Source organism: Acinetobacter sp. 3657 (genome assembly GCF_031456775.1).
Taxonomy (GTDB): domain Bacteria; phylum Pseudomonadota; class Gammaproteobacteria; order Pseudomonadales; family Moraxellaceae; genus Acinetobacter.
This window is the reverse complement of the sequence record NZ_JAVDVH010000019.1, coordinates 1-52488: the sequence shown is the minus strand read 5'-3', so window position 1 is coordinate 52488 and position 52488 is coordinate 1. Positions and strand designations below refer to the sequence as shown.

At 39.5% G+C, this 52488-nt stretch carries 48 protein-coding genes and 1 pseudogene; 28 read left to right on the top strand and 21 right to left on the bottom strand.

Annotated features, from left to right (window positions below; all coding sequences use genetic code 11):
* From J2Y37_RS15020 to J2Y37_RS15010, 3 genes are all read right to left on the bottom strand, one after another.
* On the bottom strand, positions 1-247 hold a 247-nt coding region (locus tag J2Y37_RS15020; RefSeq protein ID WP_349033329.1), incomplete at its 3' end, for a hypothetical protein.
* Between the two features lie 531 nt (positions 248-778).
* Positions 779-1120 carry a DHCW motif cupin fold protein gene (locus tag J2Y37_RS15015; protein ID WP_004673553.1) on the bottom strand — a complete coding sequence of 114 codons (342 nt, stop codon included), beginning with the start codon at positions 1118-1120 and terminating at the stop codon, positions 779-781.
* Between the two features lie 495 nt (positions 1121-1615).
* Positions 1616-2092: a GNAT family N-acetyltransferase gene (locus J2Y37_RS15010; protein ID WP_349033328.1), complete on the bottom strand. Its 477-nt coding sequence runs from the start codon at positions 2090-2092 to the stop codon at positions 1616-1618.
* Between the two features lie 121 nt (positions 2093-2213).
* Between J2Y37_RS15010 and J2Y37_RS15005 the strand changes: the two genes are divergently transcribed.
* Entirely contained in the window at positions 2214-2615 is a 402-nt protein-coding gene (locus J2Y37_RS15005; RefSeq protein ID WP_349033327.1) for a MarR family transcriptional regulator, read from the top strand.
* A gap of 341 nt (positions 2616-2956) precedes the next feature.
* Here J2Y37_RS15005 and J2Y37_RS15000 read toward each other — a convergent pair whose 3' ends face one another.
* Complete coding sequence (locus tag J2Y37_RS15000) at positions 2957-3850, bottom strand: LysR family transcriptional regulator (protein WP_349033326.1); 894 nt, start codon at positions 3848-3850, stop codon at positions 2957-2959.
* Between the two features lie 94 nt (positions 3851-3944).
* Between J2Y37_RS15000 and J2Y37_RS14995 the strand changes: the two genes are divergently transcribed.
* Entirely contained in the window at positions 3945-4397 is a 453-nt protein-coding gene (locus J2Y37_RS14995) for a PACE efflux transporter (RefSeq protein WP_349033325.1), read from the top strand.
* Between the two features lie 87 nt (positions 4398-4484).
* Here J2Y37_RS14995 and phoR read toward each other — a convergent pair whose 3' ends face one another.
* From phoR to J2Y37_RS14980, 3 genes are all read right to left on the bottom strand, one after another.
* Positions 4485-5843, bottom strand: a complete 1359-nt coding sequence (gene phoR, locus J2Y37_RS14990; protein WP_004673543.1) for a phosphate regulon sensor histidine kinase PhoR — start codon at positions 5841-5843, stop codon at positions 4485-4487.
* Positions 5844-5851: 8 nt separating this feature from the next.
* On the bottom strand, positions 5852-6562 hold the full coding sequence (phoB, locus tag J2Y37_RS14985; RefSeq protein ID WP_004673541.1) for a phosphate regulon transcriptional regulator PhoB: 711 nt from the start codon (positions 6560-6562) through the stop codon (positions 5852-5854).
* A gap of 255 nt (positions 6563-6817) precedes the next feature.
* Positions 6818-7495 carry a TetR/AcrR family transcriptional regulator gene (locus J2Y37_RS14980; protein WP_004673539.1) on the bottom strand — a complete coding sequence of 226 codons (678 nt, stop codon included), beginning with the start codon at positions 7493-7495 and terminating at the stop codon, positions 6818-6820.
* A gap of 268 nt (positions 7496-7763) precedes the next feature.
* Here J2Y37_RS14980 and J2Y37_RS14975 point away from each other — a divergent pair, with 268 nt between their 5' ends.
* Positions 7764-8594 carry an SDR family NAD(P)-dependent oxidoreductase gene (locus tag J2Y37_RS14975; protein WP_005194106.1) on the top strand — a complete coding sequence of 277 codons (831 nt, stop codon included), beginning with the start codon at positions 7764-7766 and terminating at the stop codon, positions 8592-8594.
* Between the two features lie 80 nt (positions 8595-8674).
* Here J2Y37_RS14975 and J2Y37_RS14970 read toward each other — a convergent pair whose 3' ends face one another.
* The 4 genes from J2Y37_RS14970 to J2Y37_RS14955 form a co-directional block, all read right to left on the bottom strand.
* A complete protein-coding gene (locus J2Y37_RS14970; protein ID WP_349033324.1) occupies positions 8675-10042 on the bottom strand; it encodes an MATE family efflux transporter in 1368 nt (455 codons plus the stop codon).
* Between the two features lie 150 nt (positions 10043-10192).
* A complete protein-coding gene (locus J2Y37_RS14965) occupies positions 10193-11503 on the bottom strand; it encodes a DUF445 domain-containing protein (protein WP_349033323.1) in 1311 nt (436 codons plus the stop codon).
* Between the two features lie 13 nt (positions 11504-11516).
* Entirely contained in the window at positions 11517-12077 is a 561-nt protein-coding gene (locus J2Y37_RS14960; protein ID WP_349033322.1) for a hypothetical protein, read from the bottom strand.
* 37 nt (positions 12078-12114) lie between these two features.
* The gene (locus J2Y37_RS14955) at positions 12115-12654 is read right to left on the bottom strand and encodes a DUF924 family protein (RefSeq protein WP_349033321.1); all 540 of its coding nucleotides are present in this window, start codon (positions 12652-12654) and stop codon (positions 12115-12117) included.
* A 232-nt stretch (positions 12655-12886) separates the two neighbouring features.
* Here J2Y37_RS14955 and gshA point away from each other — a divergent pair, with 232 nt between their 5' ends.
* The 10 genes and pseudogenes from gshA (at position 12887) to J2Y37_RS14905 (ending at position 25355) form a co-directional block, all read left to right on the top strand.
* Positions 12887-14464, top strand: a complete 1578-nt coding sequence (gene gshA, locus J2Y37_RS14950; protein WP_349033320.1) for a glutamate--cysteine ligase — start codon at positions 12887-12889, stop codon at positions 14462-14464.
* Positions 14465-14482: 18 nt separating this feature from the next.
* Positions 14483-14989, top strand: coding sequence for a disulfide bond formation protein B (locus J2Y37_RS14945; RefSeq protein WP_004673527.1), 507 nt, complete (start codon positions 14483-14485; stop codon positions 14987-14989).
* 171 nt (positions 14990-15160) lie between these two features.
* On the top strand, positions 15161-18571 hold the full coding sequence (locus tag J2Y37_RS14940; protein WP_349033319.1) for a type VI secretion system Vgr family protein: 3411 nt from the start codon (positions 15161-15163) through the stop codon (positions 18569-18571).
* 3 nt (positions 18572-18574) lie between these two features.
* Complete coding sequence (locus J2Y37_RS14935; RefSeq protein ID WP_349033318.1) at positions 18575-19105, top strand: hypothetical protein; 531 nt, start codon at positions 18575-18577, stop codon at positions 19103-19105.
* 2 nt (positions 19106-19107) lie between these two features.
* On the top strand, positions 19108-21582 hold the full coding sequence (locus J2Y37_RS14930; RefSeq protein ID WP_349033317.1) for a hypothetical protein: 2475 nt from the start codon (positions 19108-19110) through the stop codon (positions 21580-21582).
* Positions 21569-22306: a hypothetical protein gene (locus J2Y37_RS14925; RefSeq protein WP_349033316.1), complete on the top strand. Its 738-nt coding sequence runs from the start codon at positions 21569-21571 to the stop codon at positions 22304-22306. Before J2Y37_RS14930 ends, J2Y37_RS14925 begins: the two co-directional genes overlap by 14 nt.
* A 130-nt stretch (positions 22307-22436) precedes the next feature.
* A complete protein-coding gene (locus tag J2Y37_RS14920; RefSeq protein ID WP_349033315.1) occupies positions 22437-22901 on the top strand; it encodes a hypothetical protein in 465 nt (154 codons plus the stop codon).
* Between the two features lie 94 nt (positions 22902-22995).
* Positions 22996-23571 (top strand): annotated as a pseudogene (locus tag J2Y37_RS14915) (IS5 family transposase); the annotation flags it as partial.
* A 168-nt stretch (positions 23572-23739) separates the two neighbouring features.
* On the top strand, positions 23740-24381 hold the full coding sequence (locus J2Y37_RS14910; RefSeq protein ID WP_349033314.1) for a hypothetical protein: 642 nt from the start codon (positions 23740-23742) through the stop codon (positions 24379-24381).
* Positions 24382-24878: 497 nt separating this feature from the next.
* Positions 24879-25355 carry a hypothetical protein gene (locus J2Y37_RS14905; RefSeq protein WP_349033313.1) on the top strand — a complete coding sequence of 159 codons (477 nt, stop codon included), beginning with the start codon at positions 24879-24881 and terminating at the stop codon, positions 25353-25355.
* A 177-nt stretch (positions 25356-25532) separates the two neighbouring features.
* Here the strand turns inward: J2Y37_RS14905 and J2Y37_RS14900 are convergent, their stop codons facing one another.
* Positions 25533-26879 carry a hypothetical protein gene (locus J2Y37_RS14900; RefSeq protein WP_004673516.1) on the bottom strand — a complete coding sequence of 449 codons (1347 nt, stop codon included), beginning with the start codon at positions 26877-26879 and terminating at the stop codon, positions 25533-25535.
* A 262-nt stretch (positions 26880-27141) separates the two neighbouring features.
* On the opposite strand from J2Y37_RS14900, the gene J2Y37_RS14895 reads away from it, so the two are divergent.
* The 7 genes from J2Y37_RS14895 to urtE all read left to right on the top strand — a co-directional run bounded on the left by J2Y37_RS14895 (position 27142) and on the right by urtE (position 35493).
* Positions 27142-27732, top strand: coding sequence for a YqiA/YcfP family alpha/beta fold hydrolase (locus J2Y37_RS14895; protein ID WP_349033312.1), 591 nt, complete (start codon positions 27142-27144; stop codon positions 27730-27732).
* Positions 27733-27746: 14 nt separating this feature from the next.
* Positions 27747-29630, top strand: coding sequence for a DNA topoisomerase IV subunit B (gene parE, locus J2Y37_RS14890; RefSeq protein ID WP_241323507.1), 1884 nt, complete (start codon positions 27747-27749; stop codon positions 29628-29630).
* A 249-nt stretch (positions 29631-29879) separates the two neighbouring features.
* Positions 29880-31157 carry an urea ABC transporter substrate-binding protein gene (gene urtA, locus J2Y37_RS14885; RefSeq protein WP_349033311.1) on the top strand — a complete coding sequence of 426 codons (1278 nt, stop codon included), beginning with the start codon at positions 29880-29882 and terminating at the stop codon, positions 31155-31157.
* Positions 31158-31246: 89 nt separating this feature from the next.
* Positions 31247-32881 (top strand): urea ABC transporter permease subunit UrtB, encoded by a 1635-nt coding sequence (urtB, locus tag J2Y37_RS14880; protein WP_349033310.1) that lies wholly within the window; start codon positions 31247-31249, stop codon positions 32879-32881.
* Between the two features lie 4 nt (positions 32882-32885).
* The gene (urtC, locus tag J2Y37_RS14875; protein WP_349033309.1) at positions 32886-33956 is read left to right on the top strand and encodes an urea ABC transporter permease subunit UrtC; all 1071 of its coding nucleotides are present in this window, start codon (positions 32886-32888) and stop codon (positions 33954-33956) included.
* The gene (urtD, locus tag J2Y37_RS14870; protein WP_349033308.1) at positions 33957-34784 is read left to right on the top strand and encodes an urea ABC transporter ATP-binding protein UrtD; all 828 of its coding nucleotides are present in this window, start codon (positions 33957-33959) and stop codon (positions 34782-34784) included.
* 10 nt (positions 34785-34794) lie between these two features.
* A complete protein-coding gene (urtE, locus tag J2Y37_RS14865; RefSeq protein ID WP_349033307.1) occupies positions 34795-35493 on the top strand; it encodes an urea ABC transporter ATP-binding subunit UrtE in 699 nt (232 codons plus the stop codon).
* A 26-nt stretch (positions 35494-35519) separates the two neighbouring features.
* On the opposite strand, the gene J2Y37_RS14860 is transcribed toward urtE, so the two are convergent.
* The 3 genes from J2Y37_RS14860 to J2Y37_RS14850 form a co-directional block, all read right to left on the bottom strand.
* Positions 35520-36257, bottom strand: coding sequence for a hypothetical protein (locus J2Y37_RS14860; RefSeq protein WP_349033306.1), 738 nt, complete (start codon positions 36255-36257; stop codon positions 35520-35522).
* 80 nt (positions 36258-36337) lie between these two features.
* Positions 36338-36886: an N-acetyltransferase family protein gene (locus tag J2Y37_RS14855; RefSeq protein WP_349033305.1), complete on the bottom strand. Its 549-nt coding sequence runs from the start codon at positions 36884-36886 to the stop codon at positions 36338-36340.
* A gap of 132 nt (positions 36887-37018) precedes the next feature.
* Positions 37019-37744: an outer membrane protein OmpK gene (locus J2Y37_RS14850; protein WP_349033304.1), complete on the bottom strand. Its 726-nt coding sequence runs from the start codon at positions 37742-37744 to the stop codon at positions 37019-37021.
* 503 nt (positions 37745-38247) lie between these two features.
* Between J2Y37_RS14850 and J2Y37_RS14845 the strand changes: the two genes are divergently transcribed.
* From J2Y37_RS14845 to J2Y37_RS14820, 6 genes are all read left to right on the top strand, one after another.
* Positions 38248-38619 carry an HPF/RaiA family ribosome-associated protein gene (locus J2Y37_RS14845; protein WP_004673497.1) on the top strand — a complete coding sequence of 124 codons (372 nt, stop codon included), beginning with the start codon at positions 38248-38250 and terminating at the stop codon, positions 38617-38619.
* A 144-nt stretch (positions 38620-38763) separates the two neighbouring features.
* Complete coding sequence (locus J2Y37_RS14840; protein ID WP_004673494.1) at positions 38764-39309, top strand: ankyrin repeat domain-containing protein; 546 nt, start codon at positions 38764-38766, stop codon at positions 39307-39309.
* A 27-nt stretch (positions 39310-39336) separates the two neighbouring features.
* Positions 39337-40107, top strand: a complete 771-nt coding sequence (locus J2Y37_RS14835; protein WP_004673493.1) for a transporter — start codon at positions 39337-39339, stop codon at positions 40105-40107.
* 79 nt (positions 40108-40186) lie between these two features.
* Positions 40187-42040, top strand: coding sequence for a protein-disulfide reductase DsbD (gene dsbD, locus J2Y37_RS14830; protein ID WP_349033303.1), 1854 nt, complete (start codon positions 40187-40189; stop codon positions 42038-42040).
* 2 nt (positions 42041-42042) lie between these two features.
* Positions 42043-42738, top strand: coding sequence for a glutathione S-transferase family protein (locus J2Y37_RS14825; RefSeq protein WP_241323518.1), 696 nt, complete (start codon positions 42043-42045; stop codon positions 42736-42738).
* Between the two features lie 89 nt (positions 42739-42827).
* Positions 42828-44492, top strand: coding sequence for an ABC transporter ATP-binding protein (locus tag J2Y37_RS14820; protein ID WP_349033302.1), 1665 nt, complete (start codon positions 42828-42830; stop codon positions 44490-44492).
* Between the two features lie 14 nt (positions 44493-44506).
* On the opposite strand, the gene J2Y37_RS14815 is transcribed toward J2Y37_RS14820, so the two are convergent.
* Together J2Y37_RS14815 and J2Y37_RS14810 are read right to left on the bottom strand one after the other, a co-directional pair.
* Complete coding sequence (locus J2Y37_RS14815) at positions 44507-45694, bottom strand: GGDEF domain-containing protein (RefSeq protein ID WP_349033301.1); 1188 nt, start codon at positions 45692-45694, stop codon at positions 44507-44509.
* Positions 45695-45975: 281 nt separating this feature from the next.
* A complete protein-coding gene (locus J2Y37_RS14810; protein WP_004673485.1) occupies positions 45976-46887 on the bottom strand; it encodes an alpha/beta hydrolase in 912 nt (303 codons plus the stop codon).
* 189 nt (positions 46888-47076) lie between these two features.
* Here J2Y37_RS14810 and J2Y37_RS14805 point away from each other — a divergent pair, with 189 nt between their 5' ends.
* Entirely contained in the window at positions 47077-47514 is a 438-nt protein-coding gene (locus tag J2Y37_RS14805) for a DUF2147 domain-containing protein (RefSeq protein WP_241323521.1), read from the top strand.
* A 59-nt stretch (positions 47515-47573) separates the two neighbouring features.
* Here the strand turns inward: J2Y37_RS14805 and J2Y37_RS14800 are convergent, their stop codons facing one another.
* Positions 47574-47924 carry an arsenate reductase gene (locus J2Y37_RS14800; RefSeq protein WP_349033300.1) on the bottom strand — a complete coding sequence of 117 codons (351 nt, stop codon included), beginning with the start codon at positions 47922-47924 and terminating at the stop codon, positions 47574-47576.
* A gap of 305 nt (positions 47925-48229) precedes the next feature.
* Positions 48230-49054, bottom strand: a complete 825-nt coding sequence (locus tag J2Y37_RS14795; RefSeq protein ID WP_004673480.1) for an exodeoxyribonuclease III — start codon at positions 49052-49054, stop codon at positions 48230-48232.
* A gap of 53 nt (positions 49055-49107) precedes the next feature.
* Between J2Y37_RS14795 and pyrE the strand changes: the two genes are divergently transcribed.
* Positions 49108-49746: an orotate phosphoribosyltransferase gene (gene pyrE / locus J2Y37_RS14790; protein ID WP_349033330.1), complete on the top strand. Its 639-nt coding sequence runs from the start codon at positions 49108-49110 to the stop codon at positions 49744-49746.
* Positions 49747-49807: 61 nt separating this feature from the next.
* Here the strand turns inward: pyrE and J2Y37_RS14785 are convergent, their stop codons facing one another.
* On the bottom strand, positions 49808-51151 hold the full coding sequence (locus tag J2Y37_RS14785; RefSeq protein ID WP_349033299.1) for a hypothetical protein: 1344 nt from the start codon (positions 51149-51151) through the stop codon (positions 49808-49810).
* 273 nt (positions 51152-51424) lie between these two features.
* A complete protein-coding gene (locus J2Y37_RS14780) occupies positions 51425-52144 on the bottom strand; it encodes an SDR family NAD(P)-dependent oxidoreductase (RefSeq protein WP_349033298.1) in 720 nt (239 codons plus the stop codon).
* Positions 52145-52488: the final 344 nt, after the last annotated feature.

The following is a 52488-nucleotide window of genomic DNA, read 5'->3' as shown; positions in this document are numbered from 1 at the left end:
GCTGATCAGTAGTAATCACCTGGCATAAATATAAAAATCTAAGACAAGCCAGATATTCTGATGCATAGGTTATATTTTCTATAACTTTTTCATCATCAAGAGTTAAAACATGCCAAGACTTATCAATTAATCTTATACACCAGCTCTTCGATTTTTTTTTAAAACATAATTCGTTGCTGTGGCAATTGAGCAGTTTTGCTTTGTTAGATGAGAACAATGTTTGAATATTATTCAAGTTAAGAGACATACAAGAATAAGTTCCTTTTTTTATATTTAGCAATGTAACAGATATTAAATTAATGTTCTCTCAATGTTTATTTAACATAATGGGCGTTATGTGAAGCATATACAGTTTAATTAATAAAAAATCAAATACTTAAAGTTTTTGAGTAATATCAAAAACGATCAGAAAGACCAGTTTGAAACAAATCGCCTTTTTTGTGAGCAATTCTGGTATGTTTTGCCAAGCATTAAGCAGAACCCTGTACGCTTTTTCTTACAACGATTAGGGGCAATGTCCCATATTCAGACCCAATCGAATCACCTAATATTAACTCATCAGGAACAGGAAGTTCCAAAACATAAAACAATAATAATAAGTTTTCGCATCGGGATGTGAGATACAACAGGAATGGTATCTAGTGAAAGGAATACGGAAAAAAGCTCGACAGGATGTCGGGCTTTTTTCTTTCAAATTTTTACTTAAAGTCTGATCTATCACTTAGTGGATGCATTGAATGTCATTAATTTAAGTTTGCATCAACTGCATTACATTAATTCAATCAATGATTAATAATTTAGCACCATTCAAACTGAAGGATTGGTGCGGCTCGGCATGATCACCAACTTGATAGCTCATTCCTTGGGTTAAAATAAAGGTGCGGCCATCTTTTAATCTACTTTCAAGTTCACCTTCTAAACAAAATAAAATATGACCTTTTTCACACCAATGATCGGCTAAGTAATTGGCTGAATACTCTACAATTCTTACTCGAATTTTATTGGTTTCTTCACCAAAATATTGGGTCTTCCAATACGCTTTTCCTGTTTCTCCACTGTATTCTGTGGTTTCTATTTTTTCCCAATCAGTAACTTGAAATGGAAAAGGGAAGATATTCATATTCTGTTCCAAAATTTAGGTTCATTCTTAAACTATAGATAAATTTAGTTTTTGCAATACGCCTTTAATATAATGGTTACTATGTGAAAGAAAATTAATTCCATAATCAAAATTTTATTCACATTGATAACCATAAAAGCGGTAGATTTGAAACAAAATAGCTTTTTTATGAGCAGTTTAGGTACTTGTTGCCAGATTCTTAAACGCAACGCTGTACGCTTTTTCTTACAACGATTAGGGGCAATGTCCCATATTCAGACCCAATCGAATCACCTAATATGAACTCATCAGGAACAGGAAGTTCCAAAACATAAAACAATAATAATAAGTTTTCGCATCGGGATGTGAGATACGACAGGAAGTGTATCTAGTGACAGGAATACGGAAAAAAGCTCGACAGGATGTCGAGCTTTTTTCTTTCAAATTTTTACCTAATCTCTGATGTCGTTGAGTGGGGCATGCCTGATAACTCGACTAAATCCCTATTTCCCTAGCTTAAAGTTTTAAACGGAAAATGAGTGAATCTCTGTCTGGGTATTGGTATACAACAGGCAATAGTTGCTTAGCAATCTCCTTAAATCCAGCTTTACTATAGAATTTATGTGATTGAGTTGCTTTAGCTGGGGTATCTAAAAAAATCTCTAAAAAATGATTTATTTCAGCAAATTTTAAAAGCTCATTATATAAAGCCATTCCAACTTGATGGCCTCGATATTCGGAAATAACAAAAAACTTTTTTAAAATAGCTATTTGTGGGGTAAGTGCTTGAAGCCCAATTGTTCCGATCAATTTATTGTTTTGATCTAATGCTAACCAAAAATTTCCACCTGATGTAATAAAGTATTTATGTATATCTTGAATATCTGGTTGCTCAGCTAATGGGATACCGACATCAAATTCAATATTTTGAATACTTAAAATTAAATCAATAACGTCATCTTTAAACTTATCGTTATATTCAACAATTTTCATAGATCAACCACAGTAGTGAAAAATACGGGTATATACCCTCATGTTAGTGGAAAGATATCCGTTCTACAAGATTTATCATTTGTGTCAAACTAAGCTTAACCTGAAGGGATTAATTGGACTTATGATTTTACCTTGTTACAGTGCAAAGTTACGCAGTGCTTCCCGACGTTTAGGGCATCGTTATAATGCCGCATTGGCTGAGTTTGGCATCAACATTACCCAATTCTCTCTTTTATCAATGATTAAGAGAGCTGAACCGATTAGCCTCACATCTTTAGCTAAAAAGATGGAGTTGGAGCGTTCGACAGTGGGGCGGAATGTGAAAGTCCTAGCGAAAATGGTGCTTGTTGAACTGACACAAGGTGATAAAGATCAAAGAGAAGTGACTTTAAAGCTAACACAAGAAGGACTTCAGCTTTTAAAAGTAGCTCTTCCTCATTGGCAGAAGGTTCAACAAGAAATCGAGGATAGTCTAGGAGAAGATCAAATATCAATGCTAACCGATCTCTTAAAACGTCTTTGATTGTGAGTTGGTTTTCTACAAAGAATAATGGACGCTATATGGAAAAATCAGAAAATTTTCTTTAGTGGTAAAAGCGATATCAAAAACGAATTTGAGATTCTTTGGCTGTTGATCAGCAGTTTTTCACATCCAAAACCCTGTACGCTTTTTCTTACAACGATTAGGGGCAATGTCCCATATTCAGACCCAATCGAATCACCTAATATGAACTCATCAGGAACAGGAAGTTCCAAAACATAAAACAATAACAATAAGTTTTCGCATCGGGATGTGAGGTATGACAGGAATCATACCTAGTGAAAGGAATATGGAAAAAGCTCGACAGGATGTCGGGCTTTTTTTTATTCGACGTCAATTTGTTTAACCCAAAGTTCAATAAGCATCTGTAAGGTCTTACTCAAAGGTTTGTAACTCTGCCAAATCGCATGAATCGGCATATCAAGGCCATTGGTAGTATCGCTAAACTCTAATCGAACCAAACTTTGTTTAGAAAAATGCTCACTCACCACCGAAAGTGGAAAATTTCCCCAGCCCATGCCTTGTTCAACCATACTGATTGCCATCGATAAATTATCGGTATACCAACAAGAATCAGAAACCAACACCCGGGGATCGGGAAGCGGATAATTTTTACTGGCAACGATGATTTGTCTGAACTCGGAGAGCATGGTGAGTTCATTTTTATGATTCTCTTTTAATTGTAGTGCATCTTTAGGCGAAACAGCCGCCACAAATTTTTCAACGCCCAATAATCGGAAGCGTTCATTGATGTCGATCGACGATGAGCTATAGGCGACATACAGATCTATTTCATTATTTTGCAGACGTGTTTTTAGCTCTTGTTGTGGCGCACTGAGCATTTCAATATTTAGCAATGGATAACGTTGAATCAAATGTTCGATCCCGCCCAGTAGAAATTTCTGATTGGCATCCGCAGCGACACCAATCGAGAGACTGGTTTCCAGTCCCGTTGAAAGCTCGGTTAGATGCAGTTCTAATTGGCGCATTTTGGTTACGATCAATCGTGCATGCGGCTCAATCGACAGCGCAACGTCGGTCGGCGCAAGATGATTTTTACTGCGTTCAAATAATTTTAAATTCAATTCAGCTTCTAAATTGGCGATCGCCATACTGACCGCGGAAGGAACTCGATTTAGTGCACGTGCGGCAGCTGAAAAATTACCTCGATCAATTATCTCAAGGATTAACTCGAGCTGTTCACTATTGAGTTTCATGCCTATTTCCTTGTCAGAAAATCTGATAACGATTGACTTTTTTTATCAGATTTAAGGCGTAAAATCCACTGATTATTGATTTAAAGGTGTCGTCATGCAAGGAACAAAAAGAAGAGTAACTTATGTATTATTCTATGAAGTGTTTAGCTTTTTGATCTGCGCACTGATATTGGCTGCACTTTCTGGCACGAGCATTAGTCATACAGGACCTTTATCGATTCTGATTGCGGTGATCGCAGTCACGGTCAATTTCTTTTATAACTATGTTTTTGAGATGTGGGAAAAAACCCAAATTTCCAAAACACGAACGGTGTGGAGACGAATTGCACATGCGATTGGCTTCCAAATCATATTGGTGATGATTTTGATCCCATTGATTGCATGGTGGATGCAAATTAGTTTGCTCAAAGCCTTCTTGCTAGATTTTAGTTTGATGGTGATCATCCCATGCTATACCTTTGTTTATAATTATCTTTTTGATCATATTTTTGGTTTGCCGAGTCATTTGCTTGAAGCAACGGAACTGGATGCAAAAGTAAGCAGCTAATTTTCAATCAGCTAAAGCTAAACAAGCCGATCTGTTGGGATTGGCTTGTTTAAATTTAAAATGCACTATAACTATTGTGTAGAATACTTAGATCATTCGATATAAACGTTCTTTTGGGAAAACAGCAGTAAAGGTCGAGCCTTCATTCTCTTTAGAGGTGATTTCTAAATGTGCGCCGTGCTGCATCAAGACATGTTTAACAATCGCAAGCCCTAAACCTGTGCCACCTGTTTGACGGCTGCGCGCGCTATCAACGCGATAGAAACGTTCAGTTAAACGCGGCAAATGTTTTGGGTCAATACCGATCCCATTATCTTGTACGCTAAAAAGAGCTTGATCGTTTTCTTCATGCCAACCAATGGTAATAATGCCGCCTTTGGGGGTGTATTTAATCGCATTGGTAATCAAGTTACTGAAAGCACTAGCAATTTCCATATCTGAACCAATCAGATCACAATGACTGTCGATATCTAAGTTGAGCGTATGTCCGTAATCTAAATTATAAGCACGCGCATCATCAAAGATTTGATTCATTAAATTTGCCATATCAATGATCTGTTTTTTGGCGACTTTTTTATTATTTTCTAAATTGGACAGTAACAGTAAATCATTGACCAACGCATTCATACGCTTGGTTTGTGACTGCATTTGTGTGAAGGCACGTTTCCAACGTGGTGTAATATCATCCTGATCAGTAAAGGTTTCGATATAACCACTGAGTACGGTGAGCGGTGTACGTAGTTCATGCGAGATATTATCGACAAAATCTTTACGCATTTGTTCGAGGTTATGTACGCGTGTGGTGTCATAGGCCACCAATAGTCGACTTTCTCCACCAAAGCGAGTCAGTTTGACTTGTACATAACGCTCTTCATCCATCTGTACTTGTAGACGAATCCCATCTGGCGATTGATCACTTTGGTTGAAATATTCAATAAAACTCGGTTGACGCAAAATCGTCAATAAGTTGCGCCCACGATCTAAGGGTTCAATGCCTAATAGCTTTTCGGCTGCTGGATTCCACCATTCGATTTGATGTTGATCATCAATTAACACCACCGCTTCGGCTAAAGCGAACAGCGATGATTGTGCACGGTCTATCAAGCCGACCATTTCTGCCTGAACAATACGCTCTTGGCGTTGGGCACGATAGACATTGAACAGCAACGCACCCCAAATCCCATTTAAGTTCGGCGGCACATCATAAGGACGATTTGAAATCCATTCATTGACCAAGTAGAGCGAGCGGAGCTGTAATGTGAAAAACACCACAAAAGCGATGAAAATACAGCTCCAAAAATACCCAACGCCAAATCCGATTAAGCTCGCAATCAATAAGAAAAAAAGCAACAGTCTTAAATCTTGCTTTGCAAAGGCCCATAAACTACTGTAACGAAAACGTTGGTGTTCACGTGCCAGTTCAGGGACTGGATAAGGTTCGTACATAAAGGGTTTTAACCTGCTGCCAAATCAGCTCGTGTAGAAAAACGATAACCTGTGCCACGTACCGTCTGTACAAAACGATCGACACCATAAGGTTCTAACACTTTGCGTAAACGACGAATATGCACATCAATGGTACGGTCTTCGATATAGACATTACCACCCCACACTTGGTCAAGCAATTGTGCGCGCGTATAAGCGCGTTCAGGATGGGTCATAAAGAAGGCGAGTAAACGATATTCGGTTGGTCCCATCTCTAAAATGCTGTCACCGAAGCTGACACGTTGGCTCACAGGATCAAGCATCAAACCATTGGCATCAATGACTTTTTCGCCACTGAGTGCATTGGCACGACGTAGTACTGCTTTGATTCGAGAAACCAGTTCGCGGGTAGAAAAAGGTTTGGTCATGTAGTCATCTGCACCCGCATCTAGACCTTGTACCTTATGATCTTCTTCGCCACGAGCCGTCAGCATAATGACAGGGATTTCAGCCAAGTTTTCATCGCGTTTGAGGCGACGGCACAAATCTACACCACTAACACCGCCTGGTAGCATCCAATCGAGCAAGATGAGAGCAGGACGCTGATCAACGATAATTTGATGTGCTTGTTTGGCATCCTCTGCTTGTAAACATTGGAAACCTGCCATATCCAAAGAGGTATGGATCATTTCACGAATCGGTAGCTCATCGTCGACAATTAAAATATAGTCATCTTTCACAGCGCAATACCCTCAAATTTATAACGGTAATGTTGAACCGTTTTGTTGTTATGACAGGCTTATTACAAAGATTAATTATGACAATATCATTGCAAAAGAGTGGATAAAGTCGAATTTAGCAATAAATTGTGACAATTGTGCGGCAGCGTAGTGACCAAATGATGACAAGTGATTTATCAATAAAGCAAATGAATTCATTTGGTTAATACCATATCAGTCTAACAGTTTTATTTGTCACAAAACTGTAAAATGATTTTAATTTTTTTGTGATGTTGTTGCGATAAAGGAGATAAATACCGCACAGCATGCTGCTAACACGTCCTCTAATGGTTGTTTAAAGCCTTCTGAGACCCAACGAATAATAATATGCGTGACATAACCATTTAAGCCTGTCGCCATCAAAGACACTTCCTCAGTGCTTTGTTGAACATTGGGCATGGTGATCATCACAAAGCCTTGAATGATCCGATCAAACTGAGTCAAGGTCTCTTGGATCGTGGCTTGATTGTGTAAGTCTTGCACCAACATGGCATCAATATAAATAATCCGAGCCATACGTGGATCGTTTCGAATGGTGTTGAGTAAAGCCGACAGCCCCGCAGTGACCATGTTTTTTGGTTCGGGTGCCGCCAATAATACCGCCTGCGTTAAACAACTTTGCATTTCACCAACCATTCTTAAAAAAACGGTTTGAAATAGCTCCTCACTTTTTTTAAACGATTCATAGAAATAGCGTTCGGTAAGTTTGGCTTCGTTGCAGACATCTTTGACGGTGACTGAGAAAAAACCCTGAGTGCCGTAAGTAGCGATCCCAGCTTCAATCAGTTTTTCACGGCGAGCTTCTTTACGTTCAGTTAAAGAAAGACCCTTGAATTGACGCTCTTTGGTTTCGCTGTTGTTTTTCTTCGCTTTGGCTTGCTTTTGAGTTGTCATTGAAAAAACCGTTTCCTAAAAGTCTTTATAGCGTATGTCTAGCTCAGTTTACATGATGCAACTATGCCTTGTATCGCCTAAAAATCTTATCTCATTAAATGTAAATAGACCCAATATGACAAGTAATGTGTGTGTTATTGCCATTTGTCTTAAAAGCATAGTGTACTATATTGACAACGTGTATTGTCAAAATTATATTGGTTACATCTTAAACTGCACGTAATCTAGGCGAATATGTGCATATCATTCGCAACACAAAGGATAGGCAATGAAAAATTTTAAAAATAAAGTCGCAGCGATCACAGGTGCAGGTTCTGGGATTGGGCAACAATTAGCTGTTTTATTGGCCCAACAAGGTTGTCATTTGTCATTGAGTGATATCAATGAAAAGGGTTTGGCACAAACTGTGGAGCTTTTGAAAGCATATCCTGAAATCACAGTGACCACGACAGTACTTGATGTCTCTAGCCGTGATGCGATGAAACAGTGGGCGCAAGATACCGTCCAAGATCATGGTTCGGTCAATATGATTTTCAACAATGCGGGTGTGGCACTCGGCTCAACGGTTGAAGGCGCAAGCTATGAAGACTTAGAGTGGATCGTTGGGATTAATTTCTGGGGTGTGGTTTACGGGACCAAAGAATTCTTACCGTTTATCAAACAAACCAAAGATGGCCATATCATCAATATTTCAAGTATCTTCGGTTTAACCTCGCAACCAACGCAATCAGCGTATAACGCGACTAAATTCGCAGTGCGTGGTTTTACAGAATCTTTACGCCAAGAACTTGATATTGAAAAGAGTGGTGTCAGCTCGCTTTGTGTACACCCAGGCGGTATCCGTACCAATATTGCCAAAGCAGCCAAAATGAATGACAGCATGAAAAGCTTGGGCATGGATCCGGGCAAATCAATCAAACAATTTGATAAGTTCTTGCGTACGCCTCCTGAAGAAGCAGCACGTCAAATCTTGAATGCAGTGTTGAAAGATAAACGTCGTTTATTGATTGGTGCTGATGCGCGTATCGTCGACTCTTTCCAACGTTTATTCCCAACGGGATATCAACGTATTGCTGCCCTTGCAACGAAAATGATGTAAGTTCTGCTAATGAAATAAAAAGCCATTCTTGTTTGAATGGCTTTTTATTTGACGCTGAAAATCATGATGAACTTTTACGCTTAAATCAGAATCTTTATCTCGCGTTTCTTCCAGACAAATTGATAATAAGCGGCTTGGAATATGCATAAACAGACAAAAGCTAGAGCATAAGCCATCCAAATTCCCTTGAGTCCCCAAAGTGTGTTAAACCAATAGGCACAAGGCACTTCGATTAAAAGAATAGTAAAAATATTGATCAGCATTGGCACGTTTACGGTTCCGCTAGCCCGCATGATCGAGGCAAAAATTGCACTTGCGCCAAAAAACAGCAGTGACCACAGCACAATGAATAATAATTGCTGTCCCAGTTCGATGACCGCAGGATCAGTAATAAACAGTGCCATTAAATATTTTGAGAATAAATACGCCAGTACGATCAGACTACCTGTAAATAAAAAATTCATACTCAATGCAGTGCGGGTGACTTTGGCCAACAGATCTGGTTTGCCCGCACCGATCGCTTGGGCGGCAAAGATCGATGCTGCGATGGCAATCGACAACGCAGGAAACTGAATATAGTTGAGGACTTGATTGACTGCACCGTAGGCTGCAGTTGCCTCTGCGCCGTAACGATTGATCAAGCTTATAATCACCAATCCAGCCAAAGAAGTGGTGACCATTTGAATGCCTGTTGGAATGCCTAGTTTAAAAATCAGTTTGCTTAATTCTGCATCATGGCGGATATGTTGGAGCAATTGACGATCTATTTTAAGTGGATGATTTTTATAGTTGAGGTAGAAAGCTAGAAAAATCAACACTGCACTATAGCCTAAGATGGTGGCAATCGCGGGTGCGATGATGCCTAAGGCTGGAAAACCAAAATAACCTTTAAGTAAGACTGGCGTGACTGCTAAACCGATGAGGCTTGTTAAACCTAGGGCAATCAAAGGGGTAACACTATCACCGACACCCCGTAAAATAGAGGTGTAAATAATATAAACAAACAATAACGGGCTACCTGCCAACATCCACTGCACATAAGGCAGCGACATATGCATGACTTTGGGATCAGTACCTAAAAGATTGAGAATATGTTCAGCAAAAATAAAGCCTAAGATTGCGATAATTGTGCCACCAATTAAGGTGATAAAAAGGGTTGACCCAACCACACTACGAACTTTTTCTAGATTTTGCGCGCCCCAAGCTTGACCCACTAAAACTGTGGTACCTGCCGAAATACCAATGGTAAATGCCAGCAAAAAAAACAGGATAGGGAAGAAAACCGACACCGCTGCAATTGCATCGACCCCCATCATTTGACCCACAAATATGGTATTAATCGTCCCCGACAAGTTTTGCAAAATGTTGGTGGCGATCAGCGGCACTAGAAAAACAAAAAATGTTTTCCAGAGATTGGGTTGCATCACCAATGTTTGGTGTGGGGTCATTCAAATTCCTTGGTATCTTCCTCTACGCCATTTGCAACATGATTGCTTATTTTTGTTCGGATAAATCATTACGGTTGAGATCTTGGTTGCAACCAAGAAGGCATCTTCTGATGATCAACTTTACGTGAAAAGTTGATCATTTCAAATCTTTTACAAAACATTTTCAACAAAGGCACGAATGATACCCAAGATCAAACCGATAAAGGCCCCGACAATCACACCATTGACACGGATCATGTGTAAATCACCGCCAACTTCACTTTCGATTTTGGCAATCATTTCGCGTGAATCCCACTCATGGATGCGTTCACTGATATAACGAATGATTTTGTCGCTATATTGCTCACTGAAATTGGTGGCTAAGCCCACCATTTTGCTATTGAGGACTTCACGAACATTTTCATTTTGGATCAGGCTCACACCAAGTTGTTGAATAGCTGCTTGTAAATTGGTGGCAATGCCTGAATCGGGTTGCATCAAATCTGTTTTGATGGCATCGCATAAAATCGCGATTGCACCGCTAATAAAGTTTAAAACTTGTGGGCTATCCAGCAAGGCATCTTTACCACTGTTCAAACGTTGGCTTGCTTCGCTATCGGTATCAGCAAGTTGTAGCATGAGGGCATGAGTGGTTGCCTCAATGTCTTGTCGCCATGGGTGTTCAGGATTGGCCAACATCGACTCCACTCTTTCAATCAGTGAGTCAATAGTACGCTGTTGCACATCAATGCCGATCCAGCTCGCGCCCTTGGCCAGTTTCCAGACCCCCAGTTCTTTAAATAATGTGCGAGACAACTCTCGTGCTTCTTCTGGATGTGACACCATCCATTGATGAGCCAGATCGAGTCCACGTTGTAACACATCTTGATGGAAGTCATTTTCCAAAACCGCACGTAACATTTCACTGGCAAGGGTATTGATCTTGGTACTGCGCACCCATTGCACACTATTGTTTTGTACAAAGTTGGCAATTTGATCCTGACTGACGAACTCAAAAATTTTCGGAACGGTTTGTTGGATGATCTGAACCACGTGTCCGTTGTTTTTTGGGTTGGCTAACCATTGACCGACCGCCAAACTGAGGTCGGTATTTTGCAAACTACGTTGCACGATTTGGGGAGATAAGAAATTTTCCTGAACAAAACGACCCATTGATTCAGCAATACGTGCCTTATTCCGTGGAATAATCTCAGTATGGTCCCGTAATAGTTTGGGTAAGGGGATTTTCCCAAATGGATTGCGGAATAACACTGTCACCGCATACCAATCGGCCAAACCACCGACCACACCTGCTTCGGCGCTTAACATGAAAATATGGATCAGCCACCGATACTCAGGCAGAAAATGCGCCACGACCATTAAACAAATCCACGTCATCACTGCAATCACCAATGCTACGGTGGCGAAGTATTTACTTCTTTGCAGGCTTGGTACTTTGTGGATTTCTTCGGCTGAATTCATTGAGTCATCCTATTCATTCATTTTTGTTTTGAGGTGGTGCAGGGGGTTGCAACACTTCTCCTGTTGGACTCAATCCGTATTTTTGTCCTAAGGATCGCAAAATCAGCTGTGCATCAAATGCATCAGGTGATTGCTGTTGAGTCTGAAAACATTCAATAGTATACGACACTTGGATGGGATCAAGATTGACCACTTGTGGTACATCATAGAATGGATCCGGCCAAAAGGCGGGGTGACGACGATAATAACCATAAGGATAATACGGTCGACTCGGATAAATTACCGCTTGGCGTTGCTCCTTGAACCGCGCATTGCTTGGGTCATCAACTACAGTGAAAAAACGGAACCCATTTTGGAGCGTGGTTTGTGCTGCCTTGAGTAAGGTAATTTCCTCAGCTGTACCATAACTCAGATTATTTCCTGCTTGGAAGCCGATACGGAAGCTTTTGTTATTTAATGGATAAGCGGTAAACTGCCCCAACTGATCGAACGTTTTAGGCTGAGTTGGGAGGGTGGCACACCCTGTAAATGCCAATGTGACCAATAGCGGGGCACAGATGAGTAACGATTTCATATGCAATTCCTCTTTCTGATGTCGAGGGGAGATCGACTTAAAAACTGCTGTTCGGTTGAGTTAGAAACTCAAGTTCTTCGGCGCTGGATGTTCGTCCCAAGATCGTATTGCGATGAGGGTAGCGTCCGAAGCGATCAATAATCACTTTATGCTTTTTCTCAAAATTTAAATTGATTTCATTGCCTAAACGTTGGAAGAGTTTTAATGCGTACTCATGAATCATTTTTGATTCACTATGCATAAATGGCATATATAAAAAGGAACGTTGTTCGGGGCTTAACTGAGCATCTAATTGTAGGCTAATTGCTTCTTGAGCCAGCATCAATGCCATGCTGTCATAGGCAAAAGCTTGTGCTTGATCACGATATAAATTACGTGAGAATTGATCTAAAACAATAATTTCAGCTAAACGACCTTCAGGTGTTTGACGCCATGACCAAAGTTCTGCTTGAGTTGCTTGATCATGAATCGTTTGAAAAAGCCCGCGAATTTTGGTATCAAATTCATCACTTTTGGCAAACCAAAGTGAGCGATGATCAGGAGAAAACCAAAAATCAAGAATATCTTGCGCTTGCATCGGTGAGTATCCATTGAAAGATTTATTTTTAATAAAATCACAATTTCAGCATGTCTTATAGAGCAAGATTGTGATAAAAATTGCCAAGCTAATACAATCAGATGACTAGATCGTAATAGTCGTTATAATTGGCGGAGTCGTGATAGTAGGCATGTTTGGCATGCGAATACACGCGATGAAGTCACCAGCCTTGATCTGGTTGGCCGATCTTGAATAACCGAGCATATAAATTATGAACCAACCTTGCACACTTTCGTCCGCTATCGTACCGACTTGGGTAAATGCCTCACAATTAGACGGTATGTTACGCGGTATCGAGCGTGAAAGTTTGCGTATGCAAAGCAATGGATTTTTATCACAAAAAAATCATCCAAAAGCTTTGGGTTCAGCACTCACACATCCCCATATTACGACTGATTATTCAGAAGCGTTAATGGAGTTCATTACCACGCCACACAACACCATTGCCGCTGCATTAAATGAGTTAAGCGATATTCATCAGGTGGTGCATCAGCAACTCGAAGATGGTGAGAAATTGTGGCCGCTTTCCATGCCTTGTATGCTGGATGACAATGAAGAAAATATAAAACTTGCTCAGTATGGCACGTCTAATATCGGGCGTTTTAAAACCCTTTATCGCCATGGTTTGGGAGTACGTTATGGTCGTCGGATGCAGACCATTTCAGGTGTACATTATAATTTATCTTTTCCCGATCATTTATTTGCAGTATTACAACAGCACGAAAAAAATGAAGAACTAAAACAACTCAGTTTGCAAGATTATCGAAGCCATCGTTATTTTGCCTTGATCCGAAATTTTATTCGCATGACTCCCTTGGTGATGTATTTGCTTGGCGCAAGTCCATCGGTCTGTCGTTGCTTTTTAACAGGGCGTAACCACCATTTACAGCCTTTGGTCAAAGGAACCTTGTACTTACCAGAAGCAACTGCCTTGCGTATGGGACGTTTGGGTTACCAAAACTCAGCACAAAAGCAGTTGGGGATTTATTATAACGATTTGCATGATTATTTAGATGGATTACAAAAGGCCGTCCATACGCCATATCCTGCATTTACTGATTTAGGTTTGAATGATGAGGCAGGTGAACCGATTCAAATCAATGATCATGTTTTACAGATTGAAAATGAATACTACAGTCTAGTGCGTCCAAAGCAAGTGCCTCAAGCGGGTGAAACCCCTTCGCAAGCCTTGAAGAATCGTGGTGTGGGTTATGTAGAGCTGCGTGCGGTCGATGTGAATCCCTATAGTGCGATTGGGATTGATGAAACCACAGCAGGGTTCTTAGAAAGTCTGGCCTTGTATTGTTTATTGCGGGAAAGTCCTGATCTATGGTCTGACGAACAAGATCAGATTGATCAAAATCAAACTGAAGTGGTCAATCGAGGGCGTGCAGCAGATGCCCAGATCAAAGAAGGGCATCTAACAGTGTCATTTCAGGATTGGGCACAGCAACATTTAAGTGAAATTCATATTTGTGCCGCGACACTAGATCAAATGGATGGTACTTCTCTTTATCAGGATGCTGTTTATGTCATGCAACAGCGTTTAAATGATGTTGAAAATACCCTTTCAGCACAAGTGATCAAAGATACTTTACAACATGGTGGCACATGGAACTTTGGTAGTGTCATGGCTCAACAGCATGTAGATTGTTATGACCAGCATCAGCTCAGTGCAGAAAGACAACAATATTTTGAACATTTAGCGCAAACGTCGTTGCAAAAACAGTGGCAACTTGAACAAGAAAATGACACGAGTTTTGAACAATATCTTGCACAATACCGTTAAATCTTTTGAGGACTTCCTATGCGATGGAATTACCGTTTGGTCAGTGCAGTATTGGTACTGACCAGTATTATCGGACTCTCGTTCGCGTTGTATTTAGAGCATGTGCAAGGATTGGAACCTTGCCCATTGTGTGTGTTTCAACGTGTAGGTCTAATTGGAATGGGATTGATTGCACTGGTTGCATTCATTCATAACCCGATTTCAAATGTATTTAAACGTTTTTATGCATTGCTGGCGACATTAGCGATTGGTTGGTCAGTGGGTGTTGCAGCACGACATGTTTGGTTGCAAAACTTACCTGCTGATCAAGTTCCAAGTTGTGGTCCAGGTTTGGATTATTTGGTTGATGTCTTGCCCATGAAAGCAGTATTGCAACAAGTGCTTTCTGGTTCTGGTGAATGTGCTTTAGTCGACTGGAGTTTCTTGGGTCAGTCATTACCAGTATGGTCATTGATTTATTTCAGTCTGATATTGCTGATTTGTTTATGGCAGCTTTTTAGAAAATATAGTACAGCTAAACAATAACCATAGAGTTTTTAAAACAACTAAAAAACCCTTAAATATATATCAATATTTAGGGGTTTTTTCTTTTAAATCAATTGGATATATTTTTATATAAAAACAACTATTTTTTATGTACAGAAAGGTATTTTTCTTATAAAGTTCAACCGATTCTTAAAATTATGATCATAAAAAATGCTTTTGAATATATTTAATGTATTAGAAAAACTGGGGTTAAATGCACAGAAGCGTGCGATACACGTCCAATTTGCAGATCCGATGTTAACGGCACAGGTGTTCTTACAACGAATATCTGGAAGACATGTTTTAAATCATGGGTTAACATCAGAGCTCATTTGCCTATCTACCAATGCGAGTATTCCGCTTAAAAAATTTATTGGATGTACTGTTGCAGTCGATCAGGTCACTGATACGGGCCAATTGGCACGCAACACAGGGATTATTACCGCGGCAGCTCAAGGTCAAAGTGATGGAGCACTTACGCTTTATCGTCTGACCATGCAAGATGCGACATCATTATGGACAAAACGCCGTAATAGCCGGGTATTTATGAACCAATCGGTGGTTGAAATTGTCCAGACCCTATTTAAAGAGTGGCAAGCACGTAGTCCATTGTTTGCAGCGAGTTTGACATTAGATCTCAGTGGGCTTAGCAAAGACTATGATGTTAGACCCTTTACCATGCAGCACAATGAACTCGATTCAATGTTCATTCAACGATTATTGGCTTCAGAGTCGATCAATAGCTTAATTGATGAAGCTCAGCATCTTGTTCCGTTCAGTGCAGCGCCAATTCAAGCGCAAAAACTCCGACTGATTGATGACAATAATCACTATCAAGCACTTGAGCGCCATAGTATTCGTTACCACCGTAGTAGTGCCACAGAACAATATGACAGCATGACCAGTTTGGTTGCAGAACGTAGCTTGCAACCGACCACGGTGCATATCCAGCGCTGGCAAGCGGATGCGCTTGATCAAGAAGATGGAGCAGGCAGCGTCCAAAGTACCCACGGACACAGTGATCACTATGACAATGCAAGTTTGGGATTAGAGGATGCATGGCACTTCACACCTGCATGGATACAGGACCTGAATGGTGAGGATGGTGCGAGTAGCTCAGGCAATCATCAAATCGAACGCATCAATGAACAACTCAGCAATTACCACAGTGCGCAGGCGAAACAATTTATTGCCAATACCACGGTTCGTGATGCACATGTGGGTTATTGGTTTGAACTCAAACAACACCCAGAAATTGACCAGCATGCTAGTGCGGATAGAAACTTCCTCATTACCGCAAAGCAGTTCTATAACCAAAATAATCTGCCTAAAGAGTTGAACCAACAGGTCAAGCAATTGCTACAGCAAAGTCATTGGCAACCTCTACTGAGTCACTCAACCTTAGAAGAACGTCAAGGCAACCAACTCACACTGCAACGCCGTCATATTCCCACCGTACCTGAATATCAGCCCTTGCAACACCGACCCATTGCATATCCTCAACGAGCAAAAGTGGTAGGCCCAGCAGGTGAAACCATTCATGTGGATGAGTGGGGACGGATCAAAGTACGCTTTCTATTTACCCGTGTCGATGATCATGGCCATGATGGTGGTGCTGGCACCAATGACAACGATACCGACTCCGCTTGGGTGGATGTTCTGACACCTTGGGCGGGTGAAGGTTATGGTGCGCGATTCCTACCGCGCATAGGTGAGATCGTTGTGATTGATTTCTTTGATGGCAACATTGATCGCCCCTTTGTGACAGGGCGAATCCATGAGGCGCAGCGCTCACCGACTCGATTCGATATCAAAGGGCAACTCCCTGACACCAAAAAACTCAGTGGTATTCGGAGTCAAGAGGTCGATGGTCGAGGATTCAACCAACTCAGATTTGACGATACTACGGGACAAATTAGCACTCAATTACAAAGTAGTCATGCTGCAACTCAACTGAACTTAGGGCATTTAAGTCATCCAAAAGAACAAGCGCAGAGTGCAGGACGTGGTGAGGGTTTTGAACTCAGAACGGATGCTTGGGGCGCGGTACGTGCAGGTAAAGGCATGTTGATCAGTACCTATGCACAAGAACAAGCGATCGCAGATCACTTGGAAGCAGCTCAAGCGCAATCATTGCTGACTGAAGGTTTTGAAAGCATGAAAATGCTAAGCGACATTGCCCTCAAACAACAAGCCGATGCGCTCAATGTCATTGAACGTTTACCCAAATTTATACAGTCTTTGGAGTTAAAAACCAAAGGACAGGCGTTAAACAATACCGTAAATCTTTTTAAAAATGAGATGCAAAGCAATCCGCTAAATGCCTTAAAAGATTGTGGTGGTTTTATTGGTGATATCGGTGCGCTCGGTGGAAATAGTAAAGCCATTGTTGATGAATTCAATGCATTTTTCGCAGATGCAAAAGATGCAGTGGAGAATCTTAAAACCTTTATTGAAAATGTCGAAGAACATGGTACAGACATTGTCAAAGGACAACTAGCAGCCCTCAAAGATAAGATTCAACACAACCCCTTTGAAGGTCTAAAGGAAGTTGGACAAGTCCTTGCGAATGTCGATATTAAAGACTTTGATCTGATGAGTAGCTGTGGCACGTTTAGTAAAGGTAGCAGTTTAAAGGTCAGTCCATTACAAGCATTGGGTTCTTTGCAAGGCTTTATGGAAAACTATACCCAAGACTTAGAAAAGAGTAAGGACAGCAAACAACAAGCCCAAGGAAAAATCTTTAGACAAGCATTGATGCTGTTGGCCTCACCGAATGGAATTGCGCTGACCACACCTGAGAATATTATTTTACAAGCCTCGCAAGACATTGCAGAAAGTGCCAGTGGTTCCATCAATTTGAGTGCCCAGAAAAATATTATTGGGCACGCGCAAGACAAAATCAGCCTATTTGCAGCCCAAAAAGGAATACGAGCCTATGCTGCTAAAGGAAAAGTGGAGTTGCAGGCACAAGATGACATGATCGAGGCAATCGCCCGTCGGGTGATCAAGATTATATCGACAGAAGAAAAAATCGAAATCACCAGTCCAATCGAAATTGACCTAAAAGCAGGTGGCTCGCAGCTTAAGATTAATAAGGATGGAGTATTTGTAAATACTGGTGGCAATTTTAAGGTGAAGGCAGGGCAGCATGTCTTTGAGAGTGGCACAACAGTCAATGCAGAGTTACCGACCATGCCAAAGAGTGGGGTTTACAGTCGACGTTTTGATTTTAGTGGTTTGGTTTCTCCTGAATTATTACAAGAAGGTTTTCTTTATAAGGTGATTAATCGCGCGAAGAAAACAGAATATGTGGGTGTGCTTGATGATGGAGCGAGAACACAACGAATCTTTAGCAACAACCCTGACCAAATCGAAATTGTTTTACTCGGAAAAGACAAAGAAAGTGCAGATAAGTTGCTATTGGTAGAAGAGCCTGTGCTCGAAAATCACAGCTCGGATGAAGCATGTTGTGGTGGCGATGATGAACACCATCATGATGACTGTGAACACGCTCAAGTAGGCGCTACAGATGAATCGAATTTAGAACGTGATTTTAAGCAATTTGGATGTGGGGATTAAGAAATGAAAATAGCTAAAGTATTTATTGGCTCATTGGTTTTATTGCAAAGTGTGAGCTTATACGCAGAGAGCTCTAAACAATGCTTAAAATATTGGAATGAGCCAGCAGTGGAGATTAGTATCATATCAGATGTTACATGCCCAGATGTTTGGGAAGAAGAATTTAGTAAGAATAATAGAATAGTAATCGAAAAACTAGGTCTTGATCGGACAGATGATAATTGGATTTCTACAGGGATATGTAAGAAAGTTAAGCATAAAGGTAATATATATTTTGCATATAGAGCTTTTTTAAAAAACGATAAAACAAATTTAATAATGCTATATGATAATAAAAATACCTTCGCATATTTAAGGAGGTTGGATTTGTCGAAATTCAAGAATGGATACACAGATCAAGATATTGTAGATGTTAATCTGACATGTAACAAACTTGGTGAAGATTTGAATATATCTTCTATCCTTAATAGTTATATTTTAAAAGATACAAGTATAAAGAATATTTCTAAGTATCAGATTTCGGATTGGTATTAATAATGAAAAAAATAATAAGTTTTAAAGATGGTAGTGTACAAGAGTTTGAGGCAAATAGAGCTGGATTTATTCAAGCCGTTAGTTATAAAGAATCTAGTGCTAAATTAAAACTTGATATTAATCACCCTAATAACATAACGGCTGCTAGTGCTAAAAGCAAAGGGGGACACCGTGGTTTTTTTCAAATGGGTGAGTCTGCATTATTTGAAACAGGATACTATTTGGGGGATACTGGTATTGATTTTAGAAAGTTAGATCCGAAGAAAGATGAAAGTAAGATTAAAAATATACAAGAAACTTTTAATAGTAATGATTGGAAAGGACGATGGTCAGGGAAGAATGGAATTAACTCTCTGATTGACTTTATTACAAAACCAGAGTTACAGTTAATGGCAGTAAATGACTGGATTAACTATTTATGTCAGCGCATGCGGTTGTTGGATTTTAATCAATATTATGGTCAAATTATTAATGGGGTAGAGGTGACAGAGTCAGGAGCAATCGCAAGTGCTCATCTAATGGGAGAAGGAGGGCTAGCTACATATTTAAACTCTCCAAAATTTAAAACGAAATATTCTATTATTGACGGGAATGGGACGCATATATCTTCATATTTATCAATGTTTGGTGGGTTCGATTTAGAAAGTTGTTGCAACAGGAAAATTTATATTTCTCTAAAAGATAATAATGGACTTGAAATAAAAGAAAAGGAAGTCATTGTTGTCTCTAATAATAATGGTAAATTTATCTCTGGTGAAACTAGAGTGAAAGTTAAAAGTGATGAGAAAGGTAATTTACCTGTTATAGTAAGAAATCCGAATACAGAAATAAAAATTATAGCGGATGGAAAAGAATCTAATAGCATCATCCAAAAAGCCAATGAGAAGCAGAAAGCGACCTTAAGTGATTTCACTGTTTCAAGTTATCCAGCAACCTTAGAAGCAGAAAATACACCTCAACCAAAACCACAAGCCAATAAGACTCCGCAAGAAGTGAGGAATGAGCAAGTTCCACCATCTTCGCCATCGGTAGACTCAACTTCAACATTAAAAGAGATTCAATTCAACGTTCAAATCGTGGAAGGTGATTCAGGTAAACCTATTCCGAATATGAATTTTTTCCTTACCTATAAAGGAAATATTAAAAAGCATACCGCAAATAACAATGGTGTAAGACAAGGAGTTGTTGCAGAAGAAGGGCAGGATATTGAGGTTTCTGTAGAAGGGGATGGATATAAACAAGTGATTCATCATTTTAAACTTGATGCAGCACTTAATAATCAAACCGTAAAAGTACGGTTACCTGTACATAGTTTTAGTATAAGCGTCACTCAAGACGGTCAACGCGTAGCAAACACATTGTTTAGTATTTTTTATAGAGGGCGGGAGATTCCTAAAAGAACAAATGCATCAGGGATTATTACTGTAAAAATGCTCACAGGCTTTGTTTTTGGCTTTGGAGTCAAAGGTAAAAATTTGGTTCCAAGTCGAGTTGAAAAGTCTGTTTCAACTAAAGGGTTTACTGTAAATGCAAGTGCAGTAAAAACATCAAAACTACATGAAGAAGCGGATGAACAACGAAAAAAACAACAACAAGCAGAAACAGTGAGATTGCAGCAACAGCAAAAAGAAGCTGCTGAAAAGAAAGAAAAACAAGCTGAGGAGGAAAGAAAAAAAGCTAAAACCGAAGCAGATAAAAATAATCAAGCTCGACAGAATAATAGTTATACTCAAAACGGTGGTCGACCAATCACCTCAGTGAGCCGTCAAGCACCTGTGACTAGTGATACGACTCGTTATCATATTTACCATAATGGAAAAATTAAAAGAGAGAATAGAGCTGCAACGGGGTATGCAGAGTTTATTTACTATGATCAGAATGGTAATGCTCATAATTTGGGGAAGTCTGCATTTATTAAGGCACCACGTAGAGGGGCAAATAATGTTCCAAATGGAGGAAATGTATATCTGATAGATCAACGGAGACATACTCACTACAAAAATGGGAATATTGGTTATAAATGGTTTATAGACCCAATGAATAATCGTGCAGGTGGGCCTGCTAGAAGGTTCTATTTAAATGGCCTTACTATGTCAGGTGTACTTGGTACGCTGATGAATTTAGGTTATGAAGAATATGTAGGCACGGGATGGAGTAATGAAAAAGGAGAGTCAGTTGGAAGTAGTAGTCATCGAAATGGTGAGGCGGGTGATTTTAGATATTTAAGTAAAAATGGTGAACACAGAACAAAAGTCTGTTGGACTTCAAGTGATTATTTTGATCTGGGAAAAAACACTAAATGGGTGGCAGAATTTAAAAAATTTGGTTTTCAGACATTTTATACGCAAATTGCAGGAACAACTAGTCCGCGAATTTCAGGAACTACATATTGGCGTCACCATGTGGATCATTTACATCTTGGGCAGCAAGGAGATGCTGCCTCATTAGTTAGGAGAGGTATTCTTGAAGATATATAATACAATTTTTTTAGGCATGATATTTTTGTTGATTGGGTGCACGTCTAAAAATGATATGAGTACAGTTGAGCAAGAGCGTAACGATTGTAAAAGTATGCTTCCAGAGCATTATCAGCAAAGTTTTGCTAATGTACCATGTTTAGCTCTTCCAATTTCCTCTAAAGACTATCAGGGGAAATTGCCTACTTTTAAAAATGGAATTGTTGATATTGCAAAAGCTAAAGAACAAACGATCTCAATACATGATGGTTACAAACGGTCTGAGTTAGAATATTTAGGGGTTTTGTTAGGTGTTATTCAATATAATAAAAAACATACATTCTTATTGCATTTGAGTAACTCTATAATTGAAGGGGGAGAAAGTGCTCAAGTTTTTGAGCTTGTTCGAATTGATAATCAAACCGATGTTCCATTTCCAAATGTATATCCTGAGTTGGGGTATTATCAATATCATTTTGATAAGGATGAGTTAATAAAAAAAAATATAGACTCTAATCTTGATACAGAAATTGCTCTAGAGAAAATGGGTGATTTTAATGTGGAGGATATATTTACCTACAATTTTTATATAGATGAAAATTGGGTGGTTCGTCATGATATAGAATATAAGAATAAAGAAACTTCTTCTGAATTAATAGAATATTTTAATGAGGATAGAAATATGAAAAGGTTAAATGTATTGAAAGACTATGGTGATTATGTGTCTATTGAAACTTTAGATTGATATAGTTTTTTTGGTTGTAAAATAATCTAATTTATGTGTGGATGATGATTTGATCCTTACTATAAATAATGTTCGGATTTAATTGATCCTACTCCATTTTTAGATAGCGAATCATTATGAGCATTTTTTCATGAAAAATATTTATATTTTAATTTTTATAAGCACTTTAATTGCATGTAGTGATAAAAGTCAGGATAAAATACAAGATGGTTTAAATAATGAACAAAAAGTAATGCATACAGAAGTACATGAACAACCACCCAGTGTCGCAAGCGAAGCTTTAGCAGTAGATGAGACAAAAGACAGTACAGATAAAATAGTTACAATGGAAAAAACTGATCAAACAGCTCAAATCTCTTGTTTCAATAAAAATATTACGGAATGGTATGGTTTTGATGAAGCTTCTGCTGAACCAAAATGTGAAGCCATAAAGAATTTTAAGCTGCCATCTTATAAATGTGATGTGTCTAAAAATGCCTTTGGTGCTGATAAAGATGCCATTTTAGTGGAAAATCAAGACCAGCGGATTTTAGTTTATTATAATTCTAAAGACTGTAATGAAATGCTGGATATACGCAATTCTAATGCACCATAGAGTTACTGTTTAACATACGCTATTTTTATTAGTAAAATAGGCTTAATTGCACAAATCTATTTATAAGGGGGGTATTCAGTCATACAATTCTCAGATGAATAAGTCTATACCATACATCTATGGAATGATGAATTGCCTTTCTTACAATCAAGCTTTGATTAATCGTGGGAACATCAGGATATGGTTTGATTCCAACACTCGATGGTATGCCGCATTAATAGGAAAAAAAGGACGAAATAAAATCTACTTAGACACAGCGATTCAGTGCTGTTTTAATGATGAAAGTTTTATTTCGTTTAACTCTACGAATGGTCTCGGGATTTGTTTTAAATCTTATTGGTTTTTGTGAATTAGATCGGACAGCCCCAGACTATTTCACCATCTATAGAACACAAAAGCATATTGATATTGCAATCATTTATAAAAAAGCACTAATAAACCCCATCTACCTGTTTATAGCACAGGGTTAAAACTCCGAGGCGAAGGTGAGTAGAAGCGTAAGAAACATCAGCCTGCATATCGTCACCAATGGCGTAAGCTGTATATTGATGCTGAAACGAGGTAAGTACGAACAGTTCAACTCACAACAAACCATGTCAATGATTCACTCGTACTCGGTAATTTACTTCTTCAAATTCTACAAGATGGACGAATTGATACTGACTATTCCATACACGAATTGTATCTTGAATTTGAGAAACTTAGGGTAACTTTAGCTTTTTAATCTTTGTGCAACAAAGCTCTAACCCTATAAGGAGTAATAGTAATAAAATGCTTCCTTATTCTATTTCTGTTGTTAACCATCACCATCACATACATTTACAAGGATATAATGTTAATGTTGAAGATATTTAGTTTTTTTAAATTATATTTAGTTGCTATTTCTTTTATTATTTTTTCCGTACAGGGCTGTAGTGGTGCTTTTGAAACTAGTGAAGTAAAAACATCATGTCAAATTAATTTGGATGAAGATAATAAATTTTTAGAAAAAGCACCTTGCTTGGATTTACCAATATCTAGTATGGATTTTGAAGATTTACCTAAACTAGAAAATGGTTGGTATTATTTAGAAAAAACTAATTTTATTGTGGATGAGAATGGCTTTTTTTCTCCTGAATCTCACTCACTTGCCCGAGTGTTAGGTTATATTAAGGTTAATGAAAAATATAGTTATATATTGTTGTTGCAGAACATAGACATGGAGGGGGATGGCCCTGCACAGTCATTTATGCTGTTAAAAGTAGATACGGAGGGAAATTTATATGGTGGTAATTATGCAGGATATCATCGATTCAATTTTTCTAAAAATATTGAATATAACTCTGAGACAGGGCAAATAGATTTTAAAGAGATTGCAAAAACTCCATATCACGGAGAGTGTAAACAAGACTTTGTAATAAATGAAGATTTTTCATTAAAAACTAGAAAGATTTGTACAAATAAAATTGATCTTGATAGAAATTATATTGAAGAAAAATAATATAAATTGGATTCTAAGTCAATGTATTTTGTTGAAATATCTAGCGATAAATAGAACATGTAAGGTCATGTATGTTTATTAATTTAAATAATAAATGATCGGCAACCAATAAAATAATAGCCGATCATTTTTATCTACGCACTGGCAGGAACAGAAATTAGAGCCATGGCTGATAGGAAAGTACGTTTAGTTGCAGGATTCTAAACAGGCACTGATGTAATTGAGATTGTTCATGAAAAGCATATCATCCGCTATAGTGAAGTATTATCAGGAAAGCCTTTAGTGAAAGCAGGCGATCACGTACGTCGTGGACAACTTATTGGATACGTTGGAAAGCTTTCCATAATATTTCCCAGTATGATGCCAAATTTATAAATGTATGCGAATCCTAGTCATACCAGTGGTTTAACAGTTCGGGGTGCAGATGCTTGCTAACGTCGGACTGATTTGATTGATCCGACCTTAATTTTAGATAATTCAATATTATGAGATACACGATGAAGAACGTTTTAATAGCAACCATCTTATTATTTTTAATCGCTTGTAGTGATAATAAGACAAAATCGACAGAATCTATTAAGCATCAAATAAAGGTGGAGCCAGTAATCGAGCAACAAGATGATAGGATCTCTATTAAAGCCATAAATAATGAGGAGGAACCTTCTACTGCCGTTTTGGAAAATAAACAAAATCTTAATTCAAACTCCACAAATGAAACTCAAGAAAAAATAACTTGTTTGGGACAGGCCTTAAATGATTGGTATACATTTGATGAAACATTAGAAAAACCGAGTTGTAAAAAAATGAATAATATTGGTAAGATAAAAAATTATCAGTGTTCAGTTGAAGAAAAAGTTTTTGGTTCAGATTTTGAAGCTATTAGAATAACAGTCCAAGATAATAGGATTTTTGCATTTCAAACTTTAGATCAATGTAATGAAGCACTTGAAATGTGGGAAGCCAATGCTTATTAAAAATCAAATCTAATTATTATTAGTTGTTCTTATTATTAGTTGTTCTTGTGGAATATCGAGTTATACGTTCTAAAAGCCCTCGCTGAGAATGGTTCGAGCGTATAACAAAATCCCGCAATCCTTTCAATGTCGAATAAATGATCGGCAACTAATAAAATAATCGCCGTTCATTTTTATTTAAGTCTCAACAATTCCCTCTAAATCATCAAAGGTATAGTTATTTGGTACATTAATCAGATGCGTTTGGACACCTTGTTCAACTTTATCACTGACATCAGGATAGAGCCAACGCGTAATTTGTTCAGCTACACTTGAATGATATTGAATCTCAAAATGATTCAAACCATAGAACACCGCTTTATGCGTATCAGGTAATTTAAGTTGAAAACGAGGATTTGGATGTTCACCTAACGCACTCTTTACACTGACCAAATAATCACCGATCACAGTAAGTGCTTTGGTTCGTAATTTCTCAAACTCTAAAGTTCCTGCGATTAAGAAGGTATTAATATGTGAGGGTAAAGGTGCTGGTTTGCGATTGTCATCTGCAAAACCAATACGTGCATCATTATGTTCCCAGTCATCATCACGGACGCTACCATGGCGAAGATCTAAAATACCATTACTGCGAATATTGACCAATTGACCAATGAGGTTAATAAAGGGGAATGCACCAATCTTGTCTTGTAAAATAAAACCAAAACGTTCCAATGCCGCGCCGTGATGTGGCGAACCGATACACACCAAGTTCTCAACGATATGTACCCATTGGCAGAGGTCTTGTTTGCCATAGAACAATGCACTACGAGAAACCAATCCCCCCATGCTATGTCCAATCAAATCAATACTGGTAATGCGTGGGTTACGCTGCACTAAGTCTTCAAGCACATTGGCAAAACTACGACCATTTGCTGAAATGCGTCGCCCAGTATTGTAGTTGAGATACAACATTGTGTTGTTATCACGTTGAGCCAGTAAACGCTCACCAATACCGCCATAACGATTATTCGACCACGTCAAATGGTTCATACATAAACCATGCGTTAAAATCACCACACGACCAGTCAGCTCACCTTGTTGCAATGATCCATAGTGATCATAAAGCACCATCGGCAAAGCCATCGGGTTATGTTGCTTCAAGAAAAAATCACCAAAGATTCCATTCAGCGCACCCACCGCAAAATGTAAAGTTGGGCTAAGCGGTTTATTGTGTAGTGCTGGAAACTTCTCAATAACTCTGCGTAAATTTGGTGCAAGGAAGTTGCTACCATATTTTTGGATGGCAACATAAGAAAATTGATAGAATTTCTGCAATTGCGGATGTTTTTGTAATTTTTTGGCTTTTTGTGCACTTAAACCGAGCGCTGTCCGTAGCACTTCAGTTTGTACCAATTGCATCAATTCGTGTACGCCACTTAAGCTGGTACTGACGAGCTGTGCCAAACCTTCCAAAGCATCTGCCTGACTGGGAGGGGTACTATCCCACTTACAGTAGGTTTCATGCAGAGGTGTTAAACTTGGCATATTGATTTCCTCATCCTTGATATATACCGAAGGGTTGAATTTATGAACCTAACACTGTTTAGATAAACTACAACAAACACTTATATATTTTGCTGTTTCATCCGTAATTTTTTTAGAATACTGATGAACGGTGCATAGTATCGGTTTTTGTGTCGGACAATTTCAGGGTTATATGTAAATTATATTGTTATTTGTTTATCAATTGTGATTAATAATGTGATTTATTTCACTATATGTCAAGCTGGTGTCTAATTTGGTGCATATGCAAATTATCTATTTACATGGTTTTCGTAGTGGCCCGATGTCAAAAAAGGGGCAACAATTGAGACAATACTGTGCAAAGTATGATTCTATTCAAGTGCATTTGCCAGATTTGAACCAGTCTCCTGAGCAAGTCATTCAGCAGATTTCTCAACTGATTGAATCTCAACCCAAAGAGCAAGTGGTTTTGGTCGGTAGCAGTTTAGGTGGGTTTTATGCGACGTATTTTGTCGCTAAGTATGCGTGTCCTGCTGTATTGATCAATCCAGCTATGCAACCATGGCAGCTATTTCAAACGCTATTCGGGATTGATCAAATCCCACTCAAAATCACTGAGTCATGGACACTCAATGCTGAACACTTGCAACAATTACAGTCGATTGCTGAAGTAGAGCTAAAAAATGCCGATAAAATTTTAGTGCTATTGCAACAAGGCGATGAAGTCTTGGATTATCATCAGGCACAACGTTATTATAGTGCAGCACAACCGTCCTCTTTGATTTTCACTGACACTGGTGGCAGTCATGCAATGGATGATTTTGAAGAAAGATTAGCGTTAGTAATCGAATTTCTATCGGCAGCGATTCAATAAGGAAGTCAGACCAAGTGACACAATATACAGCACAATCTCTTGAAGTTCTTTCTGGTTTAGATCCTGTGCGTCGTCGTCCAGGCATGTATACCGACACCACACGACCGAACCATTTGGCTCAAGAGGTGATTGATAATGCTGTCGATGAAGCGCTTGCAGGACATGCCAACCAAGTCTATGTCACGGTTTATGAAGATGGATCGTTGTCTGTCGAGGATAATGGACGAGGTATGCCAGTCGATATTCATCCTGAATATGGGCAAAGTGGTATCGAAATTATTTTAACCAAGTTGCATGCCGGCGGTAAGTTTAGTACCGATAACTATCAGTTTTCTGGTGGTTTACATGGGGTTGGGATTTCGGTAGTCAATGCGTTGTCTACACGGGTTGAAGTTGCAGTACAACGCCACGGAAATTTATATCAAATGGCGTTTGAGCAGGGTGAACCTGTTGCACCGTTATCAGTATTAGAGGGCAAGGTGGCAAAGCGTGCCACAGGAACAACCGTGCGTTTCTGGCCCGAGGCAAAATATTTTGATAGTCCGAAGTTTGCATTAAAAGCCTTAAAACATAATTTAAAAGCCAAAGCAGTTCTAGCCGCAGGCTTAAAAATCATTTACGACGATAAGATTAATAACGAACGGATCGAATGGCAGTTTGAAAATGGTTTAGTCGACTATTTGATGGATGAGTTGCAAGATCGTGAGATTTTACCTGATCCAGCATTTGTCAGTAGTGGAAAAGCAGACCGCGCAGCATGCGAGCTTGCGATTTGCTGGAATGTAGAGGGTGGCGAGCAAATTCAGGAAAGCTATGTCAACCTGATTCCAACTGCGCAAGGCGGAACACATGTTAATGGTTTGCGTTCGGGTGTCACCGAAGCGTTACGTGAGTTTTGTGAGTTACGTAATTTACTGCCGCGCAACGTGAAACTCTCTGCTGAAGATGTGTGGGATGGGGTGAATTTCATTTTATCGTTGAAATTCCAAGAGCCTCAGTTTTCAGGACAGACCAAAGAACGTTTATCTAGTCGTGAAGCATCCAATATTGTGTTGAATATTGTGAAAGATGCCTTTGCTTTATGGCTCAATCAACATGCTGAGATTGCAACGCAACTGGCTGAAATGGCGATTGCAAAAGCTGGCCGTCGTTTAAAAGCTGCGAAAAAGGTTGAGCGTAAGAAGATTGTTGCGGGTCCTGCATTACCCGGAAAATTAGCCGATTGTGTCGGGTTGACCCGTGAAGACAGTGAACTCTTTATTGTCGAAGGGGATTCCGCAGGTGGAAGTGCCAAGCAAGCTCGGGATAAAAACTTTCAAGCGATTATGCCGATTCGTGGAAAGATCTTAAATACGTGGGAAGTGTCTTCGGATGAGGTATTAGCCTCGCAAGAAGTGCATGATATTGCCATTGCAATAGGGGTTGATCCGGGCAGTGATGATCTATCGGAACTCCGCTATGGCAAAGTCTGTATTCTTGCCGATGCCGACTCGGATGGTTTGCATATTGCGACCTTATTGTGCGCTCTATTTGTTAAACATTTTCCAACTATGGTCGAAGCAGGTCATTTGTTTGTTGCGATGCCACCTCTATATCGTATTGATGTTGGCAAAGATGTGCATTATGCCCTTGATGATGAGGAGCTTGAAGCGATCTTAAAGAAAGTGAAGGGCAATAAAAATCCACAAATTACCCGATTTAAAGGACTGGGTGAGATGAACGCTAGCCAGCTTCGTGAAACCACGATGGATCCCAATACGCGTCGTTTAGTCCAGTTAGATTTGGATGATGCTCATTTCACCGCAAGTTTGTTGGATAAATTGCTTGCCAAAAAACGTTCAGCGGATCGTAAGCATTGGTTAGAGCAAAAGGGTAATTTAGCGGATATTGTGGTTTGATTTGAGCTAAAACTGAGTAAGCAGAGATTCGTAGAAGCCAAGCATCATGCTTGGCTTTTTTATTGAGAACAAAAATGCATCATTTTGGGTCACTATGTATTTTTTGTATGCAATGTTGTATACAAGATTGTATTTTTTTCTTGTACTTTTAATTAATATTTATATAAAACAATAAATTAGCTTGTTGGCATAAAAATTGAATAACTCCACTTAGTCAACATCACAACACACAAAATGTGGAGAAAAAAGATGCAACAAAAATTAATGCCGATTTCTATGCTTATGGCTGCCATGATGGGTATGGGGCTAGTGGGTTGTTCTAAGCCTGCTGAAACATCTGAACAAACAAAAACAGAAACCAAAGCTGCACCAGCTGATGGTGAAACCATTAAAGTCGGAATTTTACACTCCCTTTCGGGCACGATGGCGATTTCTGAAACTTCACTGAAAGATACGGCATTGATGACCATTAATGAAATCAATGCCAATGGCGGCGTACTCGGTAAAAAGTTAGAACCTGTGGTGGTCGATCCTGCATCGGATTGGCCGTTGTTTGCTGAGCGTGCTCGTCAATTGATTACTCAAGACAAGGTCGCGGTGATTTTTGGAAGCTGGACCTCGGTATCACGTAAATCTGTTCTCCCTGTGGTGGAAGAATTGAATGGTTTAATGTTCTACCCAGTGCAATATGAAGGTCAGGAGCAGTCTAAAAATATTTTCTATACGGGAGCAGCACCGAACCAACAGGCGATTCCTGCGGTTGAATATTTAATGAGTGATGAGGGCGGTAAAGCTGAACGCTTTGTCTTACTCGGTACGGATTATGTCTATCCACGCACCACCAATAAGATTTTAAGTGCGTTCTTGAAGTCGAAAGGCATTGCTGATGCCGACATCATGGAAGAGTACACTCCATTTGGTCATAGTAATTATCAAACCATTGTTTCCAATATTAAGAAATTCTCAGCGGGTAAGAAAACCGCAGTGATCTCCACCATCAATGGTGACTCAAACGTGCCCTTCTACCGTGAGTTAGGCAACCAAGGGATTAAAGCCTCAGAGCTTCCGGTGATGGCATTCTCTGTCGGTGAGGAAGAATTGCGTGGGATCGATACCAAACCATTGGTTGGACATTTGGCGGCATGGAACTATTTTATGTCGATTAAAAATCCAAAAAATACTGAATTTGTGAATAAATTTAAACAATTCGCGGTGGAATACAAATTGCCAAATGCGGACAAAGTGGTCACCAATGACCCAATGGAAGCAACTTACGTCGGCATCAATATGTGGAAACAAGCGGTTGAGAAAGCAGGCACGACAGATGTAGATAAGGTACGTGAGGCAATGGCAGGTCAAACCTTCGCCGCGCCATCGGGTTATACCTTAAAAATGGATGCTAGCAATCACCATTTACACAAGCCGGTGATGATTGGTCAAATCCGTGCCGATGGTCAGTTTGATGTGGTTCATAAAACGCCTGAAACCATTCCAGCAGAGCCTTGGAGTCCATACATCCCGAAATAAAGCTTTTTAGAGCCTGTTGTTGATGCAGCAGGTTCTTTTCATTTTTTTGATTTAACCATTCAAATATAGATTCAATAAAGGGGAGTCATATGGCGAAACACTATGTGTTAGCAGTGCTCTGCGTTATGGCACAGTTTTTTTGTGGTCTTGCTTGGGCAGAGCAAAGTACTTCGGCGGCCACATCTCCTATCGTAACGCCTACAACTACTCAAGATGCGATTCAAAGTTTTGTGAAGGCAGATTTCGCCACGCGCCGTGCCATGCTAAATCAATGGCCAGCCAGTATTGAACAGCTTGATCAGTTAGTTGCGTATATTGACCAAAATGAGTTGTATACCGATAGTGCAGGACAGACTTACATCTTACAAAATGATGAGGTCTTATTGAGTTACCCTGCCAAACAGGTATTGGAAGATTGGCCTGCCGATTTGTCCCAAGTTACTTTGGTCAATACTTTACGCAAAGCGCTCAATTTTGGGCAAGCCAAAGCCAAGCTTGATTCTGACGATGCCTCGCAACGTTTGGCTGCGGTAGATATTTTGGAAAATAATCTCGCTGAAATCGATTTAGCGATGGTTAAACGACTGTATTTAACTGAACAGAATAATAAAGTCAAAGCCAGATTAGCGCAGCTCAAAGCACGATTAGAATTCAATGATACCGACGTATTTGGAAAAATTGCTGCGGTCAATGTCTTAGCTGAGTCGAATCGTCCTGATGTATTGGCATTGATGGAACAAAGTCTAGCGCAACCGATCAACAATCAAGAATTACATGCCGCTTTGGTTGATGCCAAGAGCAAAATTAAAACCAGAATTCAGGCCAGTGAGTGGTCTGGACATGTGTTTTCGGGTTTAAGTACCGCCAGTATTTTATTGCTTGCTGCACTTGGTCTCGCCATTACCTATGGATTGCTTGGCGTGATCAATATGGCTCATGGCGAATTAATCATGATCGGTGCTTATACCACTTATGTGGTGCAAAGTTTTTTCAAAACCCATTTTGTCGGTTTAGTCGATTGGTATTTACTGGCAGCGATTCCTGCTGCCTTTTTGGTGAGTGCGTTGATCGGCATGTTGATTGAACGCACGGTGATTCGTCCCTTATATGGTCGCCAACTTGAAACGCTGCTGGCAACTTTTGGTGTCAGTTTGATTCTGATGCAATTGGTTCGCATGTTTTTTGGTGCGCAAAATGTTGAAGTGTCCAATGTTTCATGGCTCAGTGGCGGTATTGCACTGACGCCAAGCTTGATGCTGCCGTATAACCGTATCGCGATTATTGTGTTTACCATTGCAGTGTTATTTCTGTTGATTTTCCTACTGAATAAAACACGTTTTGGCCTGTTCGTTCGTGCGGTCACGCAAAACCGTCAGATGGCACGTGCAGTCGGCATTCGCTCAGCGCGGATTGACATGATGGCATTTGGTTTGGGTTCTGGTCTAGCGGGGCTGGCAGGCTGTGCGTTGGCACAAGTCGGCAATGTTGGGCCTGATCTTGGACAAAACTACATTATTGATGCCTTCCTTGTGGTGGTGGTTGGTGGTGTTGGACAAGTGTGGGGCGCAGTATTGGCAGCACTGGGTCTAGGCATTAGCGGCACGATGTTGGAAATCGGCATGGGTGCTGTATTGGCAAAAATTATTCTACTGGTACTTGTGATTTTGTTTATCCAAAAACGTCCACAAGGTTTGTTTGCCATCAAAGGCCGTTTTGTGGAGTAAGCCAATGAAAATCACTTCTTTATTTGCAGATAAACCCTATAGCGCAGTCGCCATCGGCTTATGTTTTGGGATTTTATTGACACTCCCTTGGTTGCATCTGTTACCGCCTGATTCGGCATTTTACTTGTCGGCTTATTGGATTACCTTGATTGGCAAGATCATGTGCTTGGCTTTGGTGGCGTTGGCACTAGATTTGGTGTGGGGCTACGCTGGGATTCTCAGCTTGGGGCATGGCTTGTACTTTGCCTTGGGCGGTTATGCCTTTGGTATGTATCTGATGCGCCAATCCGCAGGGGATGGGTTGCCTGATTTTATGCGCTTCCTTAGTTGGACGGAGTTGCCGTGGTATTGGGCAGGAACAGATTATTTTGTGTGGGCAATCGCTTTGGTGGTGTTAGTTCCAGGGATGGTGGCCTTTATTTTTGGTTTCTTTGCCTTTCGTTCCAAAATCAAAGGGGTGTATTTCTCGATTATCACTCAGGCGATGGTGTTTGCCGCAGCGTTATTGTTCTTCCGTAACGAAACAGGTTTCGGTGGCAATAACGGTTTTACAGGCTTTAAAACCTTATTGGGTTTTGACATTACCTCTGCACCGATGCGCGCCACACTGTGCTTTACCACTGCATTGGTCTTAATGTTGTGTTTTATCGGGTTACGTCAACTGATGAACCGCCCTTATGGTCGAGTCCTTGGGGCGATTCGTGACAGTGAAAACCGTTTGCAATATTTAGGTTATCGCACGTTGTGGTACAAGCTTTCAGCGTGGGTATTGTCCGCGGTGATTGCAGGCATCGCAGGCGCACTGTATGTGCCGCAAGTTGGCATCATTAACCCAAGTGAAATGAACCCTGTCAATTCAATTGAAATGGCGGTGTGGGTCGCAGCAGGTGGGCGCGGTACGTTGATTGGTCCAATCTTGGGCGCAGGTCTGATTAATGCGGTCAAAACTTATTTTACCGTCGCAGCCCCAGAAGCATGGTTATTGATCTTAGGCGCATTATTTATCGTGGTGACGATATTCCTTCCGAAAGGTGTCATCGGTTTATTTGACCGCTTTAAAAAGGAGCGCAACTAAATGAATGAAGTCAGCACCAATTCAGCACAACATGGCGGTCAGCTTGGCGAAGGTTATGGGCGAATCAAAACACTGGATGCAGATTTTAGTCACGGTATCGCACTGTACTTAGAAAATGTCAGTGTTTGGTTTGATTCTTTCCGCGCCTTAAATGATCTATCACTCTACATTGCTGAGGGTGAATTACGCTGCATCATTGGACCTAATGGTGCAGGAAAAACCACCTTAATGGATGTGATTACAGGTAAAACTCGACCGACCACAGGGACGGTATTTTTTGGGCAAAACTATGATTTAGCCAAAATGAGTACCGAGCAGATTGCAGAAGCGGGTATTGGACGCAAGTTCCAAAAACCGACGGTATTTGAAAACTTCACGGTGCTGGAAAATTTACTGTTGGCTGCACCACGTGATAAACGGGTCAAGAAAAGCTTGTTCAGTCGTTTAGATCCCGAAGCACAACTGGCTTTAGATGAAACACTGGAGCAAATCCGTCTCAAAGAGTTTATCCATAAGCCAGCAGGTTTATTGTCACATGGACAAAAGCAATGGTTAGAAATTGGTATGTTGTTGATGCAACGTCCCAAGCTGATTTTATTGGATGAACCTGTGGCAGGCATGACCGATGCCGAAACTGAGCGTACAGCCGAACTCTGTTTAGAGTTGAAAAAGAACCACACCTTAGTGGTGGTGGAACATGACATGAGTTTCATTGATACCATTAGTGAAAAAGTCACCGTGTTGGCGCAAGGGGCAATCTTGGCTGAGGGAACATTGGCAGAAGTACAAGCCAATGAAGATGTGATTGAAAAATATTTGGGACGATAGGGGGACACGTATGCTAGAAGTGAAAGAAATTAACCAGTTCTATGGTGGTAGTCATATTCTGCGTGATGTGTCGTTGTCTGCACCTGTAGGTGAATGCAGTGTGGTTCTTGGGCGTAATGGTGTAGGTAAAACCACGTTATTAAAGTGCTTAATGGGGATTTTGCCAATCAAATCAGGGCAGATGCTGTTAGATGGAAAAGATATCGCCAAAATGTCACCTGAACAGCGAGTACGTGCAGGGTTGGCCTATGTGCCGCAAGGGCGTGATATTTTTTCGACGCTTACTGTTGAGGAAAATATCTTGATTGGTATGGCGAAATTTTCTGGTGCAAAGACGCGAAAAGTGCCGAGTCATCTCTATGAAATTTTCCCTGTGTTGGATGAAATGAAACATCGCCGTGGTGGGGATCTGTCAGGCGGTCAGCAACAGCAGCTCGCCATTGCCAGAGCTTTAGCCTCTGAACCTCGGGTTTTGATTTTGGATGAGCCAACGGAGGGGATTCAACCCTCGATTATTAAAGATATTGGTCGGGTGATTCGTAAGTTGGCAGATCAAGGTGAAATGGCGATTGTGTTGGTTGAGCAGTTTTATGATTTTGCTGAAGAACTTGCTGATAATTATACCGTGATGGCTCGAGGGCAGGTGGTTGCACAAGGGCGTGGTGAGGATATGCCTGAGAAGGGGATTCGAGAATTGGTGGCGATTTAATAAAAGCCTCGTAAGAGGCTTTTTGTTTATTTATCTTCAATCTTATAAAACGTACCACCTGCATAAACATTATGTCCAAAGCCACATGAGGAATGACCATTGTTTTGTTCTACCTCAATTTTTTGTCCATTCTGCGGATCATTTAAAAATTGAAGTTTGATCTGACAGTCTTCATAACGATATTTTGCCTGTTTTGCGGTGATCGGCATGCTGGTTTCAAATGAACCCAGATTTGGACCATAAATTAGCCCACGCAGTCCAAAATAGTAGCCCTCAAAGTCAATCAGATAGCGATTCTGTTGTTTTTTGACGGTGATGTAATCCCATTGACCAAAGCCATTGGCTCGTACATAGCTCCCTTGTAAGTCTTTAGAGAGTTGCGGTTTAGGCAGTTGTTTTAAATTATATTGACTGGTTTTAGTGTCTTTATTCCGTAAAAACCAGACTCTTGCCCATTGTGGTTTGCCGAGCTTGGCATAGCTCAGTCCGACATTATTATTGGCGATCTCAACGTCTCGGTCAGTGACTCGAATGCCGCTTTCTTCGGCATTCAGTTGGCAGAAATGTGCCCATGCGGCTTGATCTTCAAATTGTTTCACCGCTTTTGCATATTGCTTCTGATCGTAGAACTTTTTGCCCGCTTGTGCATATTGTTTTACTTTGGCACAGCCTTGTTGTAACTCTTGTTCAAACGATGATTCAGCGAAACTTGTGGTCGCTGCGAAAACACTAGTGATAACGAAATATAAGGGTAATGCTTTCATCTTATTTATCTTTATAAACTCAGATAATTTCCATTCTAACCAGCAAGATCACAGGACAGCAGTGCTGTATTGTTAAATTTTTATTGAGTATTTAACTGTAGTTGCATCAGGACTAAATCTCGCCATTGCCCAAACTTTTGTCCGACTTGTGGCATGTAACCTGTTTGCACAAAACCGAGCTGTTGATGTAGCACGATTGAGCCTGTATTTTCGCTATCAATTGCTGCGACCATGATATGCATCTGTTGTTGTGTTGCGAGATGAATCAGTTGCAGCATTAAGGCTTTGCCTAGACCCTGACGTGCGTAGCTTGGATCAATAAAGACAGAATGTTCAATAGTTTGATGATATCCAGCAATGCTCCGAAATGCGGCATAGTAAGCATAACCGACCACTTTTTTATGTTGTAGATCTTCGACCACAATCATGGGAAATTGCTGTTGCTGTAAATCCTGAAAGCGTTGTTGATATTGTGTGAGCGAGACGGTTTGATCATTCCAATTGGCTGTTCCAGTTGAAATTTCAGCATTGTAAATGGTCAGTATTTGTTTTAAGTCTTCGATCGTTGCAAAACGGATTTGATATTGTGAAGCCAAAGTATGGGGTGCAAGTGAGATATTTACTGACATGGTATCGGTCATCAAATCATATGGGAAAAGTGTGATTTTTCAAAATAAGAGAAAAATCAACCAATTCTAATATGAATGATCGTAGCAAAAACAGCAAGGAATGCCTTGCTGTTTTTTAAACTGATCTAAGGCTTAGAAATGGTATTTGACTAAAGCGCTAACGTTGTTTTCATCGCTGCCTTTGATACCAAATTTGTTATTCCAAACCGAGTGTTCAACACCCAGATACAAACGAGTGTCTGGTGAAATGTGCTTACCGACATTCCATTTATATTGTGTGGTCCAGTTGAGTTCGCTGGCATGATCTTTTTCAGCCGTTGACCAATCAAGGAAACCGTCCACTAAAAACTCTTCGTTTGACAGTTTAAATGGCAATGCATAGGCGATCGTCATTTGATAGTCATCCGCCGTTTTTTCATTGTTGGCGCGGTAGAAGTTGATATTCGCATATTGGAAATATGGAATTTTAAGATCAAAACCTACGCCGTATAAGAAATTATCGAAGTTACTGCCATCGGCGCTGTTTGCTTCCCAAGTTGTTGAGATCAAAATATCTGTAACTGGGCCAAAAGCCAGTTTTTGACCTGAAATTTCACCCAAGCTTAAACGTGGAGAAAGCTCGAAATAGGTGCTTTTATGGTCGTCACTACCACGCATACGATCCATAAAAAAGAATACATCGGCATATTTTACTTTTGCCGCATATTCAACCGTTAAAGTTGTTTGCTTTTCATCAACAACTTCATAGTTTTCACCATATAAACCCGTGAGGCTAAAGTCCTGCCAAATAGGCTTTGCCTGAGTGAAAGCTGCTGTTGATACCAATAAACATGTCGCCGCAAGTTGCTTAAATTGCATTAAAAAGATCCCCCTAAAAAGGCGTGTAAAGCATACAAGGAATTAAGCAAAAATAAAGCCAAATTTGACCAAATGCTCAAAAGAATTGTATAGGCTGGAACACTGGAAAATGCGGATCCAACTCAGTCGTTTTTATCGCACGCAGACTCGATTTCAACATAGAGTGTTGTGCATGATTTGAGGATGTTTATTTTCATCCAATTGGCTTGATATTATTCAAAAAATTTTTGCTGCGAGAGGGAAAACCTGCGCTAAGTGCCTTAACGGATGCACCAACGCAAATAAAAAATGTCAAAAATCAGCTTGCATATTTTTAATTATGGACGGATATTGGAAATATAGAAGATCTTCTCACATACTGAAAAGCAACAGATGCAAAGCAAGGAGACTACAGGTATTTACACAATCAGAATATACAGCTGCACTGAATGACGGCATGCTCAAAATGCGTCTAAATAACAAGTTTAGTCAAAACGTCTCATCGAAAAGAGAGGAAGATATTTATGAATATTGAAATCCGTACAGATAAAAACATTCAAGGTAGTGAACGTTTAATTGGTTATGTTCGTGCAGAACTAATGCAAGAATTTCAACGCTATAGTGAGCGTATTACACATTTTTCAGTTCATCTCAGTGATGAAAATGGGGAAAAAACGGGAGATCATGATAAACGCTGTATGATCGAAGCTCGCCCAGCAGGTTTGAAGCCTGTCGCAGTAACGCATAAAGCTGCAAATATTGATTTTTCTATTCATGGTGCGATTGATAAGTTGAAACGCAGTCTGGAGCATTTGTATGAGAAAAAAGACCACCATCGTGGTGGCTTGCCTGAATATATTGATGTAGATGATGATTTAGATGTAAAAGAAGCATAATCATATCTGCATAAAAAAAGCCCAATATCGGGCTTTTTTTATGCGTGTATCAAATTTATACATGATTTTTAGTTCGTTTTATAAAAAGCTGTCGGGATATTCGGCATAATAGAAACATTAAATATTATATTGTGAGAATTGGTCATGTTAAGCAAACAGCAACAGGCCTTGGTGCAAGCCATACAACAACTCGATTTAGCCCAAGTGCAATCTCTACTTGCTGAAGGACTTGACCCGAATTTTATTGATCCTGAGCAAGGTCCACCTGTTTCAGTCATTTGTGATGGCTTATTTGCATGGTGGGAAAAGATTTGTGAGGCCTATGAAGCCAATCAACCCATTGCTGAAACTGAAAAACAACAACAACTTAAAGTCTATTTAGATATTTTAGATGCACTCATTCAGGCGAAAGCGAATTTGCATTTGTGGGATGCAGAAGAGTTTTATGGCCCACTTTGGGATGCAGCAAGTTCAGCTTGTGCGCCAGTGGTAAAACGCTTATTGGATGAAAAAGTTGATCCAAATACACGTGATGAAGAAGGTTTAACGATTTTATCATCAATCAGCCAACTGTTCTTTGATTGTGACTTTGATGAAATCGATTGGTCGGAGTCATTAGCTGAAGAGCGTGAGACGCTTGAGTTACTGCGTAACAATGGTGCAAAAATGTCAAAAGAATTGACCGCCTAAGCGTAGTCAAAGAATAGAAAGGGGATAATGATGAATAAACTTCAAACATTGAGTTTTATTGCTGTATCGATGATGGCGAGCACGACTTTTGCTGCAGATTTCTCTTTTGATCGTCCTGGCGCTGGCATGGGTACAGGAATTACGCCTGTCGGGCAGCTCGCATGGGAACAAGGTTTGCCGACAGTCAGCTATCAACAACAAACCGTAGATGGTGAAAAAGAGAAAACCTTAACCCTCAATGGCGACATGTTATTGCGTACAGGTTTGGCTAAAGGCTTGGAATTACAACTTGGTTGGCAAGGTCCTGTTTGGCAGCAGCATAAACGTGCGGGCATGACCAAAGAAAACAATGGTCTAGGTGATGTCAGCATTGGTTTGAAAAAAGCCATTAATCTACACGATGATCGTTTAACCATGGCGTTATTAGCAGAAGCGATTCTTGCTACTGGGAACGATGAATTTACTGCGCATGATGATATCTATAGTTTAACTTCGGCTGTGGCGTATGAGTTTAGTGATCTGATCGGTACCTCAATCACCATGCGTTACGAAGCGCAAAACAGTAATTGGGCGGTAACTGCGATACCTACCATTGATTATAAAATTGCAGGTAAATTATCTGGATACTCAGAGTTTATTTACCGTAAAGCAGAAAGCCAAGATTATGAATATGGCTTAGGCACAGGTTTGGTGTATGCGGTGAATAATCGGATGCAGCTCGATGCCAGTGTTGGTGTCGATTTAAATGGTGATGCAAGAAGCTACAATGGTGGTTTAGGCGTATCGGTTTTATTTTAAGCAAAAAGTCTTCTCATGATCTCCCGTGAATTCCTGTATATCTCATCGGGAGCATTGGGCTGATCGAAGAGAAATCATCATGAAAAAATGTACTCAGGGTGGCTATAGTTCCGAACTGATGTGTTACTTCCTTGGTAGTTTATTGTTGTTGTGTGGGTCGATGACCTATGCCCAAGAGAGTGTATCCGAGCAACTGTTAAGCCCTGAAGATGCATTTGCCTTTTCGGTTGAATCGACTGAGCGTAATCAGGCGCGTCTACATTGGAATATTCAACCAAACTATTATTTGTATCAACACAAATTTGAAGTACAACAAGGCAATCAACCCGTACAATTAAATTTGCCTAAAGCGGTTGATCAATATGATGAGAACTATGGACATAGCCAAGTTTATTATCAGCAAGCTGAATTTGATATCCCAACACAAGCATCTCAACATTATCGGGTAACGTGGCAAGGCTGTGCCAAAGATCGGATTTGTTACCCACCCCAAAATATTGAATTTCAGACCGATGCCGATGGTCTGGTCAGTGTGCAAAATACAGGTTCAAATTCACAAAAACGTTTTTTAGATGTGGCTCGTTCTGCCAACGCCTTAAATACCCAAACTACCGCCTTTGATACCGCTTCAGATGAAGCCTTATCTCCTGTCGACTCCCCTGCGACTGACTCAGCTGGTATGGCACAAGACCAAAAGTGGTCTACCACCTTGGCACAACACTCACTGGCCTATAGTGTATTGTTATTCCTCGGTTTAGGGATATTATTGGCCTTTACGCCGTGTTCATTACCGATGTTGCCGATTCTGACCTCGTTGATTGTCCGTGACAATAAAGGGGTAAAAGCATGGGCGATCGCCTTTACTTTTGTGGTCAGTATGGCCATGGTTTATGCCGTGTTAGGTATGATTGCTGCATCGGCTGGACTTAATTTTCAACGGTGGTTGCAACAACCCGCGACTTTGATTGCTTTTAGCCTATTATTTATCGTGTTTGCCTTAAACCTATTTGGTTTGTTTGAGCTAAAACTGCCACAAAAATGGGTCAATCAATTGGATCGTATGCAGTCGATGCAACAAGGGGGCACTTTAGTTGGTGCCAGTGTCATGGGCATGATTTCGGCGTTATTGGTTGGGCCATGTATGACTGCACCATTGGCGGGAATCTTGTTGTTTATTTCGCAAAATCAAAATCAATGGCAAGGTGCTTTATTGTTGTTCACGCTTGGTTTTGGCATGGGACTGCCTTTATTGCTTGCGAGTGTTTTAGGTGCTAAAGCCTTACCGAAAGCAGGCGAGTGGATGCATCAGATTAAGGTGATTTTTGCCTTTTTAATGTTGGCATTGAGCATTTATTTTCTGCGCCCGTTATTGCCAGAGCTGGCGATGCAATTGCTTAGCCTCGTTTTAGGTCTGGCTTTTATTATTTACGCGCTGTACCGATTATTTGCTCAAAAGGGCAAGTTGCAGTGGCTGTATATTCTCTTGTTAATACTCACCATTCCATTTCTTGCTTATACTCAATATCAACATATTCAGAGCCTTGGTTCTGTTGAGGCGGAAAAGTTGGCTGAATGGCATGTGGCAAAGACCGCTGAGCAATTTCAACAGGTGTTAGCCAATGCGCCGAAAGATCGCGGCATTATTATTGATGTATATGCAGATTGGTGTGTGGCATGTCAGCCAATTGAGCACCGTATTTTAAAAGATGCAGCAGTACAGCAGGCTCTGTCGCCGTATTATTTAATTAAACTGGATCTAAGTCAGTATGATGCTTCTCATCAAGCTTTATTAAAGCAATGGGATATTTTAGGGCCGCCGACCTACTTATTTTTAGATCAGCAACAACAAGAAATTCGTTCGTTACGATTAACTGGGGCATTTAAAAAGGCAGATTTATTACAGCAACTGGCTTTATTTGAAGGAAAATCATAAGCATGTATACTTTATTTATTGGCAATAAAAATTACTCTACTTGGTCGATGCGTCCTTGGATATTATTAAAACAGGCAGGGGTTTCGTTTCAAGAGCATCTCATTCAGTTTGATGATTTTGAACTAGATAGTCCGTTTAAGACAGAAATATTAAAACTGAATCCGACGGGCAAAGTACCTGTACTGGTAGATGGTGATGTTACGGTTTGGGATAGTTTGGCGATTTGTGAATACGTCGCAGAGCAATCTCCTGAAAAAAATCTATTGCCACAAGATAAAAAATTACGTGCTCGAGCGCGTTGCATTAGCGCAGAAATGCACAGTAGTTTTCAAAGCTTACGTAATCTTTGTCCAATGAATATTGAAGCTGATTTAGCCCATATCGGTCAAAAACTTTGGGCTGAACATGATCAACTTCGTGCTGATGTGGCTCGTATTGAACAAATTTGGTCGGAACGCCCAAGTGAAGATAGCTTCTTATGTGGTGAGTTTAGTGTTGCCGACGCATTTTATGCACCTGTAGTCATGCGTTTTGTGTGTTTCCAATTCCCTGTATCTGCTTCAAGCCAAGCTTACATGCAAAAAATCTTGTCTTTGGCATCGGTTCAGCAGTGGATCGCCGAAGCCAAACAAGAACAAATGTTTGTGCTTGTTGATGAGCCTTATCGTCAAAATCGGGAAGAGTATTTGACCAACTAGACAAAATCCAAACAAAGAACTCCCACTCATAATCAAAACATGAGTGATATTATGGCTTGAAATATAGCCATAATAGGAGAAACTGCCCGGTGTTTTTAAAAACTTATAAAGCAATGTGGCGTGTTTCCAATAAATTTTATAAAAATGAGAAGCAACATTTAATTGTTCTGATTGGCTTGGTTATTGCCACGAGTTTTATTACTGCTATTCTTCCTTACTTTATTAAGCTTATTATTGACAGTACTCATCAAAATGAAGGTATTAACTACATCTATGTTTTAGTGGTTTCATATTGCCTTGCTTGGTTTTTGTCTCAGATTATTGAATGGGTTAAAAATGCGCTAAGTGGCTTGATTAGTGCAAAACAAGAGACTTCGGTACTCATTGCGAGTTTGGAAAACTATCTTAGAATAGAAAAATCGAGGCAAGATAAAGTCGATATTGGTATATTCAATGCCGAGGCAGTACGAGCAAGTAATGCTTTTTCTATGATCACTTTTGCATTCTTGCTTGCTTTCTTCCCTGTGGTATTACAGCTTATTTTTATTACTTATATTCTTAGTGTAAATATTAGTGTGATTTTTGCTTTAGGTTTTCTTGGGACAGCATTTGGACTGTTCTTGATCTCGGTTTTTATCAATAGGAAGAGTAAAAAATATTATGAACCATTGTATTCAATAAACAATATTTTAAATAGTAAGTTTCTTGAAAAGATAAATAATGCTTATGAGATCAAAGTGAACAATGCTGTTGATTTTGAAGTCGATTATTTCAAGAGGAATGTAAAAAAATTTATTGATCAAAGTTTCAATAGTCATTTAAAAATTGCTTGTTTAATGGTCTTCCAAATTGCTTTTATCTTTCTCTTCTTGCTTGGTTTTTTACTTCTTTCAACCAAGTTGTTTTCCATAGGAAAAATAACCACAGGCGATATGGTGATGATTAGCTCTTATATCATGATGCTAACCATGCCATCTCTTATGATCTCTCAACAAATTAACTTACTTGCAGGTAATGCTGTAGCAGTAGAAAAATTTTATAGCTACTTTGAGTTTGAAAAAGACGAGTTGAATAATAAAATGTATCAGAATGATCATTTATTATTTTCATTTAAGAATGCATTGTTAGAAGTCGGCGGCAAGCTAAGTGCTGAAGTAAGCTTGGATTTATATAAGAATAAGATGTACGTGATTATTGGAAAGACTGGGACTGGGAAATCAACTTTAATTAATTATATGCTAGGTGCTTATAAGTTAAAGGGAGGGCAGTTATTTTATAAAGATCTAGACATAACTAAACAGTACTCTACTAAAATTTTTGATGAGGTGGCCTTTGTTGGACAAAACTATTCTATTTTTACTGGTTCTTTAAGAGAAAACTTAATTTATAACGCGAAGTATGCTTATACCGATGATGAGATATCACAACTGCTTATAATTTTTGATCTACAACATCTTCTTTCAGATAAAAATATTTCATTAGATGATGATATCAATGAATATCTGAAAAGTTTTTCAGGTGGTGAAAAGCAACGTTTAAATATATTACGTGCAGTGCTAAAGAAACCTAAAGTGCTCATTTTAGATGAACCAACCTCAGCATTGGATTCTCATACAAGCATCAGGATTTTAAATTTCCTCAATGAACATATTGAAACATTAATCGTGATTACACACGCTCAAGAATGTAAAGATCTTGCAGATGAAGTGATTGATGTCGGGCAATTATTCAGGATTACAACACCTTTAACTTAGTCTTATTTTAACTGTTAGCTACTCGTCAAATCTTCAAAAATTTGGACTTGATTCCGTCCAGCCGCTTTCACCGCATAGAGTGCTTGATCCGCCTGACTAATAATCAGATGCGGTTCATCGGCACTGAGTGAACTACTGATCCCAAAGCTGGCACTGACCGAAAACGCTTGTTGATCCTCTGCCACAAAACGTAGGTTCGCAATTGCTAAACGACACCGTTCCGCGATATTTTGCGCTTGAGTGGTGGTGGTATGTGGCAACAATAAAATGAACTCCTCCCCACCAAAACGACCAATCATATCTTGATCACGTAAATGCTTGGTTAAGCAGTTCGCGACTTGAATGAGAACCTGATCTCCCATGCTGTGTCCAAAATGATCATTAATATTTTTAAAATGATCCAGATCAAGCAATACAATTGAATATAACGAGTTGGGTTGTTGATGTAACTTTTCTAGATAAGCACTAATGCTACGACGATTTAACACATCGGTGAGAGGATCGAGACGGCTCAGATGCTGAATTGCTAGCTCTCGTGAACGCCATTGGGTCAGTAAAATTTCAAATAGAAATAAACAGGCAATCAAAATTGGTAATAGAAAAAACAGCATGCTCATAACCCAAAAGGGATGCATCTCAGATTGATTGAGAACTTCTGGTTTAAATAACGGTGCGTACTGAAGCACGCCAAACATACTGAGAAAATTGCAAAATAATAATGCAATGGTGGCAGGCACCAGCGCGCAATAAATCATCTTACGATTAAATAAAACCAATCCAACTGCGACGACACTGACGTACACCACCATGGTGGCGGGGCTAAAACTCCCGATCAAATAACTGGTATGGCAGAGCAGCACGGTAAAAAGCTGCACAGTTAAAATTGGAATGATTTCATATGCCCAAGCTTTGTCTTTGTAGCGATAGCAAGGCACGATTAGGCTTAAAAAGACCATCAGCATAATCACGTTGGTCCATAACTTGGAATAAACCAACGGTAAATTTACCCACTGCCATGTGATGGGATTGAGCAAGACCAGCACATCCCAAACAATCCCGAAAAGGGTCATAAAAGCAGCAAGTATGAGCAGCAGAATAGATTTCTTTAACATGTTCCAGTTAATCAGTGGTTCATGTTCCCAAAATTGCGAGAAATTCCATTTTTCTCGATTGACTAAACGCTTAAAATGAATCTTTATCATTGGCATGCATCCTTATATGCAATGAGATTCCTAAGAGACTTTATGAATGTAAATTCGTCATCAGAAAGATCAAGAAACGCTAATTAAAATAACAATAGCATCTTTAGAATGAGAAAAAAGTCTGGTTTTAGGCTTTTGAGTGCAAATCAGGACGGGAAAAATTCTTTGAGAAATAGACTATTATCTAAATATCCAATCAATCATATTTTATGATGACAAAAGTGAATCAAGAATGACAATGGCCAGCGATAGCTGACCATTTTCACACAACTTGAAGGTGTTTAGTCACGATCGAGTCGATGTGCAAATTTAGCAATATCTGCTAAAGCTTGCTTGGCTTCTGGGAACCATGCATTGAACATTTGGAAGTTGTGCCACATGCCAGTATAGAGTTTAAAGATCACTTTGACATCGGCTTGTTCCGCTTTCTCACGGAAGCGTTTTGAATCATCCAATAGAATCTCTTTTGATCCAACCTGAACCAGTGTCGGAGGTAGACCTGTTAAATCATCAAATAGCGGTGATACCCGAGGATCGTCCGCTTGGATATCTTCGGTTAAATAATGATTGATGCCTGCTTGTAACGCTTCAATTGAAAGTAAGGCATCATGCTTTTGATTGAAACGCAGTGATTCGCTGGTGAGAGTCAAATCTAAATAAGGTGACATTAGAATCAAACCACTTGGCATCAACTCAGGTTGCTGTTTGAGGCGTAAGCACAGTGCCAATGCGAGATTTGCACCACAAGAATCACCAGAAACAATAATATCTTTGGGTTTAATCCCTTGAACAAGCAGTGTTTGATACACATCGAAGATTGCATCGATCGCATCTGGGAACGGGTGTTCAGGCGCCAAAGGATAATCGATATGAATCACTTGCATCTGTGTACATGCCGCAATATCAGTCATTAGAGCACGGTGTGTATTGAGGCTTCCCAAGAAAAAAGCACCACCATGAATATGAAAAATGAGCTGAGTTGCCGCGGCTTGAGTTTTAATTTCTTCACCACGAATACCTGCCAAACGCAAAGGACGAATTCGTGCATTAGGATTATGTGGAAATAAGCGACACAATTGATCCAATACAGGACGCAAAGCATTCGGTGCTAGATTGAACTGACTCGGTGTACGGATGGTCGCTTTGAGTAGGGATTCAGTAAAATAATATTTCCAAACAGTACCAAATTTCATAATTTTTCCATATTGTTAGAGCAGTATACAACTAAGAGAATGCTTGATTTTAGTCCACATTTTGTTGTGATCAGAACAGTGTTTTGTAGCTGTTCAGATTGTACCTAATAGTCACAATCAAGAATTGCAATATTAATGGAAGTTCTCAATACTCTTAGTCTTAAAAGACCCATTAAGGATATTACAAAAATGAAGAAAATTGCTTTAGCACTAGGATTGTTTAGTTTGACCGCTTTTGCCAATGCGGCGGATGCATTACACGGTAGCGTGTGGCAAACCATTGATGATGAAACTAAGCAACCAAAAGCGATCGTCAAGTTTACTGAACAAAAGGACGGTTCATTATCTGCATCGATTCAGAAGTATTTAGTCCCTGGCCAAGAAAGCGTTTGTACGAAATGTGAAGGTCCATTTCATAATAAATCACTGAATGGTGTAGTCATTGTTCGCAACCTGAAAAATTCAGGTGGTGTAAATTATGATGGTGGTTCTATCGTTGATCCAAAAAATGGTAAAACCTATAAACTCAAAGCTGAACTCACTGACGGTGGTCAAAAGCTGAAATTACGCGGTTATATCGGTGTTGCGGCACTGGGTCGTAACCAAACTTGGGTACGTTCTAACTAAGCTCGTTTTATGAATGAAAAAAACCGAGTCAAATGACTCGGTTTTTTGTGATGTCTGCTTTAAGCAGATAAGTTCTGATAAGTCTCCTCATCAAAACCGATGACAAAACCTTGTGGCGTTTGTAGGACTGGACGTTTAATTAAACTTGGTTGTGCGATTAAAGCCTCAATCAGATTTTGTTCAGTGCTGGTGGCGAGAGCTTGTTCGTCCGCCGTCAATTTGCGCCATGTAGTGCCTTTTTTATTCAGCACTTTCTCTGCGCCGATGTCTTTCAACCAAACTTCTAAAGTCGCAGCATCAATGCCTTGTTTTTTATAATCGTGAAATTGGTAATCGATCCCTTTTGCTTGTAGCGTATCAAAGGCTTTTTTCATCGAATTACAATTTTTAATACCGTAAATTTTAAACATGCTGAAAACCATTGGGAAATAAAAAAAATATCAATGACAGCCTAACGCAAAGTACAAAAAGAGAAAACCCGCATTTAATCATCCTGATCATGCGGGTCTCATTTCAACGTCCAATGTCTCATCCTTGCAAATAAACTTAAACTAAGTTTATTTTGTCTTCCTACGGCGTCCTATCCTTTTGTGGTCATCCTGACCGCTTCCCTGTGCCGTGCAGCTATAATGCCGATACAGCAGCTAAATAAAAATACACAAAAAACGACATGGCATGTAAGTTAAAGAGGCGGTCAAAGTGAACAGTTGTTCACTTAATCGTGTATTTTATAGTCAATAATCACAGGTGCATGGTCGCTAAACCATTGTTCTTTATAGACCCAAGCGTTTGCAGCACGTGCTTTCCAGTCTGGAGAGCAGGCGTGGTAGTCGATACGCCAACCGACATTTTTTGCACGGGCTTGTCCACGATTTGACCACCATGAGTATAATTCTGCTTCAGGTCGTACTTCACGGAAAGTATCGACATAACCCAATTCATCATAGATATGGTCAAGCCATGCACGTTCATGGGGCAAGACGCCTGATGATTTCTGGTTGCCTGACCAGTTCTTAATATCAATGCGTTTATGCACGATATTGTAATCACCACACACGATGATCGATTTATTTTCATCTCGCCATTGTTTTAGTATTTGGGCATATTCTTGTAGAAATAAATCTTTACGTGCTTGCGCTTCGTCACCACTTGATCCTGATGGTAAGTATAACGAGGCAATATGAACAGGATGTGACAGCCCTAAATCAAATTCAGCCGCGATAAAACGACCTTGCGAGTCTGCCAGTTCGAAACCCAAACCATTTTTCACTGAAACAAAGGGCAGACGGCTATAAATCGCCGTGCCTGCATAGCCTGCACGTTCAGCAGGGAAGAGGTGGGTATACCAACCTTCAGGTTTGAATTTATCGGTCCATTGTTCATGCGTGATGCGGCTTTCTTGCATACATACCACGTCAGCATCGGACTGTTCTAACCACTCCAATAGTCCTTTGGTTACGGATGCGCGTAGTCCATTCACATTAATTGAAACGACTCGAAGAATTTTTACATCACTTGGATAGCTATCCTTTGGTATCATACGTCTGTTTAACCTCAATTGAAGAATTTGGAGCACCTTATATGACAACGGCTGTGTCATTTCATCCGCAAGCTTTTATCGAACTCGCATTATCACGTGGTGTGCTTAAATTTGGTGAGTTTACCTTAAAATCAGGTCGTGTCAGTCCTTATTTCTTTAACGCAGGTTTGCTCAATGATGGTGAAGCACTATCGTTGTTAGCACAAGGCTATGCGGATAAATTGGTTCAGTGTGACAATGTTGGGGTGATTTTTGGGCCTGCGTACAAAGGCATTCCTTTTGTTGCAGCGACAGCAGTGGCGTTATCTCAAGTACATGGCAAGAGCATACCGTGGGGTTTTAACCGTAAAGAAGCCAAAGATCACGGTGAAGGTGGCATGTTAGTTGGTGCATCGGTTGCTGGTCAAAAAGTTTGGATCATTGATGATGTGATCACTGCGGGTACTGCGATTCGTGAAGTTGTGACGATCTTGAAAAATGCAGGTGCGACCATTGCAGGTGTGTTGGTGGCGTTAGATCGTCAGGAATGTGGTCAAGGTGAACTTTCTGCGATTCAGGAAGTGCAAAAAGAATTGGAAATTCCAGTGCATGCACTTATTACCATGAAAGATTTGATGGATTATTTAGATGCGAAAGGCGAGAAAGAAGCTTTGGCAAATATGCAAGCTTATCGCGAAAAATATGGCATCTAAGTTTTAAATATAAATAAAAAAGGAAGCTGAGGCTTCCTTTTTTATTTAAGAATATGGATGGTTAGTATCTTGGCAGAGCGGGGATACCTACATTTTTTAATTCTCCATTTAATTTTCTTCCATCTTCAAGGACAACATTATTAAATTGAATGGTTCCCTTGTCCTCATCAATACTGATTCCACTACAATCATCATTCACAGTTTTGCAATTCCATTTTTCAAATAAATTAATGTTGATTCGATCTTTTTTAGGTGTTTGATAAGCAAGGTTAATTTTTTTGGTTGTCGTGTCTAAGCGTACATTCAGATCAATTCTTAAAATTTGATTGCTGAAATGGAAAAATTTATATTGATTCTTAGTGTATAAATTAGTGTCTATAGGAGTGAACACTTCATTTGTATTTGTAATGATTTTTCCGTAGGGGATCTCCTGTTCGAAACTGCCAGTTAACTTAAGTTCAGGCCCTTTAATATACCCGAATGGTGCATTGAATATATTTTTAATAATATTTAGGCTTTGAATACCGGTATTCTCATTATTTTTAAATATATAATCAATTCCCCACTCTGCTTCATAAATATTAATAAAGTCATAGCCTTCTTTTAGATAGTCGGAATTGCGAAATATTTTTTTGTCATCAAAGTCAAGCTCTTGCAATTTTTTGTTTAATTCAAATAATATTTTTAATCTATTTTGATTACTAAAATAAGGTCTTGGATCGTTAATAGCTTTTAAAATAATGCTCTGATCATTAATAGCTAGATCATTTTTGATAACAGATAGAGTATGGAAGCGCTTCTTAGCTTGGAATACTGGCCAAGTCGGATTTATCTCGATTTTAATTTGGCCTAAAATTTTTGAATTTTCCGAAAATGTATTTTTTTGCTCATTGCGATCAGAACCTAAAGCCTGGCCATTTGCATTTAAAACAAAATAAGTTTTTCCATCTTTTTCTTCTGTTAAATTGTACTGATAGGTTTCTGAACAATTTTTCTCACAGAAAAGATAGACTTCACTGGTGCTCAAACTTAGGCTCGTGATTTTTGAGGGGTCTTTAGGGTCAATAGCTAAGCCGAAAGTTGTTAAAGGATTAATATGTGCTTCACCTTCTATACTTGGTGTATTAATGCCGAGTTGCCAAACATCATTATTATTAGCTTCAAACTCAATAATGCTTTTTTCAAACAATGGCGTTACATCTAGGTTGTTGAGAGAGCTAATACCTGAGTCGATGATCTTAAAATTCCCGTACTGGAGTTCTTTTTTTAATACATTTTCAGTTGGTTTTGTATTAGGCGGAGGATTTGTAGAAGTCGTGGTATTACTAGATGAGCCACCACCACAAGCTGATAAAATACTTGTACTTAATAGCAAGGGGAAAATGACTTTTTTACTAATTTTCATAATCAACAATCTTTAATTTTATTCAATGTTGCGTAATATAAATTGCAAAATTTCAATAGTCAAAAATTTCTTAACTAATTAACTAAATAGAATATGGATGGACTAGCATTAGAGAATATGTGTGATGAAACCTATTTTTTCGAAACAACATAAAAGTTTTATTAAATCATCAGTTTCCATTCATATCGCAAATCTGTAATATAACTCAATGCCAAATGGGTTTTGAATGTGTTGGCTCATCTTATGAGGGCCATTTAGCGTATTCATAAAAAACTAAACATTCTGATCCAACATTGCAGGCATCAAGATTTCTTTAACACAGCTTGCTTTACTGGTTGAAATAATAAAATTAATTGCATGAATAACATCTGCCAAAGGAATTAAGGAGTATCCAGTTTCCTCTAAAATTTCTTCAACAGGTTTGGCGATTTCATATTCACTGGCAAGATAGCCTAAGTTCAGTACACTTACCCCAATTAAATATTCACGTAAGATTTCTCTGAGGGATTGAGCTATGCCTCTTAGGGCAAATTTGGTTGCGGAGAAAACAAGTTCTTTACCATTATGATTATCAACACCCCAAGTCGAACCGATGAGAATGATTTTTGCATTGTCAGAGCGTTTCAAATTTTCAAGCAATGATTGAATGGATTCGATAAAAGTAGTGATATTGGTATTAATGATTTGGTTGATTTCAGCGGCAGGAACGTCTGCAAAATTATAATTGTCGCTAAATGCCTGTTGTTCCCAAATACCTACGTTGTAAATCAGCACATCAATTTTTTGCTGTCCAATTGCTGTTTTTACGTCACTTACAGCTTGTTCAGGTTTGGAAAGATCGGTACAGATCCAGTTTAAGTTAGGGATTTCTCGTGGTTGAGTTCTGGATACGCCATAGATGGTATCTGTTGGCTTTGGCACAGCTTGAACAATCGCTTTTCCTAGACCTTTACTAACCCCGTAAATGAGAAATGTTTTATTTGAATCACTCATCAATCTTTCCATGTATTCAAGATTAAAAGGCAACTATAAAAGCTCAACTTAGCTTGAGGTCAAGGACTAACTTTAGTTATTAGGCAAAATATGTGAGAGTTCCGTGTGTTAGTTTAATTGATCGATTATTGAAATGATGATTGAAAAAAAAGCGTGGAACGTGAAAAATCACAAAAAAACCGTTCCAGTGTGCTGAAACCTAGAAAGGATTTAGATAAAATATTGATGATAAAAAGAAAAGTTCATGTGTTTCGCATAAGGCGTATTATGTTAATTTTAGAAATACTTATAAAAGGTCAAAAGCTGAAAAAAAGATGATATAAACAATAAAAATAAAACCAACA

What these genes read in the sequence shown, in the direction of transcription:
- J2Y37_RS15015 (WP_004673553.1), bottom strand. Translation starts at nt 1,120, where the DNA reads ATGAATATCTTCCCTTTTCCATTTCAAGTTACTGATTGGGAAAAAATA.
- J2Y37_RS15010 (WP_349033328.1), bottom strand. Translation starts at nt 2,092, where the DNA reads ATGAAAATTGTTGAATATAACGATAAGTTTAAAGATGACGTTATTGAT.
- J2Y37_RS15005 (WP_349033327.1), top strand. Translation starts at nt 2,214, where the DNA reads ATGATTTTACCTTGTTACAGTGCAAAGTTACGCAGTGCTTCCCGACGT.
- J2Y37_RS15000 (WP_349033326.1), bottom strand. Translation starts at nt 3,850, where the DNA reads ATGAAACTCAATAGTGAACAGCTCGAGTTAATCCTTGAGATAATTGAT.
- J2Y37_RS14995 (WP_349033325.1), top strand. Translation starts at nt 3,945, where the DNA reads ATGCAAGGAACAAAAAGAAGAGTAACTTATGTATTATTCTATGAAGTG.
- phoR (WP_004673543.1), bottom strand. Translation starts at nt 5,843, where the DNA reads ATGTACGAACCTTATCCAGTCCCTGAACTGGCACGTGAACACCAACGT.
- J2Y37_RS14980 (WP_004673539.1), bottom strand. Translation starts at nt 7,495, where the DNA reads ATGACAACTCAAAAGCAAGCCAAAGCGAAGAAAAACAACAGCGAAACC.
- J2Y37_RS14975 (WP_005194106.1), top strand. Translation starts at nt 7,764, where the DNA reads ATGAAAAATTTTAAAAATAAAGTCGCAGCGATCACAGGTGCAGGTTCT.
- J2Y37_RS14970 (WP_349033324.1), bottom strand. Translation starts at nt 10,042, where the DNA reads ATGACCCCACACCAAACATTGGTGATGCAACCCAATCTCTGGAAAACA.
- J2Y37_RS14965 (WP_349033323.1), bottom strand. Translation starts at nt 11,503, where the DNA reads ATGAATTCAGCCGAAGAAATCCACAAAGTACCAAGCCTGCAAAGAAGT.
- J2Y37_RS14960 (WP_349033322.1), bottom strand. Translation starts at nt 12,077, where the DNA reads ATGAAATCGTTACTCATCTGTGCCCCGCTATTGGTCACATTGGCATTT.
- J2Y37_RS14955 (WP_349033321.1), bottom strand. Translation starts at nt 12,654, where the DNA reads ATGCAAGCGCAAGATATTCTTGATTTTTGGTTTTCTCCTGATCATCGC.
- gshA (WP_349033320.1), top strand. Translation starts at nt 12,887, where the DNA reads ATGAACCAACCTTGCACACTTTCGTCCGCTATCGTACCGACTTGGGTA.
- J2Y37_RS14945 (WP_004673527.1), top strand. Translation starts at nt 14,483, where the DNA reads ATGCGATGGAATTACCGTTTGGTCAGTGCAGTATTGGTACTGACCAGT.
- J2Y37_RS14940 (WP_349033319.1), top strand. Translation starts at nt 15,161, where the DNA reads ATGCTTTTGAATATATTTAATGTATTAGAAAAACTGGGGTTAAATGCA.
- J2Y37_RS14935 (WP_349033318.1), top strand. Translation starts at nt 18,575, where the DNA reads ATGAAAATAGCTAAAGTATTTATTGGCTCATTGGTTTTATTGCAAAGT.
- J2Y37_RS14930 (WP_349033317.1), top strand. Translation starts at nt 19,108, where the DNA reads ATGAAAAAAATAATAAGTTTTAAAGATGGTAGTGTACAAGAGTTTGAG.
- J2Y37_RS14920 (WP_349033315.1), top strand. Translation starts at nt 22,437, where the DNA reads ATGAAAAATATTTATATTTTAATTTTTATAAGCACTTTAATTGCATGT.
- J2Y37_RS14910 (WP_349033314.1), top strand. Translation starts at nt 23,740, where the DNA reads ATGTTGAAGATATTTAGTTTTTTTAAATTATATTTAGTTGCTATTTCT.
- J2Y37_RS14905 (WP_349033313.1), top strand. Translation starts at nt 24,879, where the DNA reads ATGAAGAACGTTTTAATAGCAACCATCTTATTATTTTTAATCGCTTGT.
- J2Y37_RS14900 (WP_004673516.1), bottom strand. Translation starts at nt 26,879, where the DNA reads ATGCCAAGTTTAACACCTCTGCATGAAACCTACTGTAAGTGGGATAGT.
- J2Y37_RS14895 (WP_349033312.1), top strand. Translation starts at nt 27,142, where the DNA reads ATGCAAATTATCTATTTACATGGTTTTCGTAGTGGCCCGATGTCAAAA.
- urtA (WP_349033311.1), top strand. Translation starts at nt 29,880, where the DNA reads ATGCAACAAAAATTAATGCCGATTTCTATGCTTATGGCTGCCATGATG.
- urtB (WP_349033310.1), top strand. Translation starts at nt 31,247, where the DNA reads ATGGCGAAACACTATGTGTTAGCAGTGCTCTGCGTTATGGCACAGTTT.
- urtC (WP_349033309.1), top strand. Translation starts at nt 32,886, where the DNA reads ATGAAAATCACTTCTTTATTTGCAGATAAACCCTATAGCGCAGTCGCC.
- urtD (WP_349033308.1), top strand. Translation starts at nt 33,957, where the DNA reads ATGAATGAAGTCAGCACCAATTCAGCACAACATGGCGGTCAGCTTGGC.
- urtE (WP_349033307.1), top strand. Translation starts at nt 34,795, where the DNA reads ATGCTAGAAGTGAAAGAAATTAACCAGTTCTATGGTGGTAGTCATATT.
- J2Y37_RS14860 (WP_349033306.1), bottom strand. Translation starts at nt 36,257, where the DNA reads ATGAAAGCATTACCCTTATATTTCGTTATCACTAGTGTTTTCGCAGCG.
- J2Y37_RS14855 (WP_349033305.1), bottom strand. Translation starts at nt 36,886, where the DNA reads ATGTCAGTAAATATCTCACTTGCACCCCATACTTTGGCTTCACAATAT.
- J2Y37_RS14850 (WP_349033304.1), bottom strand. Translation starts at nt 37,744, where the DNA reads ATGCAATTTAAGCAACTTGCGGCGACATGTTTATTGGTATCAACAGCA.
- J2Y37_RS14845 (WP_004673497.1), top strand. Translation starts at nt 38,248, where the DNA reads ATGAATATTGAAATCCGTACAGATAAAAACATTCAAGGTAGTGAACGT.
- J2Y37_RS14840 (WP_004673494.1), top strand. Translation starts at nt 38,764, where the DNA reads ATGTTAAGCAAACAGCAACAGGCCTTGGTGCAAGCCATACAACAACTC.
- J2Y37_RS14835 (WP_004673493.1), top strand. Translation starts at nt 39,337, where the DNA reads ATGATGAATAAACTTCAAACATTGAGTTTTATTGCTGTATCGATGATG.
- dsbD (WP_349033303.1), top strand. Translation starts at nt 40,187, where the DNA reads ATGAAAAAATGTACTCAGGGTGGCTATAGTTCCGAACTGATGTGTTAC.
- J2Y37_RS14825 (WP_241323518.1), top strand. Translation starts at nt 42,043, where the DNA reads ATGTATACTTTATTTATTGGCAATAAAAATTACTCTACTTGGTCGATG.
- J2Y37_RS14815 (WP_349033301.1), bottom strand. Translation starts at nt 45,694, where the DNA reads ATGATAAAGATTCATTTTAAGCGTTTAGTCAATCGAGAAAAATGGAAT.
- J2Y37_RS14810 (WP_004673485.1), bottom strand. Translation starts at nt 46,887, where the DNA reads ATGAAATTTGGTACTGTTTGGAAATATTATTTTACTGAATCCCTACTC.
- J2Y37_RS14805 (WP_241323521.1), top strand. Translation starts at nt 47,077, where the DNA reads ATGAAGAAAATTGCTTTAGCACTAGGATTGTTTAGTTTGACCGCTTTT.
- J2Y37_RS14800 (WP_349033300.1), bottom strand. Translation starts at nt 47,924, where the DNA reads ATGTTTAAAATTTACGGTATTAAAAATTGTAATTCGATGAAAAAAGCC.
- J2Y37_RS14795 (WP_004673480.1), bottom strand. Translation starts at nt 49,054, where the DNA reads ATGATACCAAAGGATAGCTATCCAAGTGATGTAAAAATTCTTCGAGTC.
- J2Y37_RS14785 (WP_349033299.1), bottom strand. Translation starts at nt 51,151, where the DNA reads ATGAAAATTAGTAAAAAAGTCATTTTCCCCTTGCTATTAAGTACAAGT.
- J2Y37_RS14780 (WP_349033298.1), bottom strand. Translation starts at nt 52,144, where the DNA reads ATGAGTGATTCAAATAAAACATTTCTCATTTACGGGGTTAGTAAAGGT.